Annotated in this window: 44 protein-coding genes (1 of these 44 running past the window's edge); 38 read left to right on the forward strand and 6 right to left on the reverse strand. The window is 41.5% G+C overall.

The features are described 5' to 3' along the window. Positions 1-145: 145 nt before the first annotated feature. The 4 genes from FTW16_RS13605 (at position 146) to FTW16_RS13620 (ending at position 3,695) form a co-directional block, all read left to right on the forward strand. Positions 146-331 carry an AlpA family transcriptional regulator gene (locus FTW16_RS13605; protein ID WP_261383452.1) on the forward strand — a complete coding sequence of 62 codons (186 nt, stop codon included), beginning with the start codon at positions 146-148 and terminating at the stop codon, positions 329-331. A 75-nt stretch (positions 332-406) separates the two neighbouring features. Then, positions 407-847 (forward strand): RNase H family protein, encoded by a 441-nt coding sequence (locus FTW16_RS13610; protein ID WP_146491438.1) that lies wholly within the window; start codon positions 407-409, stop codon positions 845-847. Between the two features lie 212 nt (positions 848-1,059). Then, the gene (locus tag FTW16_RS24525) at positions 1,060-1,200 is read left to right on the forward strand and encodes a hypothetical protein (RefSeq protein ID WP_017083504.1); all 141 of its coding nucleotides are present in this window, start codon (positions 1,060-1,062) and stop codon (positions 1,198-1,200) included. Positions 1,201-1,445: 245 nt separating this feature from the next. After that, positions 1,446-3,695, forward strand: a complete 2,250-nt coding sequence (locus FTW16_RS13620; protein ID WP_146491440.1) for an ankyrin repeat domain-containing protein — start codon at positions 1,446-1,448, stop codon at positions 3,693-3,695. A 261-nt stretch (positions 3,696-3,956) separates the two neighbouring features. On the opposite strand, the gene FTW16_RS13625 is transcribed toward FTW16_RS13620, so the two are convergent. The 3 genes from FTW16_RS13625 to FTW16_RS13635 all read right to left on the reverse strand — a co-directional run bounded on the left by FTW16_RS13625 (position 3,957) and on the right by FTW16_RS13635 (position 8,144). Beyond that, on the reverse strand, positions 3,957-5,984 hold the full coding sequence (locus FTW16_RS13625; RefSeq protein WP_146491441.1) for a hypothetical protein: 2,028 nt from the start codon (positions 5,982-5,984) through the stop codon (positions 3,957-3,959). Positions 5,985-6,140: 156 nt separating this feature from the next. Beyond that, positions 6,141-6,968 (reverse strand): HNH endonuclease, encoded by an 828-nt coding sequence (locus FTW16_RS13630; protein WP_065100345.1) that lies wholly within the window; start codon positions 6,966-6,968, stop codon positions 6,141-6,143. Between the two features lie 321 nt (positions 6,969-7,289). Continuing rightward, positions 7,290-8,144: a WYL domain-containing protein gene (locus tag FTW16_RS13635; protein ID WP_146491442.1), complete on the reverse strand. Its 855-nt coding sequence runs from the start codon at positions 8,142-8,144 to the stop codon at positions 7,290-7,292. Positions 8,145-8,362: 218 nt separating this feature from the next. Between FTW16_RS13635 and FTW16_RS13640 the strand changes: the two genes are divergently transcribed. The 18 genes from FTW16_RS13640 to FTW16_RS13725 all read left to right on the forward strand — a co-directional run bounded on the left by FTW16_RS13640 (position 8,363) and on the right by FTW16_RS13725 (position 41,741). After that, the gene (locus FTW16_RS13640) at positions 8,363-12,025 is read left to right on the forward strand and encodes an ATP-binding protein (RefSeq protein ID WP_146491443.1); all 3,663 of its coding nucleotides are present in this window, start codon (positions 8,363-8,365) and stop codon (positions 12,023-12,025) included. Next, positions 12,022-12,660, forward strand: a complete 639-nt coding sequence (locus tag FTW16_RS13645; RefSeq protein WP_146491444.1) for a hypothetical protein — start codon at positions 12,022-12,024, stop codon at positions 12,658-12,660. Before FTW16_RS13640 ends, FTW16_RS13645 begins: the two co-directional genes overlap by 4 nt. Further along, on the forward strand, positions 12,660-13,958 hold the full coding sequence (locus FTW16_RS13650; RefSeq protein ID WP_146491445.1) for a hypothetical protein: 1,299 nt from the start codon (positions 12,660-12,662) through the stop codon (positions 13,956-13,958). Before FTW16_RS13645 ends, FTW16_RS13650 begins: the two co-directional genes overlap by 1 nt. Then, positions 13,955-14,800, forward strand: coding sequence for a hypothetical protein (locus FTW16_RS13655; protein WP_146491446.1), 846 nt, complete (start codon positions 13,955-13,957; stop codon positions 14,798-14,800). Before FTW16_RS13650 ends, FTW16_RS13655 begins: the two co-directional genes overlap by 4 nt. Positions 14,801-15,125: 325 nt before the next feature. Continuing rightward, positions 15,126-16,772 carry a type I restriction-modification system subunit M gene (locus FTW16_RS13660; protein ID WP_222433360.1) on the forward strand — a complete coding sequence of 549 codons (1,647 nt, stop codon included), beginning with the start codon at positions 15,126-15,128 and terminating at the stop codon, positions 16,770-16,772. Next, positions 16,762-18,153, forward strand: a complete 1,392-nt coding sequence (locus tag FTW16_RS24775; protein ID WP_146491447.1) for a restriction endonuclease subunit S — start codon at positions 16,762-16,764, stop codon at positions 18,151-18,153. Before FTW16_RS13660 ends, FTW16_RS24775 begins: the two co-directional genes overlap by 11 nt. Before the next feature lie 249 nt (positions 18,154-18,402). After that, complete coding sequence (locus FTW16_RS13670; protein WP_146491448.1) at positions 18,403-21,702, forward strand: type I restriction endonuclease subunit R; 3,300 nt, start codon at positions 18,403-18,405, stop codon at positions 21,700-21,702. After that, positions 21,702-22,424 (forward strand): hypothetical protein, encoded by a 723-nt coding sequence (locus FTW16_RS13675; protein ID WP_146491449.1) that lies wholly within the window; start codon positions 21,702-21,704, stop codon positions 22,422-22,424. The genes FTW16_RS13670 and FTW16_RS13675 overlap by 1 nt, the downstream gene beginning before the upstream one ends. Before the next feature lie 9 nt (positions 22,425-22,433). Beyond that, entirely contained in the window at positions 22,434-24,920 is a 2,487-nt protein-coding gene (locus FTW16_RS13680) for a hypothetical protein (RefSeq protein WP_146491450.1), read from the forward strand. Continuing rightward, positions 24,917-27,418, forward strand: coding sequence for an antiviral RADAR system adenosine deaminase RdrB (gene rdrB, locus FTW16_RS13685; RefSeq protein ID WP_146491451.1), 2,502 nt, complete (start codon positions 24,917-24,919; stop codon positions 27,416-27,418). Before FTW16_RS13680 ends, rdrB begins: the two co-directional genes overlap by 4 nt. Before the next feature lie 88 nt (positions 27,419-27,506). Beyond that, positions 27,507-27,902: a (deoxy)nucleoside triphosphate pyrophosphohydrolase gene (locus tag FTW16_RS13690; RefSeq protein ID WP_146491452.1), complete on the forward strand. Its 396-nt coding sequence runs from the start codon at positions 27,507-27,509 to the stop codon at positions 27,900-27,902. Between the two features lie 12 nt (positions 27,903-27,914). Further along, positions 27,915-29,708 carry a DNA/RNA helicase domain-containing protein gene (locus tag FTW16_RS13695; protein WP_146491453.1) on the forward strand — a complete coding sequence of 598 codons (1,794 nt, stop codon included), beginning with the start codon at positions 27,915-27,917 and terminating at the stop codon, positions 29,706-29,708. An 82-nt stretch (positions 29,709-29,790) separates the two neighbouring features. After that, positions 29,791-32,301 (forward strand): McrB family protein, encoded by a 2,511-nt coding sequence (locus tag FTW16_RS24780; protein ID WP_261383453.1) that lies wholly within the window; start codon positions 29,791-29,793, stop codon positions 32,299-32,301. Between the two features lie 5 nt (positions 32,302-32,306). Next, positions 32,307-33,671 carry an McrC family protein gene (locus FTW16_RS13705; RefSeq protein ID WP_146491454.1) on the forward strand — a complete coding sequence of 455 codons (1,365 nt, stop codon included), beginning with the start codon at positions 32,307-32,309 and terminating at the stop codon, positions 33,669-33,671. Positions 33,672-34,007: 336 nt separating this feature from the next. After that, positions 34,008-36,122, forward strand: coding sequence for an anti-phage ZorAB system protein ZorA (gene zorA, locus FTW16_RS13710; RefSeq protein WP_146491455.1), 2,115 nt, complete (start codon positions 34,008-34,010; stop codon positions 36,120-36,122). Continuing rightward, positions 36,122-36,853 carry a flagellar motor protein MotB gene (locus FTW16_RS13715; RefSeq protein WP_146491456.1) on the forward strand — a complete coding sequence of 244 codons (732 nt, stop codon included), beginning with the start codon at positions 36,122-36,124 and terminating at the stop codon, positions 36,851-36,853. The genes zorA and FTW16_RS13715 overlap by 1 nt, the downstream gene beginning before the upstream one ends. Beyond that, positions 36,853-38,304: an EH signature domain-containing protein gene (locus FTW16_RS13720; protein ID WP_146491457.1), complete on the forward strand. Its 1,452-nt coding sequence runs from the start codon at positions 36,853-36,855 to the stop codon at positions 38,302-38,304. Before FTW16_RS13715 ends, FTW16_RS13720 begins: the two co-directional genes overlap by 1 nt. After that, positions 38,295-41,741, forward strand: coding sequence for an SNF2-related protein (locus tag FTW16_RS13725; RefSeq protein WP_146491458.1), 3,447 nt, complete (start codon positions 38,295-38,297; stop codon positions 41,739-41,741). Before FTW16_RS13720 ends, FTW16_RS13725 begins: the two co-directional genes overlap by 10 nt. A 321-nt stretch (positions 41,742-42,062) precedes the next feature. Here FTW16_RS13725 and FTW16_RS13730 read toward each other — a convergent pair whose 3' ends face one another. Then, on the reverse strand, positions 42,063-42,476 hold the full coding sequence (locus FTW16_RS13730) for a YybH family protein (RefSeq protein WP_146491459.1): 414 nt from the start codon (positions 42,474-42,476) through the stop codon (positions 42,063-42,065). A 150-nt stretch (positions 42,477-42,626) separates the two neighbouring features. Here FTW16_RS13730 and FTW16_RS13735 point away from each other — a divergent pair, with 150 nt between their 5' ends. Further along, complete coding sequence (locus tag FTW16_RS13735) at positions 42,627-42,950, forward strand: winged helix-turn-helix transcriptional regulator (RefSeq protein WP_146491460.1); 324 nt, start codon at positions 42,627-42,629, stop codon at positions 42,948-42,950. 356 nt (positions 42,951-43,306) lie between these two features. Here the strand turns inward: FTW16_RS13735 and FTW16_RS13740 are convergent, their stop codons facing one another. Next, a complete protein-coding gene (locus FTW16_RS13740) occupies positions 43,307-44,200 on the reverse strand; it encodes a LysR family transcriptional regulator (RefSeq protein ID WP_146491461.1) in 894 nt (297 codons plus the stop codon). 419 nt (positions 44,201-44,619) lie between these two features. On the opposite strand from FTW16_RS13740, the gene FTW16_RS13745 reads away from it, so the two are divergent. The 15 genes from FTW16_RS13745 to FTW16_RS13815 all read left to right on the forward strand — a co-directional run bounded on the left by FTW16_RS13745 (position 44,620) and on the right by FTW16_RS13815 (position 57,423). After that, the gene (locus FTW16_RS13745; RefSeq protein WP_017080668.1) at positions 44,620-44,826 is read left to right on the forward strand and encodes a Flp family type IVb pilin; all 207 of its coding nucleotides are present in this window, start codon (positions 44,620-44,622) and stop codon (positions 44,824-44,826) included. A 145-nt stretch (positions 44,827-44,971) separates the two neighbouring features. Next, entirely contained in the window at positions 44,972-45,424 is a 453-nt protein-coding gene (locus tag FTW16_RS13750) for a prepilin peptidase (protein WP_146491462.1), read from the forward strand. A gap of 21 nt (positions 45,425-45,445) precedes the next feature. Continuing rightward, positions 45,446-46,270, forward strand: a complete 825-nt coding sequence (gene cpaB / locus FTW16_RS13755) for a Flp pilus assembly protein CpaB (RefSeq protein ID WP_146491463.1) — start codon at positions 45,446-45,448, stop codon at positions 46,268-46,270. Next, entirely contained in the window at positions 46,270-47,640 is a 1,371-nt protein-coding gene (locus FTW16_RS13760; protein WP_146491568.1) for a type II and III secretion system protein family protein, read from the forward strand. The genes cpaB and FTW16_RS13760 overlap by 1 nt, the downstream gene beginning before the upstream one ends. Next, positions 47,637-48,116, forward strand: coding sequence for a hypothetical protein (locus tag FTW16_RS13765; protein WP_146491464.1), 480 nt, complete (start codon positions 47,637-47,639; stop codon positions 48,114-48,116). The genes FTW16_RS13760 and FTW16_RS13765 overlap by 4 nt, the downstream gene beginning before the upstream one ends. After that, positions 48,116-49,357, forward strand: coding sequence for a CpaE family protein (locus tag FTW16_RS13770; protein WP_146491465.1), 1,242 nt, complete (start codon positions 48,116-48,118; stop codon positions 49,355-49,357). Before FTW16_RS13765 ends, FTW16_RS13770 begins: the two co-directional genes overlap by 1 nt. Continuing rightward, on the forward strand, positions 49,354-50,625 hold the full coding sequence (locus tag FTW16_RS13775) for a CpaF family protein (protein WP_146491466.1): 1,272 nt from the start codon (positions 49,354-49,356) through the stop codon (positions 50,623-50,625). Before FTW16_RS13770 ends, FTW16_RS13775 begins: the two co-directional genes overlap by 4 nt. 1 nt (position 50,626) lies before the next feature. Then, positions 50,627-51,529 carry a type II secretion system F family protein gene (locus FTW16_RS13780; protein WP_146491467.1) on the forward strand — a complete coding sequence of 301 codons (903 nt, stop codon included), beginning with the start codon at positions 50,627-50,629 and terminating at the stop codon, positions 51,527-51,529. Continuing rightward, entirely contained in the window at positions 51,526-52,368 is an 843-nt protein-coding gene (locus FTW16_RS13785) for a type II secretion system F family protein (protein WP_146491468.1), read from the forward strand. Before FTW16_RS13780 ends, FTW16_RS13785 begins: the two co-directional genes overlap by 4 nt. A 12-nt stretch (positions 52,369-52,380) precedes the next feature. Then, the gene (locus FTW16_RS13790) at positions 52,381-53,118 is read left to right on the forward strand and encodes a tetratricopeptide repeat protein (protein WP_146491469.1); all 738 of its coding nucleotides are present in this window, start codon (positions 52,381-52,383) and stop codon (positions 53,116-53,118) included. Continuing rightward, complete coding sequence (locus FTW16_RS13795) at positions 53,105-53,587, forward strand: TadE family protein (protein ID WP_146491470.1); 483 nt, start codon at positions 53,105-53,107, stop codon at positions 53,585-53,587. Before FTW16_RS13790 ends, FTW16_RS13795 begins: the two co-directional genes overlap by 14 nt. Continuing rightward, positions 53,574-54,134, forward strand: a complete 561-nt coding sequence (gene tadF / locus FTW16_RS13800; RefSeq protein ID WP_409994449.1) for a tight adherence pilus pseudopilin TadF — start codon at positions 53,574-53,576, stop codon at positions 54,132-54,134. Before FTW16_RS13795 ends, tadF begins: the two co-directional genes overlap by 14 nt. A gap of 10 nt (positions 54,135-54,144) precedes the next feature. Continuing rightward, on the forward strand, positions 54,145-55,701 hold the full coding sequence (locus FTW16_RS13805) for a TadE/TadG family type IV pilus assembly protein (protein ID WP_146491570.1): 1,557 nt from the start codon (positions 54,145-54,147) through the stop codon (positions 55,699-55,701). Positions 55,702-55,709: 8 nt separating this feature from the next. Further along, positions 55,710-56,348: an OmpA family protein gene (locus FTW16_RS13810; protein ID WP_146491471.1), complete on the forward strand. Its 639-nt coding sequence runs from the start codon at positions 55,710-55,712 to the stop codon at positions 56,346-56,348. 133 nt (positions 56,349-56,481) lie between these two features. Continuing rightward, a complete protein-coding gene (locus tag FTW16_RS13815; RefSeq protein ID WP_146491472.1) occupies positions 56,482-57,423 on the forward strand; it encodes a sensor domain-containing diguanylate cyclase in 942 nt (313 codons plus the stop codon). A 70-nt stretch (positions 57,424-57,493) separates the two neighbouring features. Here FTW16_RS13815 and FTW16_RS13820 read toward each other — a convergent pair whose 3' ends face one another. Further along, positions 57,494-57,671, reverse strand: the 3' end of a protein-coding gene (locus FTW16_RS13820; RefSeq protein WP_146491473.1) for an adenylosuccinate synthase. The gene runs 1,082 nt beyond the window's last position; the window shows 178 of its 1,260 coding nt (coding positions 1,083-1,260); its start codon lies beyond the right edge, outside the window; it ends in the stop codon at positions 57,494-57,496.

The raw sequence follows: 57,671 nt of genomic DNA on the forward strand, positions 1-57,671 counted from the left end.
GGTTCTCCTTTAATCAGGCTTTAGGTCATTCACTTTAATGACATATACCTCAAAAAGGTTTGAATCAGAGTAAGCCGAGCCAGCCTCATTTTTTTTAACACTATCTCCTTATCCCATGAGGACCACAGGCATAGGAGAACGTCCCATGAGATTTTTAAAGCTAAAAGAAGTGATTGAGAAAACCGCATTAAGCCGCTCGGCGATATACAGAAAAATGGACGAAGGTAATTTTCCTGTATCGGTAAGCTTGGGAGATAGGGCGGTTGCTTGGGTAGAAGAAGAGGTGAACAACTGGATGGAAATGCGCTTGGCTCAAAGAGCAAGTCATTAAACTGAATTAACGCTAAGACACAAATTAGGGCCTTACCAAAATGGTAGGCCAAAACTTGAACAGAGGAACAAGACTATGAACGAAGAAAACTGTGCAATCTATATCGGTATCGCAACATCAAAAGGAAATGCATCAAACCTACAGGGTGGGGTTGGTATCAGTGTTTATAACTATGATGAGCAGCTAGTTGACGAAAGTAATTGGTCGATAGGTGGGACTACGGATAGTTCAGAGTTAGAACTTATCGCTTTAATAGAAGCGATGGCTTATGCCAAGGATGGAGACTGTTTATATTCTAACAGTGAGTATTGTGTGAAAGGGTTCAATGAATGGTTAGATAGCTGGAAAGCAAAAGGGTGGCGCAAATCAGATAAGAAACCAGTAGCTAACCGTCATTTATGGCAACAAGTTGATGCGTTGAGAGCCAGTAAATTTGTTGAAGTAAGGCGTGCGCATAAGGTCTGGGGCTTTGAACAGATGGGGAGAGCGGGGGAGATGGCTAGGGAGGTGCTCTAAGTACATATTGTTGATTAGATAAAGGTAATGTCTAGGTCCGTAGTGTAGGTATGGCGATGTCTGACTGTCTTTCAGACCATTAGTCTGCTTTTTGACCTTAAACGATCTAGACACGTCATATGCTTTTAAATATTTTCTCTCCAATCACCTCGCCGATTTTTATAGTCCTGATTATTAAGATGTAACTGTCTTAATCAACCAGGAGCTATACCATGACGAAATCTAAGAAACCTTTAACGCAAACTGATGTTCGCCGCATACAGTCAACCACGGCGAAAGCCAATGGAGGCAAAATTCCTAAAGGTAGCTTTGCAGCCAAAGCTCAGAGTGTCGTAGATAAGCGTTCTAAATAACTAATTTTGGCATAGGGTCGGTTTACGGCCCTATGAAGGAGTTTATATGCGAAAAATGAGCAAAGATAAGGATATCAATAAGTTTGTACTTTCATTACTTAAATTGAGCTGTTGGACAGCTGTCCCTGGTACCAAACATATTGCATTGTTATCACCTTTAGGTAAACGTATAACCATACCTTCCACTCCCAGTGACCGACGGGCTTACATTAACTTCAAGAAAGACATTCTAAGGATAATCAGCAATGAAGCTGCTTCACAAAAAACGAGCTAAGCCGTATCCCACTATTCAGTGCGTACTGCGAGAAGTCGCTATTGCATTTGATGTAAAAACAGCTAGTGACGAAGATGACAGCAGGCGTGCTGCGAAGCAACTTGATGATAGCTGCAAAGTAGAAGAATTGAGCATCGACAAGTATCACGCGGTATTGTCGTTGAACATTCTGAACCCAATAAGACAAAACTTTGATGACGAGATTTCAGCGAGAGTTGAAAACTTTTTGTCTAACTTACTCAAACGTTATGCTCATTGGATGAAAAACTATCCATTGGATTCTCTTTCTGTTGAGCAGGCGAATGAACTGTTTGAGCGCACCCAGTTTTTTGAAAACCTTGTGCTGAGCTGCTTTTTGAATGAAGAGGAAGGAGGGAAAGCTCTCTGTTTGCCAGATGACATGGAGCTAACCTTATTTAATCCGGATATGCTTCCATTACTTCAAAGCTGTTTCGATGATAAGGATATGAAGGACCGCTTACGAATGTGGTGGAATGGAACTGAACTACCTTCTTTTCGTTTTGTGATGGGGATGGATAGCGCAGCTGATCACGCTTTATCGGACGAATCATGGAGAATGATAAAGTGGGGTATCATTAGCTCGCGTTTTGTTCGCTATATACAATCATGTTCGACGTTTACTAACGTATCACTTTCACATGCAAAAACCTTTCTGCATGCTAACAAGAATGACAGTACAAACCATCATGAGTTCTGTGAACAGGTCAGTTCATTGAAACAGTGGTACGAGGCAGTCAGTTATACATCAAAGTCTGTGTCTCACAAGAACGAGTTTGAAAAGCGGTTAGCAAATTTGGAGCGGGCGATAGAAGGGCTTCCTAGCGAGATAGAGGCTGATCACTATCTACTTTGGTACAAAGCTAGGCATTCGATTTGGTCTGGGGAGCTAACCGAAGCGAACGAGTACTATCAGCAAGCGTTTACAGCGGCTTTGTATCGGGAGCATTCAAAAGCAGTGCTAGGAGAGATCATCAAAGAGTCGTTGTTGGTCGCCGCTCACCAAGCTAGGCCAGATTTAGTTTTTCTCAAGAGATTAAAAACGGCACAAATTTACTTTTTCAATGAGCTGATGCCAGCAAGGTACCTGGAAGAAGGTTCAGGAAAATACCAGGTTCTAGCGAACAACGAAGTGGAGGCTTATCGCACTGAATTTAAGCGTTACTTCCCTGATGAACATTGTTACCCAGGAATTAAATGGACAATATACAAGCAAAAAGTTGGTTATGTTCTAGAAGAGATCGACTCTTCCGATCACACTAACTCTAAACGTCAGAAAATTGAAATTGGTCTAGAAGGGGGAGCTAAGCGAAAGACAACACCACTTATCTATGCTTGTCTAGATAACGACGTTGAGAAAGTTGAAAATCTGCTTGAGTCGGGTGCAAGTGTTAATGCTCTTTCGGAAGTGGGTGAGTCCCCACTATTGATTGCTCTAGCGAATCTTGATTTTAGTGAGCCGACGTCGCCACTAGACGACTCAATTTTTAATCTTGTCTCAGAACATGCGTACAGTGAGAAAACTCTAAATACAGTCTCTACGCGAAAAATGAACTTCCCTTTGTTTGCAGCGGTCGAGAGTGGTCGTCCAGATATCGTGAAAAAGGTGCTATCGATGAGCAAGGATATCACTATCGATCTGAAGGGAAGTATTGAATATCAAACGTCGCTGTATGCTTGTTTGGGTAAGCTGGCAATGATTAAGAATCCGAGCAAGTTCAAGGAAAGCCTTATGTCGATGCCACGTGAAGAGGCAGTGAACCAACTTAGGCCTCTATTCGCAGGGACGAGCTCACCATTCAATGCAGAGTTAAGTTCTCATTTGAGTGCTCAACAACAGGACCAAAGGTTCCTCGCGATGATGGATGCTATATTTGAACGTGTACAGGCACGTTTCCCCAAACCTTCTTCTATGCGCCAGATTGCTCGAATCCTATTAAATGCTGGTGCCAATCCAAATATTGAAGTGGTAAAAGATGGTATGCGTTATACGCCGTTGATGCTGGCTGCGGAGCTTAACGAGTCACAATTGTTCAAGAAAATGATCGAACAGAGTGGAGACTGGAAGAAAACGTATACGGTACCGGTTGGTAGCCCTTTCCCAAAAAGAGCCATTGATTGCTTCGATATCGCGGAATACTTCGAGGCAGGTGATGTGAAACGGTATATAGAAAACAACCTAACTGGAAATCAGGTGGGTTAAGAAGGCGTAGACTATTTGTAGAAGACATTATAGATAAAATTAGAGCAGTTTGTTTTGTAATTAATGTGATTAGATCGTTTAGCTGATTGATTTAAATGCGAATATCTGGTGTAACTGTTCACGAAAGTCGTGTTGCTCTGACGTTATGGCGGCTTCCAAGGTCTGAGTAATGCCCAGTCGCTCTGGAAGCAGCCGTTAATTTATTGTGTTCGAGAACGATTAACTTAATTTTTAAACCCGAGAGTAGTTACTCGAGAACATTTATACGGTGACTATCAATGATTCATAACTTTGGATGGGGAGTGATACAGCATTTTCATTTTCTAAGCATTTAACGACACCGTCGACATCCACGTCATTGAATATTGTTTTATCGGTGCTAGATATATCAATAACAAGGTGCCCGTTGTCATTTTCTGTTTTGCCTTTAAACAGCAGTATTCGTTCCAGAGATATGTCGTTCAATCTTTCTTGATTACCAACTAACTCCAGTATATCGCAGTAGCCGTTAAACTTAGGAAATAAGACGATAGATCCGAACACGTATTCGTTAAAGTGGTTACTATGACTGGCTTTTTCAACTCTTCTATTGCTACGAAGACGGTGCCTTAATCCACTGGGAGGGCTGCTTGGACTGTCTTGGCTCTTTTCTTCTGACATCAAATCAATACGGGATTTAAACCCAGCAATTATCATTTCGTCTTCAGTAGACTTAGGCTGACGAACTTCCCAGTTTTTGACATAACTCTTTTTCATTAATTGATTACGATATTGATGAGTTTTATGCGATATATTTTTACAACTATATGATGAAAATGAATCGGTTAGGAAGCGACCGTATTCAGCAGAAGCTATAAATTGTGAAAATAGCCCCTCAGCTGAGGTGTTGAGTTCAATTTGATGTTCCTCATTTCCTAAATCTATATCGTCTAGAAGCTCATCTTGTAGAACGGGTACGAAAACCTGATTGGTAAGAAAAATGTTTTTTATATCAAAAGATAAGTCCTGCTTAATCCAAGCCTGAGTGCGGGGTGATAGCGTAAATTGTTGTTTTGACCAATTTAATACATCATCTTCGTTTGGCATCATTCGTACTATATCTTTGAAAAACAAAAGCCCCGTAGAGTGCCAATGTTCAACTCGAACTATAGTGTTTGTTTCTAACTCGTCCCAAAATAGACTAGGTGTTGAAGATGTACAGATATCTTCAGAAACAGGCAACCCGCAAAAGTGAGATGATGGACGATTTTTCTTCTTGATGGGGATAAAATCTAGTAGAGATAAGTAATTATTATGGTAGTTGGCTTCAGGGTGAATGTTTGAAGTTAAGAGAAAAAGCTTCATTGAGTAAGAAGGCGTTTGTAGGTTTCGTTTGTATTCTCTAACCTTTTCGAGTGCTTTTAATGGGGTTTGATAAACTTCGCTATTAAACTTTAGACGATCAGAAGCATTCGATAACTGGCAATTAAAGGCGTCATAATGTTTGAGGGCATTGTCGAGCATAAAACTATTGTTAGCCAAGTGCTGACGGTATTTTTCTTTCCATAGCTCTGTAGTAAAACCACATTTATTAATAGCTATGAGTGCGAGTTCTACCTTATGCAGCGATGCTATCACTTGCTCTCCGACTTCCTCATAGAAGGACTTGTTGTGCTCAAATGCAAGCTCTTTGTTTTTATCTTCGTCGAACACGAGCTCGTTGTTGGATATTGAGAGAGAAGGGCAGTCAAAGCAATTAAAGCCAACTGTTATCTTTGTTTGTAATTTCTCTGCCGAAGTTTCGTCGGTCTGATAATTATCGAATGCTAATTGAATATTTTCTGTTGTAGAAGAAGACAGCTCGGCTCCATATATGGATAAGTGATTCTTAGGTTTCTGGTGCCAATATCTTAGCTTACTCAAGCTATCGGTTAACGCTTGAATCCCTTCGTTCAATTCTACGTAATGGTGTACGGACTCTTCCCATTTCAAGGTCAGGCTTTGTTTGAATTCGTATTCTGCTAGCTTCGAGTTGAGTTGAAGACTTTGTTCTTCTAAGTGCTCTTGTGTTTTACTGATGTCGATAGACTTTTGTGCCAGCATAATGGCAATGATTGCTCCTGCCGCTGTAATTGGAAGCCCAAGTAGGAGGTTCCACAGTCCAGTTATACTGGATAATTTCTCCTCTATTGTTGCAGTCGAATAGGAACTACTAATATAAAGAGTAAATAAAACAGCTATCACTGAAACCAAAAAGAACAGTGAAAAACCTCGGATCAGATTGTTGGTTATCTTTCTATTACTAGCCATAGTTCTACTTTTCCAATATCTAAGATATCTATTTATTGTTTGACCTATCTTAGAAAGAAAGTGTAATGATATAAATTGCGGCACATTTCACTAAATGCTAGTTATGGCTTGAGCATTCGCCGTTAGGAGAGTGACTCAAAAAGTACTAACCACTAATTAGGAGTCTTTCCTAAAGATGTGTTTTCGATGATACTGCAAAAAATGATCATGCTGGGGGAAGCACCAACGAAGCTTCATAGTGGGTGAAATATTCAGTTTTTCGACGTCATTTGATGTTAATTGTGGTGATAACATAATCAGCCCATCACGATCAAAAGATATGTAGCCTTTATCAAAAGCAGTATCTAAGTTTGGGGTAAGCAATAATCCATTTGTCATATCTATCGCTTCGGATGCGGAGCAGTCACGCCAAGGTTTGATGTGGGATGCAACAAGAAAATCCGTGTTATCGAATCCTGTCACCGAACAACTTGTCCAATGGTGAATGAGCCGAGATCGAAATAGTCCTTGCCCGATACGCGCTTGAATGGTTATCTCTCTATCTTTTTCTGACAAAGTATCGAGCTGAGCCTGCATCATTTCTAAATCTGTTATTACGTTGTTTGGAGCGATAGGAGTGACCCATTTTAGCTCTTCTAGAGCTTCTGCCACCTGATCTTTTAATACCCACGTGAAGTGACCATTGATATTTGTTTCATCAGCCGCTGTACAAATGGTATATGTCCAAATAGGTACTCCATTTTTTTGCTGTTCAGGTGTGTGCTGGAGGATAAGGCTTAGCTCATGAGCAAAGCTGCCGTACTGCTCATTACCCGTCATGTAATTTTCGTACCCTGCAGCTTTAGCTAATTGAATAGCTGTTATTTTCCTGTCTTCGGCTCGATAGTTTGCCTTCAGCATTTTAATACCGTTCTGTATTTTTTTTGAGGAGCTTGTAGAAAGCTCCTTAAGCGCTTGTGCAATTTTTGTTGAGTTGTGTGTCATGGTAGACCTCTTTGTTTTATTCGCTATCGATATCATGGTCAATGCCCCCCCCCTAAATTGGATGACTTATCAACATGGCCTGTAGAGTCATTTGAGATACTCTTTGGGGTCTATGTAGAGGTTAGTATGCTTGTCCTCATTAGCTTAGAAAATGACAGGTTTTATGACATCAGCGAGGGCGACCGGGAGAAGGGTGAGTGAGTTAGTGTGTTCTTATTGAAAGTGATACCAAAAAGTCGGGTTCTAATTGCTAGCACAGACAGGTGATGTTCCATCTAGAACATCACCAATCTTGTCGGGTTGTCTCGAACGAACCTTGATTTATCTAGGTAGACTCTCGTCAAAGAAGGCTGTCAATTGATAGGCTTCTGGTTGTTCTTTTAGCAGTTTTTGGTCTTGCATTACGCCCATACGTCGCAAGTAATAATCGACTAAAGCTCCACGAGTTACTATTTCCATCTTCTTGTTTTTCATAGCGTAGTCGTCAGCAACAACAACTTGTTGTTCCTCAGACAAGTAAGGATTAGGTGTAATCGTTAACTTAACTTGATGGTTCCAGTTGTCATCATGTTCTCGCATTTTTGGTGACTTATCCATTAAGTCAGGTTCGTTCCTAAAGCGACTTAACACGAAATCTCGAAATTCATTTTTCTCTTCACAATATGCTCTTACATGCCACCTGATCCCATCATAGACTAAGCTGTGAGGCGCAATAATTCGACCTCGAACCTCAGGTGTAGAGAGCGATACATAGTCAATATCGACGCGAAGGTTAGCCCTTGCTGCCGCAATTAATCCTCGAACAATGCTTGGTGATATAGCCCTTTCAGGAACGTTCAATACGGTCGATTGAGCTTCCCCCCAATTAAAGAACTCGAAGGTCTCTTCTTGGTTATATTGCTGATGAAGCATAAGTAGATACTCATGAGCAGTGCCTTGAGTAAATAAAGGCTTAAAGTTGTCTGCTGGCCTATAGCCTTTAATTGTTCTATCCAGTATCAATTGACCTTGGTCAGTTAAGCTAATGTACTTGTTGATATCCCTAGAAGCTTGTTGTCTCCCTATGTGAAAAGCATCACATAGGTGATTTGTCGTCAGTCGACCCTCCCAAAGAGCAATTATCTCAATTAGTCGAAATCGTACTTGTTGGTCCCATTTGATATCTGCTTGACTCATGTTCGTGCTCATAAATGTTACATGTTGATGTATACAGTATATACATGTAGTGAAAAAGTACATATATTTATTGAGGATATTGAGAAGGGCAAGAAAAGTCAGGAATCTTTACTGTGAGCGAGTCGATGGTATTGAAAGGTGTAACCTGATTTAGTGACCACAAATTCAAACTGGTTGATTTTCATTCAAGAAAAACAACATAACTCGAGATAGATACGATGATGTATGCCGGATTGACCAAAGTTATCGCAATAAATTCTTATCAGAAAAACAAGATGTTTTCTGAGTATTCTTTTGACGCTCCCACTCAGATCACTGGCGGTAACGGAGAAGGCAAAACATCACTGTTAAGGCTCATTCCGTTCTTTTATGGAGCGACTGGTACGCAGATCGTCAGAAAATCGAATGTCAATAAGCCCTTTGCAGAATGGTATTTACCACACAACAATAGTTACATTGTTTTCGAGTACATTACTGCTCGTGGTCAAGTTGCTCATATCATTTGTTATCGAAACCTTAGTACTAAAGGTGGCATTGTGTACCTCTTCGTTAAAGGTCAGTTTGAGCAGTCAGTGATCATTAAACAAGATAGCGAAGACAAGCCTTACGCTATCGGCTGTACAAAGCTGGCCGGGGAGCTGAACGCCAACGGTTTGGATTACGAGTCGCGTATTACTAGCGTCAAAGAGTACCGCGAAATTATCCAAAACATTAATACAGGGAATTTGAGTAATCAGTTCTTAAGCTACTCTTTGTGCTCTGGTCGTCATGATGTCCGTCACATTGAAAAAATCACAGCGGCGTTGATTCAAGGTGAATTCAATATGGCCGACACAAAGGCGCTTTTCCTGGATATCCTCGAGCAAGGAAATAGCACATTAGAGTTTGGTGTGGATGCAAACAGAATTGAACAATGGTGTGACGACTACAACGGCCTAACAGCGTTCCTAGCCAAAAAAGAAGCGTTCATTGAAGCTATTGCGAACAATAAGCAGATTGCCTATCTAACCACTCAGCTCGCAAGTGCCTTAATAACCATTCGTGATGCGTCTGAAAGCCTTGATGAATCTCTTAAGAAAACCGAACTCGAGCGCTCAGATTTTCTTGAAAACAGTGACAAGCAGATTGGCGAAATTAATCAAGATAAGCTTGATAAAGAGGTTCAAAAGAGCGCTCTTCAACGCTCTATCACAAGTATTAACTCTGAGATCGAAGTACATCACAGCAAGCTTATAACATACGAAAATAGTGGTTATCCAGAACTGTCCGTTAAGCTAAAGCAATTGCCAGAAATGGAAGTCAGGGTGGCACAACAAAGACAAAGTTACGCCGATCTTGAAACTAAGGTAAATGATGCGAAAGCAAAGTATGAGAAAGACAAACAAAACCTTGTTAGTAAGTTCAATAAAGAAAAGACTGACCTAACAGAGCAAAAACTTGATGCCGAGAAAGAGTGCAAGGTTAAAAAAGACAAGATAGACGATGTATATCAGCCACAGTTAAAGGAACTGACCCAAACCCATACGAGTTTTACAGCGGATAAATCCCAGGCTCTTATGGAACATAAAGCTGAACTCGCCACTCAAAAACAGCGACTAAAGAACCCAGATATTGATGAGCTTCTCATTGAACAGAGAGAGCTGTTGGAGTCTGAGAAGGACAGATTACAAGAACAAGTAGACACGTTAAAACACACGACAACTTTGAGTGAGAAGGAAGGAGTCAACTTACAAACTAAACGTGAAAAGCTACTCGAAAGATTAGAGGCCACTCGTCGAAATATGCGCGATGCCGAAACCAGGTTAAAAGTAGTCAGTAACCGATTAGACCCAGATTCAGGAACCTTGTTCTCGTTCCTGGAGGCTAATCGACAGGGGTGGCAAAGCTCTCCACTTGGTCGTGTTCTTACCGATGAGCTTTTGATGGACACGACACTCACACCATCAATGACTGAAGATTCAGGTTCAATGTACGATTTATATATCGATACGAGCAACCTAGCAGATTGTAGTGTCACCAACAAAGCTGATGTGGAAGAGCAGGCTCACTTGATGGACCGTATCGTTGAGCTTGAAGACGCAGAGGCTGATTTCAATAAGCAAATTTTGAAAAATGATTTTGCTGTTAAGCAGTCAACGCTTGAGTTATCACGATTACGCAATGAACTGCGAAACGCTGAGGGTGACCTATCACAAACTAAGGTTAACCTTAAAAACAAGAAAATAGAGATTGCCCGTGCAAAAGAGGGCTTAGTCGAAAAAATTAATATAAACATCAAATCGATTGAGAAAGCTATAGCCCTGATTGATAGGGAAATCTCAGTGACGCTTGAACGTTTTGAAGAAGCAAAATTAGAGCTAAACAACGACAGGCTTACTCAAATTAGCAATGTTGAATCATCACTTGATCTCACGATCGGAGCTATAGATGAACTACTGGAAAAAAGTACTCTGACGTTGGGCGAGAACAAACAGCGCATCAAAACGGAGTATGAACAGCGGTTGAGTGATCAAGGTATTAGCGGTGAAATCTATCAAAGCTACAAAGAAGAAATTGAATTGCTTGATAATGAGATCAAAAACTTAAAAGTGAAGTCTCATAAAATCAAAGAATATGAGATATGGCTTGCTGTTTATGAAGTGGATGATCCTAAGAGACGTGACGATCGCAATACTAAGGTCAAAGAACTTGAAACGGTGCATCAAGAGTTTGAATCTTATGAAACTAAACTGAAAGAGTTGAGAGCCAAAGCTCATCGAACCAAAAAAGAGTTTGATGAGAAGCTTTCTATCTTGAGAAACCACAAACAGCGAGCTGACAGTGCAATCTCTCGCCTAACTAACTATGTGATGTTTGAGGGCGAAGAAGGCAGCCAAGAAGCACTCGATTATAATGGCGATTTAAATTCACTCTTGAGTGATGTAGAGAGCAAACTCCCGGAGTTAGAGAGCCTTACTAAGCTACGTAAAAAAGATATACAACAGATGGAAACTATCACTCTCAACCTTGGTGACGGGGAGCTGTATCGTTTCTGGAATGAAAGCAGCCGAAACGCCATTACAGAGGATATTGTTGCTAGTGACTCTAAGCGAATAGATATTCTAGAAATCATCATGAATGACATTATTCCTCAGGTGACCAGCATAACAATTGAAAGCGCGGTAAACATGGGGCGTATGCTCGTTGACTTCAAGCATCGGCTACTTGGCTTCGATCGTGATATTAAGAAACTTGGTCGTAATATCTCTGAACAAGTAAAGCTCAATAACACGTTCTCGGTGGTTGGTTCTATTGACATTAACGTTGAGAGTTCACTTTCCAAACTGCAAGGTTGGCAAGATATTATCAACTTCTCTGAGATTTACGAAGAGTGGGATAAAACGGGATCTGCTGAGCTACCAACCAAAGAGTTTTTCAACGCTTTAAGTACACTGTCGTACCATATTAGTGCCGAGAAAGTTAAGAAGCCTACTGAGTTGTTTGATATCAAATTTGAAGTCATCGAGAACAACCAGCGTAAAACGGCCAAAACAGATAAAGATATGCGTGATTTGGCCAGTAATGGTACGAACTTGCTCATTCAATCCATGTTGTATTTAGCACTACTGACACAACAACGTGGAGCAAGTCGACTATCAATAACTTACCCAACCGATGAGATTGGTAAGCTGACGGCAGAAAACCAAGCCAAACTGCTCAAAATGATGGGGGCACATAACTTCAATGTTATCGCGGCTCAACCAGATGGCAATAACCGTACAGCCAATTTATTCAAGTACCTGTACCACTTAACGCCTTACAAGAACATTTTCAACAAACCTAAAGTAAGCAAACTTGCGTTAGCTAAAGCCGCTGAAACTAGCACAGGAGTAGAAGCATGAAGCCAGTATCACAAGTCCTAGAGTGTTTACTTAGTGGTAGCTTTATCTGCCCAGCAACGGATCGTGAAGCTTACAAGACGCTTAAAGAGGATCGTACACGCCGAGAAATCAATGAAGCGTTGACTCTTATGGGCCGCGAGCTCCAATGTACGAGCAGAACCAGCGCTTATTATGTCACCTATAAAAATATCGACGACCACAATCGTCGTCAGGTCACCGCGTTGATGAGTAATGTACACAGTATCATTCGACCTGTGGTTAAGTTCGTGGCGACAGTCAGTGAGGCTGCTCAAGTTGAAGCAGTGATGGTTGGTGGTGATGAGTTAAATGTGCCTGTGCTGAGTGCGCAAATCCAATCGTCTCCTAGCTTGATGGAGAAACTCGATAGTATTTATCGACTTCCAAAAGTGAGTCGAAAAAAAGTGCGTGACAGTGCAGCTGATAAACTAAATGTGGTTGTTGAATTTCTGGTTAAAGAAGGGGTGGCTCATTTAGTAAACAAAGAGCGCCAACTCTATGTGATGACGGGAAAATTAGACTTTGTTTACGAGGTGCTCGATTTCATCGATACGCATGAAAAGATCGTTGAGACAGTTAACAAAGCAAACGAGAACCAAGGGGAGTTCAACTTTTGATGAGTCCTCAAAACAATGGGAAACATGGTGGTGTTAACCACATGCTTCGCTTAATCAGCCAAGCAAAGGACACATTAACGCATGTTTTTGAAAATGGCACGATACGTGAAACTCATGAAAACGCCAATGACCTACGTAAATTAAAAGAAGCCCGTGTTGTTATCGTGACAAGCCGCGGCTACCGCGTGCACCCTAAGATGGAAGCATTGATGAACTACTTCCTTGAAACGGAAGCAAGTTCATTTCTCGGGACTCAACATGCTGAGCGCATTCCAGAAATTCAGGGCTTAGCGCAAGAATACCTGGAAGCTAAATTAAATGGCAAAAGAGAACAAGAGGCGGATAGGTTTAATAGCCTTGAAGGTGTCGTTTATGAAATCACAATGGACTTGCAAGAGTCTTGTCGTCGCTTAAGAAACCGTATCAGTTATGATTTTGGCTATGGCCATACGCTCGCTCAAAAACAAAAAGAGAACCAAGTTGCTATAGAGCAAGCTGAAAAGCTTGTTACTGGCATGAAAGCTTTCTCTTTTAAGTTGTTGAGTGAAATGGCTGGAGATAACTCAGAGCTCAACACCTTGTTTTGTGCTGAAATGCACAGTGCGATTCGTAGTTGCCAACAAGAGCTAGGATCTATCCTAATTCAACTCCGAGCTTTGATGCTGAAGTATCGTAACCGCGAACGCGATAAGGACCTGATCAATGCCTTTGATCGGTTTATTGATCAAGAGCCACACTGGACACCAAGTGACGATTTGATCTTGCCTGATGAGGTAGCAAAGCACGATGGTATACCGATGTTTTGGCTTTCAGAGCCGATACAATTTGCACATCACCCAAATCCTGATGATATGGACCAAGAGCCTGAGTTGGCCGATATTGTTGAAAAAATCACGGCACAGCCCGCCGAACAAGAAGAGCTTCCGGTTGTTGAAAAAGCTGAGCGACGAGAATTGACTCTTGATGTTGAAATACAAGAGCTGATTGAAGCGGACATTGATTCACATTGCGATACCTTTTTTGCTGAAGCCTTTATTGGTAAGGGAAAAACCAGCATTTCCGCTTTGGAGTATTACGAGCAAATCAATAGTGACTTACCGGAAGATCTTGACCAGCTCACTTGCGCTAAAGACGTGTGGTTATTTAGCGTGCTTAATTTCCATAGTTCAATGCTTCCCGAAGATAGCAAAGGCTTTACCGTTGAGCCTATCGGATCTTATACCTATTTAGCAAAAGGTAGCAATATAGGTTACGGCAACCTTCACTTAGAAGATGTGTCTATAGCGAGGAAATTGTGAGTAGAATTATTGATGATATAACGGGTAGTGATTTAAATCGGTTAAAGCAATTGTTCTCTCCTGCGAAGGTTAATGAAGGCGCCAGTGTAGCGCTGAGTGGCGTGTTTGATACTTTTCATCGTGACTTTAGTGTTGGGAGCGCTAGAGGAGAAAATTTGCAGCTGACGCCTAGAGATATACGTCAAATCAGGAAGGTGATCAAAGAGCAATCAGGCTTTGATCTTCTAACTGACTCTATCCCGGATTCTCGAACGGATATGGCTCAGTTCTTTCCAAACGAGAAGCTAAGCTCAAGGCCTGTCAAAGACAAAGTCATTAAAATTTATGGGATTTTGTCCACGAACATAAATGGCAAATCATATGACTTACAAGAGGGCATGAACATTGAGGTAGCTCTAAGTCATTTGACGAGCATTGAGCACAGCCAAGTTGTGATTGTTGAAAACTATGAAGCATTCTCTAAGTTTAGATTAGTACAAACCGACATAGGTTCTAATCCTCTTATTGTTTACCGAGGAGACAAGGACACGGGAGTAATATCAAAAGAAATTGCGTTGGCTTTTCCAGAGGTCGAGCTTATAGCTTGGTTTGACAGCGATCCTAAAGGTATTTCTTTAGCTTTATCATCGGGAGCAACTTATATGCTGCTACCAAATTTATCTATGGGTTCTCTCAAAGAACATGGTCGCTCAGACTTGTTTGCAGACCAATACCAAAACTGGGATCGTGTCTCAAAACTTATCCCCCCTAAGTTAGAGTCCATAATGTCTGAACTGGAAAAAGGGATAACCCAAGAGTCAATCATGGCAAATCAAATAGCCGTAAGGTTACATCAAATTTAGTCACGTAAATGTCGAGCTCCCCTATAAGTGCAGAGATAGGCATGTTTACCTTGGGGTAATCAATCAAATGTTGTGAAGCTCATGCAGAGTGCCAACAAGACTGTTAAATGCTGCTAATCTGGCCACTGAATTATTTATAAAGATTAAACGAATTTTTTGGCTTTTTTAAAATGCTCGATCATTTGGATATTTCCTTACCTTAAGGCACGTAAAAAGCGCCTAAAATCGGAGCTTTATCAATTCAACTCATTCAATTTCATATATAATCGCCCTCAATAGTCTGCGGTTGAAAGCAGAGTCCTACATTATTCGAGTAATTAAGAACATGGCAAAAGAACCTGCTAACAAGAAACCCGCCTCAAAAGCTAAGCCTGCGTCAAAAGCTAAAAAAGTGGCCAAAGGCTTTGAAGAGACCCTTTGGGATACTGCTAATCAGCTGCGTGGCAGTGTTGAGTCATCTGAATACAAACACGTGGTATTAAGCCTTGTGTTCTTAAAGTTCATCAGCGACAAGTTTGAAGCACGCCGTCAGAAGATGATAGGCGACGGGCAAGAAGCTTTTGTTGAGATGAAAGAGTTCTACCAACAAGACAACATCTTCTTTTTACCAGAAGATGCGCGTTGGTCATTTGTTAAAGCGCGCGCTAAGCAAGATGATATCGCTATCATCATTGATACCGCTTTATCGACTATCGAAAAAAACAACCCAAGCTTGAAAGACGCTTTGCCAGACAACTACTTCTCGCGCCAAGGCCTGGAAGTGAAAAAGCTGGCGTCACTTATCGACAGCATTGAAAACATCGATACGCTGGCGAACGAATGCGATATGAGTGAAGAAGACTTAGTGGGTCGTGTTTACGAATACTTCCTAGGTAAGTTTGCAGCAACCGAAGGCAAAGGTGGTGGCGAGTTCTATACGCCTAAGTCAGTGGTAACACTATTAGCTGAAATGCTCGAACCCTACCAAGGTAAGATTTACGATCCGGCTTGTGGCTCGGGCGGTATGTTTGTTCAGTCTTTAAAGTTCATTAAAGAGCATGAAGGACGCACCAAAGACATCGCTATTTATGGTCAAGAGCTGACCTCCACTACTTATAAACTGGCGAAGATGAACTTAGCCATTCGAGGTTTATCGGGTAACTTGGGTGAGCGTGCTGCCGATACCTTCTTTGCTGACCAGCATAAAGACTTAAAAGCCGATTACATCATGGCTAACCCACCGTTTAACCTTAAAGGTTGGCGTAATGAAGCAGAGCTAACCGATGATGCGCGCTTTGCTGGCTATCGCACACCGCCAACAGGCAACGCCAACTACGGTTGGATTTTGCACATGCTCTCTAAGCTAAGTGAAACAGGCACTGCTGGTTTTGTTCTGGCGAACGGCTCTATGAGCTCAAATACGTCTGGTGAAGGTGAGATCCGCCAGCAGCTAATCGAGAACGATCGCGTTGAGTGTATGATCGCGTTGCCGGGGCAGCTGTTCTTTACTACGCAGATCCCTGTATGCATTTGGTTTATCACTAAAGACAAAACCGAGAACACCACTAAAGGTTTCCGTAACCGCCAAAAAGAGACGCTATTTATTGATGCCCGTGAAATGGGCACCATGATTAGCCGCACCAACAAAGAGCTGACCAAAGACGATATTGCTCTAATTGCTGACACTTACCACGCTTGGCGTTGTGATGAAGCAGAACTCAAAGCGCGTATTGAGCGTGGCGACGGCAAAGTCGAGAGGTATGAAGACAAAGCAGGCTTCAGCAAATCAGCGACCATTGCTGATATTAAGGCTAATGATTTTGTACTGACTCCGGGACGCTATGTTGGCACAGCTGAAGAAAAGGGCGATGGTATTTCTTTTGATGAGAAAATGGCGACAATAACCGCTAAGTTGAGAGAGCAATTTGCTGAATCCGCAACTCTAGAAGCTGAGATTAAGAAGAATCTAGCGGGGTTAGGTTATGAGTTGTAGTATTCGAGCTTCATGGGTACATGCGGGCGGAAAAGCACCTGAACACTGGAGCTTTACTACTATCGAAAAACTACTAGAAACTCCAAAATCCGTTTCGGTAGGTGTTATGTATCCTGGTAAAGATACACTTGGCGGTGTACCGCTAATAAAAGTATCTGATGTGAAAAATGGATCATTGTTAGGAAAACCAGACTTTTGTATCAGTCCTGAAGTTGATGAAGAGTATAAACGTACCCGGTTGAATGGAACAGAACTACTGATTACTTTAGTTGGTAATCCAGGTGATTGTGTCTTGGTTACAGGAGAGATGAAAGGCTGGAATGCTGCACGAGCATTAGCCGTTGTAAGATTAAGAGAGCCTGAATTGTGCGAGTGGCTGCGGTATGTTTTGCTAAGTAAGCCTTCGAAGCATTTAATAGATTCACGTTTGAATACGACTGTGCAAAAGACTCTTAATTTAAAAGATGTTAAAGAACTTCCAATTCCAATTCCACCAACTGTAGAAAGGGAGCAGATCACTAAAACCATTCGTGATGTTGAAAAGCGGGTTAATCTAAACAACCAAATAAACCAAACCCTAGAGCAAATGGCGCAAACGTTATTCAAATCTTGGTTTGTCGACTTTGACCCTGTAAAAGCCAAAATGAATGGCGAACAACCAAAAGGGATGGATGCAGCTACTGCCTCGCTTTTCCCAGAAAAGCTCGTTGAGTCTGAGTTGGGCTTGATTCCTGAAGGTTGGGATGTTTCACCTCTATCTAACTACATCAATATTAAACATGGTTACGCTTTTAAAGGGACTTATTTTTCTGATAAAGAGACCGACGATATCTGTGTAACACCCGGAAATTTTCGTATTGGTGGCGGTATAAAGCTAGATAAGCTTAAGTATTACGATGGCCCAATTCCTGATGGCTACACCTTTACTAAGGGAGACTTGATGGTCACCATGACGGACTTGAGTAAACAGGCTGATACTCTTGGATATCCTGCTTTTGTTCCTGAAAGTGCAAGTAAAACTTATCTGCATAATCAGCGAGTTGGTAAAGTCGAACTTAAGACTGAACAAGATATCAAAAACTATTTATATTCATTTTTCTGTTCAAGCGGTTACAGAAATGAAGTTTTAGGGGGGGTGACAGGTTCCACCGTAAAGCATACAGCTCCTAAGAAAATAATGGCAATTGAGGTCGCTCTTGATTTAGTAGTTGCTGATAAATTTAGTCAGTTAGTTGCACCTTTATTCGAAAAGAAAGCTCAAAACTTAGCTGAGAATAGTTACCTTGAAAAGCTTCGAGATACACTTCTACCTAAATTGCTTTCCGGCGAAATCGACTTAGAAAACCTGCAAGTAGAACAAGCTATAGCCATCGCAGAGTAGCCTTTCGTCATTCCAGAAAGTGAGGGACGAACTTATCAGGAATCTCGTTTTTGGTGTGGATGAAAAGCGAGATCTCTGATACCTCGTTCCTCGGTTCTGAGATGACGAAGGCGAGGTTCTAACCTGACGAAGGTGAAGGTCTAAGGTGACGAATCAAAGACACTTCCGATAACGGAACAGAATAGATTCTGTAAAAATTCAAATAACTAAGAAACATCAAACAACGTCAAACAGCAGTAGGAAAAGGCGATGAGCTTAAAATTTACTGAAGCCAAACTCGAACAGGCCATTATTGAGCTATTGGGTGAGCAAGGCTACCCACACGTAGTGGGTGAACAAATAGCGCGTGAAGACAAAGAACAAGTACTTATTGTCGATGACTTACGCCGCTACCTTGCTAAGCAGTACCGAGGCGATGGTATAACCGAGAGCGAAATCGACAGCATTATTCGTATGATCTCAACGTTGCCTGCCAGTGATTTGTACCATAGCAATAAAACCTTCTGCCAATGGCTAATCAATGGCTTCTTGTTTAAGCGTGAAGATCGCTCAAAGAAAGACCTCTATATTGAGTTAATCGATACAAGACATTTGGCACAAGCCTTGCGCTTGATGTTTGTCCCGCTGCTAGAGAATAAATCTAAGTCAGATAACGCTGATAGAGAAGTTGCTGAAGGTAACGTTACTTACCTAGAAACAAATCGGTTAGAAGCGACTGACACCAATATCTATAAAATCGTCAACCAGTTAGAGATTGAGGGTGTCGATGAACAAGTTCGAATCCCTGATGGTATCCTTTATGTGAACGGCTTGCCGTTGGTGGTGTTTGAATTTAAAAGTGCCGTGCGAGAGAAAGACGCGACTATTTTTGATGCTTGGAAGCAAATCTGCGTTCGGTATCGCCGTGATATTCCCAAGCTGTTCGTCTACAACGCGATGTGCATCATCAGTGATGGTGTGAACAATAAAATGGGTAACCTGTTTGCGCCGTATGAGTTCTTCTACGCATGGCGAAAAGTAACGGGCAACGAGTCTACCGAAAAAGAGGGTATTAACTCCCTCTATACGATGATTGCTGGGTTGTTTAACCAAACCAGATTACTTGATGTAGTGAAGAACTTTGTCTTCTTCCCTGATACTTCTAAGAAAGAGATAAAAATCTGTTGTCGTTACCCACAGTACTACGCAGCGCGAAAGCTTTACTACAACATCGACAAAGAACGTAAGCCATACGGTAGTGGTAAAGGCGGTACTTACTTTGGTGCAACAGGGTGTGGTAAGAGCTTTACCATGCAGTTTCTATCTCGCCTACTGATGAAAAGCATCGATTTTGAAAGCCCGACCATTGTACTTATTACCGACCGCAACGATCTCGATGACCAGCTTTCTAAACAGTTCTGTAATGCCTCTGATTACATTGGTGATGAGATGGTGGTGCCAGTTAAAAGCCGTCAAGATTTAAGAGACAAGCTGCAAGGCATCAAGAGTGGTGGTGTGTTCCTGACTACCATTCATAAGTTCACCGAAGACATCGAATTGCTTTCAGAGCGTACAAACATCATCTGTATTTCTGATGAAGCGCACCGTTCACAGGTCAACCTCGATAAGAAAGTGGTGATCAAATATCAAGATGGTGTAGCCGTCGATGTGAAAGAGACATACGGCTTTGCTAAGTATCTACACGACTCTCTGCCAAGCGCGACTTACGTTGGCTTCACCGGAACGCCGATCGATGCCACCCTTGATGTATTCGGTGATGCAGTAGACAGCTACACCATGACAGAATCTGTTAATGATGAAATTACGGTTCGTATTGTTTATGAAGGCCGAGCCGCTAAAGTCATTCTTGATAACAGCAAGCTTGAAGAGGTCGAGAAATACTACCAAGCGTGCGCAGAAGCGGGCACCAATGAACATCAGATAGAAGAGAGCAAGAAAGCTTCTGCCAATATGAACGCGATCCTTGGTGACCCTGATCGTATTGAAGCTTTGGCGAAAGACTTTGTTGAACATTATGAAGGGCGAGTTAAAGAAGGTTCTACGATAAAGGGCAAGGCGATGTTTGTCTGTGCGAGTCGTGAAATCGCGTTTGATTTTTATAAGCAAGTCAAAATCTTAAAGCCAGAATGGTTTGAGGAAAAGCTATCAATTGATGGTGTCGAGCTGACGGATAAAGAGAAAGAAGAGTTAAAGCCACTTGCAATGGTGCAAATGGTGATGACGCGCGGTAAAGACGATGACCCTGATCAGTACAGCCTACTAGGGACAAAGGAATATCGAAAATCGCTCGACCAGCAGTTTAAGAGTCCTAAGTCGAATTTCAAAATAGCCATTGTAGTCGACATGTGGCTAACAGGTTTTGACGTTCCTGAACTGGATACTATCTACATCGATAAGCCGTTGCAGAAACACAACCTGATTCAAACTATCTCACGTGTTAACCGTAAGTTTGAAGGCAAGGCGAAAGGGCTCGTTGTCGATTACATTGGTATCAAGTCACGTATGAATCAAGCCTTAGCGATGTATTCAAAGGCTGATGAGACTAACTTTGAAGATATTCGCTTTTCCGTTATTGAGGTGAAGAACCATCTCGATCTGTTAAGGCAGATGTTCCACAAGTTCGATACGTCAGGTTATTACACAGGAGAGCCGTGTAAGCAGCTAGAGTGCCTTAATCAGTCGGCAGAATACATTCTTCAAACCAAGAAAAGCGAAACCCGATTCATGGCTTTAGTCGGCCGTATGAAGGCGGCTTATGATGTTTGCTGTGGTAGTGAATTGTTATCTCAGCAAGAGCGCGACCAAATTCACTTCTATATCGCAGTGCGCTCGATCATCTTCAAGCTAACCAAAGGTGATGCACCAGACACGGCACAAATGAATAAGCGTGTTCGAGAGTTAGTGGCAGAAGCACTCCGTGCCGATGGAGTAGAAGAGATCTTTACCATTGGTGATGAGCACGCCGAAGCTATCGATATTTTTGACGAAGATTACCTAGCTCGTATCAACAAGATTAAGTTGCCTAACACCAAGATTCAGTTGCTTCAAAAGCTACTAGAGAAGGCGATAAGTGACTTTAAAAAGGTCAACCAGCTACAAGGCATGAACTTCTCTAAGCGCTTCCAATCGCTGGTGGAGCAGTATAACGAACGTCGTGAAAATGATGTGTTGAATGGTGAGGAGTTCGATACCTTCTCTCAAGAAATGACCGACATTATCTTTGATATCGTGAAAGAAATGGGCTCGTTTGAAGACCTAGGCATCGACCTAGAAGAGAAAGCGTTCCTCGATATCTTGAATCACATGCGCAAGAAATACGATTTCACCTACGATGATGACAAAATGCTCGAACTGGCGAAGGAGATGAAAACCACCGTAGACAATGTCGCTCAATATCCAGACTGGGCAGGGCGCGATGATATCAAAGCCAAGTTGAAAGTGGATCTAATCTTACTGCTACACAAATACGGCTTCCCACCAGTAGCGAACGATGATGTATACAAAGGCGTGCTAGAGCAGGCTGAGAATTATAAGAAAGGTAAGAGTTAATGAGCGGTGATAGTTCACTACTAATCGGACAGATCAATAAATATAAGGGTGCTATCAAAGGTGTCGAGAGTAAAAACTATAAGAAGCACGTGGCGACTAGGAAAATGTCATTAGTCGCCTTAGTTGGTTTCTTTATTAGCTTTTCTGCTCTGACTCTTAATAAGTTTTATAGTGATGGCTTTTTATCTGACGACTGTTTGTTGATCAAGCTACTAGAAAATAACGCTATTATTTCGGACTTTGTGTCTACGTTGATTGTTATCACGATACCAGCTGCATTGTACCTCATCGTATTTTCTTTGTATGAAAGTACACAGAATAAGCCTGGGAATGAGTGTAACCTAAAGTTTTACATGAGTTTACTCATCGTTTTTCTTTTGGTTTCAGTCGTTTTTTCTTCCCCGTTATTTTTCATGGCCATGTGTACTGTTGGTGTGACCTTGTTCGTTTTGTCTTATGGCTCTAATCGATACTTTGGTTATACCAGGGCTTGGGTTAGAAACCGTGCTGTTCGTTTTCACATTGAGAGACTGTTGTCAGAACACGAGTTAAACGTCGCAGGTAAAGCTCCGTTCATGGTGGAAATTGAAGAACAGGCGCTGCAAAAGAAGTTCTATACGTTAGTAGATAAGAATATCGAACAACAGCAAAAAGATATTGTTGGCGACCATTTATCAGTTGGTGATGCAACATTAAGTTGGATTAAAGGTTTAAAGAAGTAGGTTTAGAAAATGTCAGACTTTTTATTAGATTTAGACAAGCCCGAATATGATGATTTGTTTATTACATCTGCTGGTGAGCGGGAGCTGTGGCAGCGTGATGCAATGCATTCTTTGGTTAAAAAGTTAACGATTAATCTAGAGGCAGCTAAGCAGTACTGCAAACAAAGACAAAAAGATCGAAAGAAGACTAATCTATCGCATAACTCAATTTTCCTAACTGGTGAACGTGGCTCAGGTAAAACGGTATTCCTACGTAATGTGGAGAAGATCTGGCAACATAAAACAGAGACGAGCATAGAGAGTGACATCGGTTTTTTAGATGTTATCGATCCAACTATGTTGATGAATAATGATAGCTTTGCCAATGTTGTGGTGGCTGAAATTTATCGTAAAGTGGAGGAGCACAACTCAGATAACAATGTTAGTTCAACAGATAGAGCTGCTTTTTATAATGCACTGAAATCCTTATCAGAATCTCTTGGTAAACAAGATGAATTCAATGGTCATTCTGGTATTGATAAAATTCTGCGTTATAACTCAGGCATTCAAGTCGAGAAGAACTTTCATCGCTATGTTGAAGAAGCAATTAAGATCCTTTCGTGCTCAGCCTTGGTATTACCGATTGATGATGTTGATATGTCACTGCAAAAAGCGCATGAAGTGATTGATGATGTAAGACGTTTGCTTGGCTGCCCATATATAATCCCAATAGTTAGTGGTGACGTCGCTCTTTATCAGCAGATGATCAATGTTGACTTCGATCATCGCGCTTACAAAAAGCACTCTAATCAAGACTTACAACAGTCAGGGATAGAGCTTTCAAAGGGTTTATCTGACGAGTATCTAAAAAAAGTTTTTCCGGCTCAGATGCGCTTACCATTAAATAGTATCGTAAGAATCATTAATGGCTTAAATATTAAAGAAAGCGGTGAAGAGAAAAGTTTATATGTTTATATGAATAAATTTTATCATGAGTTCTATTTTTTACTTCATCGTCAACAATACTCTAATGAGTTACCTATACCCGAGACCGCGAGGGAATTAACTCAATTAGTTCGTTCTTTTTCATTGTCAAACTTAAATGAAAAAGATGGCTTTATGTTGTGGTCTACATTTCGCTCTTATAGTGAAGCTAAGAAAGATGCTGAAGGATATATAAATTCTTTGTCTTACTTGATTGCTGATTCTCGTAGGAATTCAGGAAATTTTTCGTTGCGAGAATTACCAATGTTTAATCCTCTTTTACAATTGAATCGTACCTATTCATGGGCTGAAAGAGACATTTATTCAACTCAAGTAGAAGCGGTTAATAGGATCAGTGAGGCTGAAAATAGTAAGTTTATTGAGCGAAAAATTTTAGAGTCTGATAAAACTCTAACATCGATGCCTCCTTACGATTATCATAGTAATCGTTTTCATATTCCTAAAAGTTCTATTGAAAATGAACGCAATCAGAATGAACACTTGCTCGCTATTTATACCAGTAATAATTATTACTCTGCATTGGCAAATACTACGCCAATCATTTTTGTAGGTAGAGCCTTTGAATTGATAATACTATCGTTTATTTCTGTTGGTCCGAATTTACAATCTCAGTTAGCTAGAGCTTTGTACGATACACCTTTGCATAGTGTGTTTTCTTTAAATATAACAAAACAGATCAGTGAGTTAGAACTCGATGACGATGACAGTATCGTAGATAATTATGATGTCGGTTTAGGAAGTAATGATGAAGTCTTAGAGTGGTTAGTAGGAAGTATTGAACGCTGGAAAACTGAGAATGAGGCATTTTTCAGCCATATCGATGGTCTTAATTTATTGCCTATTTTCGCAAAAATGTTTAATCAAGTATTCACGCAAATCAGTTTTCTTAAAACTAAGCTAACTAGTGGGAAATATAAAGAAGAACACCTCAGTGATTTTGCATGTCGATTCGAGTATATAGTTAATAACGCTGCTTTGATTCAGATGAATGATGTTAAAGTTGTTCTAGCAAATACAGCGCAAACTAATAATTATGATACTTTAAGGAACAATAAAAAATTCTTTAAATCAAATAATACGATTTCAAGGAATATATCAGCAGTTAAGAGTAGTGAACACGAAAATGCCGAACTTGCTAACCTTTTTTACAACGCATTATCAACTCATCCAATTTTTCAGATGAATGTATCAATAAGCAGCGATAATCAAGCGATTAGAAAGCCAAGTTATAGGCTGCTGTGGCAAGAAAAGAAACAAAATCCTAAGCAAGCTTCTGACGAGTTTGAATTGTTGATGAACAAAGCGATTGCGTCATCAAAAAGTTTTTCTGGGCAGAACAAGTTTGATAAAGATGATTTTATAAACTGGTTTAATTATGACTTTAATACAGCATTAAAGATGGCAAATAAGGTAGTACGAATAATTGATAATACGCCAGAAATAGAACCTAAAGGCACTACAGTTAAAGGTAAGGCTTTAGATGTCATGCGTCACTATGTGTATACATCATGATTGAATTATCCTTAAAACTTGCAGCTTATGCTTCATTTCTAAGCTCAGACAAGGCTATTGAACAAGCACAGAACTCTTTGTTGTCAAAACGTTTTAATAGTCATTCTATAAAAGACTATCAGTCTCTCTTTGCAGAGCCGTTGCGTGATGATGATATTGAAGCAGTTTATAACTGGCTGAATTTGGAAACCTTAACTGTTCAGCAAGTCCTATCTCAGCTTGCTGGACACTTCCTAGAATGGCAAGGCGATCGATTTGAAGTTAAGACTGAGCATTTAGATGAATGGCTTACCTTTGTGTCATTAGTCGACTGTAGCTGGGTGATCGCCCAGGCTTATGTCGATTTGATGGTGAAAAATGATATCTCATCGCAACAGATTTCAGATGCGATAGCTCTGAGCCAGTGTCCTGTTGCGTTGCATAAGAAACCAGTCATTAAAAAATTTGCGGATAACCATATCCATTTAGGTGGACACGGTCACACAGGTAATTCACTACTCAGTTTTGCACTATTTTTTGAAAAGTCAGACGGAAAAGTTAACTGGCCGACAAGATCGGAATACTCAGTTTTTGAAAGTGGCAAACTGAGTAAAGATAACTTGCCTTATTGGGTCAACAGTCTGGGTAATAAGCTTTGTCATTCACTTTTTGATCGTTCAGTTGGTACAAGTTCAATCCCACTAAACTCAACACTGATTGCAAATAATCACCAAGGTATCGCTTTACTACAAACAAGCAATACCGACACTCAAGCACAAAAAATAGCTAAGAATGCAGTCTCCCGTATAAATGGTAATGCAACGGTTTGGATTGAATTCTGTGTGGCGTTGTTACACGGTATTGGTGGTGAAGAGCACCCACGGTTAGAACAGTTTATTCGGGTTTCTAATATTTTCCGTAATTACATGATTGTGTCGGGAGTTGGTTTGACACAATTTGTAGACTTTTTTAGGTTTAAACATCGTAAGGGTGCTACACCCAAGCAGGCGATGCAGTTTTCACAGCAATCACTACGCGCTGACATGAGTAATACAGTGCGTGAGTTTAGAGTGGGCCCTAATATTCTACTCAATTCTCGCAATCTCGTGAAAACAGTCCCAGATGTACGAGAATATTTAGAACAGTTTTATCAGGAAAATGCAGCTGACAATGCACACTTTGTTGTTCATTTTACTCGATCTGGAAAGCGTGAAGACAAACGACAAGAAAGGGTACGCTTACGACATCTTAAAATGGCGCGTTCATTAGTGCAGTTCATGTCTTCAGTAGCCCATGAAGATAGTCTTATCCCAATAGAATTGACGGCAGAGCAGCTTAGTTTTGATTTGCGTAAGGCCATTAGAGGTTTCGATGTAGCTGGAAATGAAAACCATCTACCTATCGAAGTGTTTGCTCCTGTATTACGTGTGTTGAGATCGGCGAAGTTTTCAAGCCAAGGTATGTTTGGTACTCGTATAGAGCGACCGTTTCTTACGGTTCATGCAGGAGAAGATTTTAGTCACCTATTAACCGGTTTACGTAATATTGATGAAGCGGTTGTTTTTTGTGATTTCCAACAAGGTGATCGCATTGGCCATGCTTTGGCCTTAGGGGTTAATCCTCGCCAATGGTTAAAGCGTCAGCAAACAGCGTACCTGCCAGTAGGGGAGCATTTAGATAATCTGGTATGGGCTCACCAAAAAGCAATTGAAGTGCTACAACTTAGCGCCCAATTTACGGGTGTTTTACCACTGCTTGAACAGAAAATTCAATTTTGGAGCAAGGTTGTTTATGGCGAAGACGTTTCACCTTATGACCTTTATCGCGCTTGGTTGCTTAGAAGAAATTGCCCTTTAAATGTTAATTTGGATACTGATGAAAGTGGGAGTGACGTTTCCCAAGTACACTCGCTTCAGGAAGACTGGGTAATAGATAAAGCTGACTTAGAATCAAAGCATACCGCTAATCAGAAAAAGCTGTGGAGTCAGTACCTGTTCTCGAATGAGAAAAAAGAGGTGAACTATGACCAAACTGTCGCAATTTGTTCAGAGCTGAAAGGCAGCGATACTTTTGGATATAAAAATCATTGTCAGCTTTTCGACTCTATCTCTGAAGTTGAAATTAAGCTTTATGAAGCAATCCAAGATATTTTAATGGAGCGTTACGCTGTTAAGGGGATTGTTTTAGAAGCTTGCCCGACTTCCAATATCTATATTGGTCGCTTCAAACACTATCATGAACACCCGATTTACCGCTGGCACCCACCAGAAGAATCTTGGTTAGAGGATGGTGGAAAGTTCAACAAGTTTGGTTTGCGTAACGGTTCTGTTCCTGTATGCATAAACACTGATGACAGTGCATTAATGCCGACGACGATTCGCAATGAACATCGAGTGGTAAAAGAGGCGGCAGTTAATTATTTCGGTGTTGGTGTAAATAAAGCAGAGGACTGGATCGATCGTATTCGTCAAAAGGGTGTTGAGGTGTTTGAAGAAAACCACTTGGATTGGGTGAACTAAGTTTTAACGGTTGTTATTGGAGCCTTTGAAAGTACGTATGTGTTCGTCCCTAGGCTACAAAACGCATGATTATTGATTTGAGGTTAGTTTGGTAAAAAACATAGAAGTAGTGGCCGCCATTATTCAACATGAAGGCAAAACTTTATGTGTTCAGCGCGGTCCTTCAAAGTTAGCTTATATCCATGAGAAGTTTGAATTTCCCGGCGGGAAAGTGGAAGTAGGTGAGCAGAGAGAAGAAGCCATTAAAAGAGAGTTGAAGGAAGAGCTTCATCTGAATATCAAACATGTAGATTATGTCATGACGGTTGAACATACTTACCCTGATTTTCATATCACGATGCACGCTTACTTATGTCCTGTCGAAAACCGAAAGATAGTACTTACTGAGCATATTGAAGCATTGTGGTTAAATCTCGATGAACTAACTTCTTTAGATTGGGCTGAAGCTGATGTTCCCATTGTTACAAAGTTGCAAGCAAACTGAAGAGGACCGTGAATGACTTATTGCTATGCAAATAGGGTTGATGTTTTTCTTCAAGAACAAGAAGAAAACTGGTTGGCCAATATGTGTTCTGAGTTTGGTGAGAACTTCCCTGGCTTGGAGCTCGGTGAACTTCAGAAACGAGCTTGGGTTGATTGTTTTCATCATCTTCAGCAAGAACTCTCCAATCGTGCCCAATCTGATGGCTATATTATTTTTGAGTATGCTCTACCAATGGAAGGAGGGCGAAGACCCGATGTTCTGCTTCTAGTCGAAAATAAGCTATTCATTTTAGAATTCAAAATGAAGGATCGCTATCAGCGAGCGGATTATGATCAGCTGTGCGGCTATTATCGAGATCTCTGTAATTACCATCATGAAAGCGCCGAGCTAGAGGTGATTGCCGGTTTGGTTTTGACTCAATCCACCGGTAAATTAATGGATATCGAAAGTAATATCTCAATCCTATCTAGCGATAAACTCAAAGCCTTTCTTGATAAGTATTTAACGGGCGCTCCTACTAACACGGATTTAAAACAGTGGCTTGAATCGCCCTATGCGCCATTACCTAATTTAGTAGATGCAGCGGTAGAGATATTTCAAAACAATCCAATAGAAGAGCTAAAGAGTGCTAAGAGTGCAGGGATTTATGAAGCGCTTGATGAGTTGGATAAAGTAACTGCTTGGGTTGAGAGTGAAGGAAATAGAAACCGGGCGAGTGTATTGACCCTGGTTACTGGTGTTCCTGGAGCAGGGAAGACGTTGCTGGGTTTGGAGTTTGTACACAGGAACAAAAGAGGCCAGTTTCTATCTGGGAATGGCCCGCTGGTAGATGTCTTGCAATATGCTCTTGATGACAAAACGTTTGTTCGCGCGTTGAAGGACTTTAAACGCGAATATATGAAGTCACGTACAACCCCTCATACTAATTTGGTTGTTTTTGATGAAGCCCAGAGGATGTGGGACGAAAATAAAAACAAGAATTACCAAATGTCGGAGCCTTCTTGCATCATCAGGATCGCAGATAAAGATAAAGATAAAGATAAAGATAAAGATAAAACGCCTTGTCACTATGTCGCTCTAGTTGGAGAGGGGCAAGAGATTTATGTAGGTGAAGAAGTGGGTATTTCTCTTTGGTGCGATGCTTTGAAAAGTAGTAAAGAGCCTTGGATTGTTTTTTGCCCACCAGCGTTAGAGCATCATTTTCAATTCATGAGCAGTAATCGTGTTCGAGTAAACCCATTGCTAAATTTAGATCACTCTTTACGAGCTCATAGCGCAAGTTTATATCCTAAGTGGGTGGAAGGTGTTTTGAATGATAAGCCGGATGTTGCGCTGGCTAAGCAGACGATTAAAGACGGTTTTAATATCTATCTAACCAGAAATTTGGAAAAAGCCAAAAGATACTGTCTCAATAGATATCAAAACACCAACAAGAAGTATGGCTTGTTAAGTTCGTCAGACAACATCAAGTATAACAAACAACCATTGGGCCCATGGTTCCATGATGACGTTAGTTCTTCGACATCGTGTTGTAGTTTCCAGCGCACAATTAGTGAGTTTGATTGCCAGGGGTTAGAGCTTGATATGCCAGTGCTAATCTGGGCGAAAGACTTTCTCTACAATGGCAGTGGCTGGGTTCTTCATAAAGGCAATAGAAATGTTCAAAACCCTTTTCAAATTAAGCTTAATAGTTACCGGGTACTGATGACAAGAGGTAGAGATGGCGTAGTGTTTTATTTCCCTCAAGAGGCACTGTTCGACGAAACTTACGAATATTTCTTAAGTGCAGGAGCACAATGTCTATAAAGGCAGCAGCACTCAATCTTCGCGTCATTGAAATCAATTAAGGCCTTTTAGAGCAGGCTTAACACAATAAGAAAAATTAGAAATGAATGTAATTAAGCAGTATTTGATCGAGTGTGGTTACACTGAAGAGTTTTTAGAAACCACTGATGTAAGGTTTGATGAACCGAAGCTGATTATTTTGATTGAAAAGTGGCAGCATCAACCGAGCCTACGTAAGTTTGTTGAGTTCGCAGCACGTTTTCATTTAACACCGTATTCCGGTAATCGAGATTGTTTACTCTTTAAGCTAGAAGTAGCAGGTAGTTCAGTTCGAAATACTGTTCTTGGTGGTTTTAATGGGAGCAAGCAAGAGTTTGAGTTTGCGGGAACCCGCTTTAATCCAGAAAAAATCAGTTCAGCACTAAATTCTAATTCTGGATGGTTGAGAACTACGAGTGAACTAAAAGTACTAGCGCAACAGTTAAATGTTTTTTTTGATGAGAACGAAAAGCCCACACCTAAATACTTTTGGGTAAAAATGAGTCGCTCTGACATTGATAGTGTTTTAGAGCAGTTAATTGATAAGTGGTTAGTGGGTGTCCAAGGGTCGACTCAATTAACCTCAATCTCTATCGAGGAATACTTTACGCAAGTGTTTGAAAGTCGCGATGGAAATAACGGGGAATGGATTCGTGAGTATCGTGCCTATAATCAGCTTACTGTCGAAGAAAAAACCGCTAGTGAATTTGCTATTAAAGAGCTTTGGACAAAAGCCTCTACTTGGGTTGCGTCAATAAAAAATGGGATCATGAGCGGTGAAGATTATCGCAAATCTGAATCTGATTTAGTCGAGTTTACACGACTACTTGCCCGAGGTACCTCGCCTGAGCTGTATAACCAATCTATAGCGTTACTGAATCGATTAGCAGAAGAAGGAAAAATATCCCGTCGATATTGGGCTACGACTAATCGCGTTTTTGCTTCTTTACATCCAACAAAACTTTCAACGGCTGTTGCTGAAGAGGCACTAAGAAAAGTTTACCAATATTTGGATATAAGGTTTCAGCTCAAACTTAAGAACCTAAGTACTCTTAACTGGTATGAATTGAACCAGGAGTTACTGAGTAAAATACAGCCAATCTTGAAAGGTGTAATGGATACAGATGCGGTTAATGTGACGCTTTGGTATATCTACGAGTCCATAACTGAAACGCCTGCTAAAGAAACTTCTGAAGTGCGTGAGCCAGCTTCTAACTACGGTGAAAAACTAATGAATATACCTCTCAATCAAATTCTCTATGGTCCACCGGGAACAGGTAAAACATACCACACTATCGAAGCCGCAGTTCAAGCCGCTGATCCTGACTTTTACGCCAGCATAAACATTGATCCTGAAACCGGTGTATCAGAAGAGCAAAGAGACTCGCTAACGAAAAAATACAAAGCACTGATTGACGCTGGTCGAATTCGATTTGTCACATTCCATCAAAGCTATGGGTATGAAGAGTTTGTGGAAGGACTATCTGCAAAAACAGAAAGTGGTCGGGTATCGTACTATGAAAAACCTGGCATTTTTAAAGAAATTTGCCAGGATGCTTCTTCCTCAAGTTGTGCTCTGCTAAAAGTTGGAGATCAATTCAAGAGTTTTGAGCTCATAAGCGTGTCTCCGGAACTGATTACTTTTAAAAAGCAAAATGGGAACAAGCTACCTCTTTCTCGAAAATTGATAGAACAGGTTTATGAGTATTTTAAGCAAGGGCGCTTTTCCGTGGAAGATGAAAAGAAATCCTGGTTGTCTGGTTTTGAGAACGATATCGAAACTTACTTTGTGACGGGCTATGCGAGCATGTTTGCGTCAATGTTGCCTAAGATGAGAGAAAGGGAAAGCGAACAGTGTAAGTCAGGAAACTATATTTTAATTATCGATGAAATCAACCGAGGAAATATCTCTAAAATCTTTGGTGAATTAATTACCTTGATAGAGCCCTCGAAACGTAAAGGTGCGAAAGAGTCGCTAGAAGTCACACTTCCTTATTCAGGCGACAAATTTTCAGTCCCAGATAACCTCCATATAATAGGAACAATGAACACCGCAGACCGTTCATTGGCAATGATGGACACTGCCTTACGTCGTCGTTTTGACTTTAAAGAGATGATGCCAAATCCCAAGCTTTTTGCTAATAAAGAAGTTAAGGGCATCAATTTATCCAAATTACTCGAAACACTAAATAAGCGAATTGAAGTTCTCTATGATCGTGAACATACGCTTGGTCATGCTTTCTTGTTCCCTGTTTTCAATGAAGTTGATGAAGGCAAGGCGTTTATCGAGCTACAGTCAGCATTTAAGAACAAGATAATCCCGCTGTTGGAAGAGTATTTTTATGAAGATTGGAGCAAGATTCGTTTAGTCCTTGGTGACAGTTTGAAACAAGATGACAGACTACAATTTTTAAAAAGAACTGAAGACTCCTACAGTGAGTTGTTTGGCCCTGAACATGGATTAGAGTTGTATGAGGATTGCAAAGTGACATACTCATTCAAGCCTTTTGGTGAAGGGACTGTTTGGCAAAATCCGACAGCGTTCAAAACTATCTACGCAAAAGATAGCGAGTAAGCTTAGTGAAAGCCAAGCAAGAAATCACTCTCTTCGAGTATGACTGTTTAGTGAGTGAAGATGTGCTGAAAGATCAGACTACATCTTCACACATTCAATCTATCTCTATATCAGCCTATCAATATCTCAAGCAGCTTTGCTTAAGTAATGAGAATGAAAGAAACCTTCTCCAGTTACGTCGTCGAAATGGTATGGAAGTTCTGCAAGTTCAAAACTATGCCGGAGTTATGTTCACGCCAGATAAAACGCAAATTGAAATCTTGCCTAAAATCGGAAAAGGCTTCACAGATGAAGGTAGTGACAACAACTATGATGACGCTTATGTGAAAGCTCGGCACACACTACTAGTAATGTTACGTGCGTTGAAAGGTTTCTCACATATTCAAACCTCGAATGCTAATATTACTCGCCAAAGAATGCCGTTGTTAGAGGTATTTATAGGCCAGTTCTTACAGTCGGTGAACACGCTCGTAAAACGTGGCTTAAGAAGTGACTATGTACGTAGGGAAGACAATTTAGGTTTCTTAAAGGGGAAGCTGAATGTAGGAAAACAAGTTAGGCATAACTCCATTAGTAAGCATAAATTTTACTGTGAGTACGATGAGTTCTTACTCGATCGTCCAGTAAACCGGTTAATGCATAGTGCTCTAAAACGAGTGAAAGGCTATACGCGGAGTGCAGAAAATCAGAAGTTGTTACAAGAGCTAGACTTTGTATTTAATGAAATACCAGAGAGTAAGGACTACAGCGTTGATTTTTCGAAAGTCAGGCTTGATAGAGGGATGAGTTACTACCAAATACCTTTAGACTGGTGTCGACTAATCTTAGAAGGCTTTTCTCCACAAACGATGAAAGGTGGTGCTAACGCAGCTTCTCTTTTATTTCCTATGGAGAAGGTATTTGAAGACTACGTTGCTAAAGTTTTAAAAGAACAACTAGCGGTCAGTCATCCTAGGCTCAGTGTTAGTACACAAGTTACTGGTGAGTACCTTGCCCGTTATGACGGTAGAAACAAATTCAGTTTACGCCCGGACTTGATCATTAAGGAAGGGAACACCAATCAAGTCGTGCTCGATACGAAGTGGAAGCTTCTCGATACCAAGTTAAGTAATTCAAATATCTCCCAATCGGATATTTACCAACTGTTTGCTTATGCAAAAAAATATCTTGCAGATGATGAAAGTGGACAGGATGTAGTGCTTATTTACCCTAGCCAAGATAACTTTGATGAAGCACTGCATTTCCCCTTTGAATTGGGAGGTGGACATCAGCTTTGGGTCGTACCATTCGATATATCAGAGAAGAAACATACGGGTATCAGATGGCCATCAGCTTTCCACTTGCCCTCTAGTATTGAAGTTCTTCAATAGCAATCAAACTAATGCGAGTGCGGGAAAGACTCTAAGAGTTGATTGTAATGAACTAGATCAATATGCATGTGATGGATCAATCTATTATTGCGCCATGAATTATGTACTAAGGCTTGGTGGATATTTAGAAAGAGCTACGAGTTAGATTATCAAAATACCTGAAAAGAGATAACGAGCCACAGGCATAAAAAATATATAAAGCTTTGAAAACTTTTATCAATAGATGAAGTCTTCGCAGCTTCGTTAACACAAAGCACTCAGCGCATGGTTGAGTTGTAGGTTCATAGAATATCAACAATCAAGTTTGTTGACGCATTAATTTTGGAAGTGATTTAAATGAAAGATAGCCTTAACCTCTCCAGTTTATGGCCCGACTTGAACAGTCTAAACGTAATTCCACCACAAACAGCAGATCAGTTGAGTGCCTTGTTTGTAGTGGTTTTGTGGTTTGTAGCGGCATTTTTCTTACTGTGGTCTATATCTGCTTTCATTCGAGCTACCCGTCGTGTGAAGTGGTTAAATCATTTGCTTAATGATGCTGAGAAGGCAAACCCTGCAGATAGTAGACATGACTTAATTGCCAAAGCAGAACTAAAGAAAAATTCAGTAGGGCATTTGTGGCTAGAATTTGATGAAACGCTGTTGGAAGTCAGAGGATCTGACGAGGTGTTACGGTTACATAATACATTTGATGCTGACTATTTCTTCAATAGTTCCACTCTGGCTGGTGGTAGCACTGAGAATAGAATGATAGCTGCAGTACCTGGTTTCTTAACGGCCTTAGGGGTAATCGGTACTTTTGTGGGTTTGCAACTCGGTCTTTCTGACTTAAACATTGCAGGTAATGTTGATGTAAATGAAATGAAAGATGGGGTGGCGGGAGTTATCAATGGAGCAAAAATTGCTTTTATGACATCAGTCTGGGGTGTCCTATTGAGCGTAGCTTTCAATTTCATTGAAAAAATACTTGAACAGATTATTAGGAAAAAGATTAAGGTTCTGCAAAATAGAATTGACAGATTATTCCCTCGATTGAGCGCTGAAAACCAATTGCAATCTATTGCGAACAATAGCCAGCAGTCACGTGAAAGTCTACAAGGGCTAGCTGAGAAAATTGGCGAGAAAATGCAAGAGTCTTTAGTACAGGCAACTCAGGGCATTCAACAAGGCCTGGAGAGCAGCTTAGAAAAAATTATGGCCCCAGCTATTAATAAGCTCGTTGATGAAACCTCTGACGGTAATCAGAAAGCACTAGAGAGTGTTCTTCAATCATTCATGGATGGTTTCGGGCAGCAGGGTGAACAGCAGCGTGTTGCTATGGATAGTGCCTCTAAAGGAGTGAATGAAACTTTAGAATCTATGAGCACATCTTTGGCAGCATTTGTTAATAAGCTTGAAGCTCAACAGAGCGCATCAACGGAGAGAGAGAAAGAGCTGATTTCTTCGATTTCTGTACAGGTATCTGAGTTGGTAACACAAGGCAATGAGCAAAAGAGAATGATGACCGAGTTTGTGGAGAAACAGGTCTCGGAAATGGGTGAGCAACTTAGCCAGAGAGAGAGTGCAGCTTCGGAAAGAGAACAAAAGCTGGCTTCTTCTATGGAAACGACAATTAAAGAACTTGTCGATAATGTGTCGGGGCAAAGCCGAGTTTTAACAGAATTTGTTAATAACCAAGTAGGTGAACTTACACAAACGTTCTCTAAGCGTGATGAGCAGTCAAGCCTGATGGAAAAAGAGCGCAATGACATGTTTGTTTCTCAAACAAATGCAATGAAATCGGGAACTGATGAGCTACTAGCACAAGTTAAATCAAGTGTTGATATGCAGCAATCTGCGTCTCATCAGGTTTTAGAACAAGGTAAGCATCTTCAAAATAGTATTGAAACTTCTGTATCTGCATCTGCGAGAGCGACAGAGAGTATGCAGCTATCAGCGGTAGAGTTGAGAAATGCAGCTGACAGTATGAGCGTCTTTGGCTCGAATATTAAAGATGCGGGTAATAAGCTTTCAGGAGCAGTAACTGAAGCTGTAAGCAGTACTAAAGATTTGGCTGAACTGAATCAGTTAAGCGTAGAGAAAATCCACTCCTTGAGAGAGCAACTTGTTGAGGATACGAGTAAATTTGGTGAACTTGCTGATAAGATTAATGGCATGTTAGATAGCGCAGAATCGTCGTTCAATCAATTACGTTCTACTCAAAATGAGTTTTTGACAGAGCAAAAGAGTAACCTGACCGAACTAACTTCAGAAATGAAAAATAACGTGAAGGAACTGAGTGAGCAAATGTCGACCCTACTGGAAGAGTATGCTGATGAGGCAAATAGCCAAACCAATGAACACCTAAAAATTTGGTCAACGACTAGTACTCAATACGCAACGCAGATGGTTAATGCCGTCAATGCAATTTCAAGTGTCGTAGATGAAATCCAAGACAAAGTGAGTCACTAATGCGTAGAGGTTCGCGATACCAATCAAACGGTTCAGTTGACGAAGAAAACCCGTATTGGGTTTCCTTTTCTGACCTTATGTCAGCGCTTCTTGTTATCTTCATACTGGCCGCTGTAGCGTTAATTATTGAACTTACTCAAAAGACAAATGATGTTGAAGCAGGAATAGAAGAACTAAAAAAAGCTGAACAGGCGAGAAAAGATATAATCTATGACGTTAGAGATGAATTAGCTAAACGAAATGTTATCGTTGAGATCGCCGATAATGACACTGTAATACGTATACCTGAGAGCACTTTAACGTTTGCTTCAGGTAAGGATTCCATCCCAAAGAGTCCCGAAGTCCAACAGGCGGTAAAAGATATTGGTGCTGTGCTTCATATGGCTGTTCGAAAGAACGAAAGATTCAAGTACCTAGATACAGTGTTTGTAGAAGGACACACTGATAGTGATAGGATCTATTATCGAGGTAAGGGGAACTGGGGGTTATCTGTAGATAGAGCTATATCAGTATGGAATGTTTGGCAAGCTGAAGTAGAACTTACACCTAAGTTGGGTGAATTAGAAAATGCGTTTGGACAGCGACTTTTTTCTGTAAGTGGTTATGCAGAAACACGGAGAGCGAATCTACAAGAAGCTAACCAACAAGATAAAAGCCAGAACCGAAGAATCGATATTCGCTTTACGGTTAAGAAACCATCTATTGCTGACTTAGAAAGGATTGTTAATTAGTGCGCCTTCGTATTAAAAAGCTACCGGTAACTTTACGTCACGATCCTTTGGGTAAGTCAATAGAGGAGCTGTCTCAGCTCACCCAGAAACTTGGAGTACTGTCCAAGAGCGCTGGCATTGAAAATACTAAATTTAAGTCAGCATACGGTGATGTCTACAAAGCACTGATAACTAACAAGGCTGTAGAAGATGTAGTAGATACTTCTGTTCATGTGCGAGCGTTGGCAATCTCTTTGCAAACTGACGTAAAAAATAAAGTCAGCTTTACTCGTCGTCTTCTCAATAAGATCACAGAAATCGTGGGGAAGCCTAGTGCACTTGTTATTGAATCATTTTATCAGCATTTCCTATCAGAGTATGACCAGCTAACGGATTGTGATGCGACCGCTGAATGGTTATTAGAAGCGAAGCGAAAGAGAGGCTACGAGGGAGAGTTTGATGAGAAACTCCTGTCAAGCAACGGACCTCAGTGGCTTGCTAAGCAAGCAATCGAAAGAAATATTGATTTTGACCATTGGATTAATGAGCTTGATTTACAACATTACGCTAATGGTCGCTATTTGACGACAGCTAAAGGGATCTATTACGTAGAACAGCTTGAAACGATTCCGAACGGTATGAATCATCCATTGTTATCTGAGGTTCAGAAAAAGGCAGTTTTTGAAGCTCAATATGATTCAGAGGACTTGTTAGGACACAAGATTCTGCGAATTTTAATTGGTCGTTCTATTGGTTCTCATATGAGTGAATCATGGATGAATGTAGTGCTTGCTGTGGCAGGAGATCCTCGAGTGCCAAGCTCCAATCCACGGTACATAAAGTGGTGGAGAAATATTGATGCTCAGTTGACTCAAGCGGTTCGGGGGTGGTTGTCTAAATTAGACCTTAAGCTGTTCTTAGAGGCTTTGGAGGATTATTCGTATTCCTCATCCAACTATGAACTACAAAGAATGTACCCATCTAGGAAGCATTTTTTAGAAGGAATGTTTGATGCAGGTGTTATTACTAATACACGACTGTATCTGAGTCGAGATGCCGCTCAATATTTGAAACGAAACTATGACGCTAAACACTTGCCAAACTTTTCGACAGTGAAAGATGGGGATAAGTCTATCATCTATGTTCAGATGGAAGGCGCACACATGATTGAGGGAAGCCATAGTTGTTACTTATGGCTTTACAGACACTTAGAACCTTCAGCTTGTGTGTTCAATTATAATATTACTAGTCCAACTTATTCGCAGTTGACCAGTGGATTAAATTACCAAATGACTAATTTATCCGGTGGGGCGACAGCAAAGATTACGCATTCTCCTTCAAGTTATTCTTGGCAGCGACGCGCATTGACTGAACTCAGAGACTTAGGGGTTCAATTGACAGCTAAAGATATACTTTCTAGTGATGATTATGTCGACTTTAAACAACGTTTCGGAGTAAGAGAATGGAGCTAACTTCTTTAATCAGTAGATTTTTTTCTGGTTTAGATAAAACATCCAAATTTGATTTGGTATGTGATGGTAGCCTTGATTTCACTGCTTCGAAATCTAACTTAGAAAAAATACGAAGCGGTCAAGCAAATGAGTGGTTCACTGCTCAATTTGTTGCTCTTAAAATGCTTGAAGAACAAGGAGAAGTAACATCGTTTCCCGATGGGTTTATGATGCCTGCATCGACTGCTGTTCGCTTAGATTCAGAGTTGACGACTCTTTTAGGCCTTCCTGAACTTTGGGGAGGAATAATTGATGCTGACATAAAGGGAAAGGCAAGTAATCCCGACTTTAAAATTGACTTGGCAGTGACTACGCAACAAGGTCGTTCAACGCTTAATTATTCAATTAGTGGTCCTTTTATTAGGTTTGGAAAAGAGGCAGAGTATTTGTTAACACCATCACAGTTGATGGTGTTTGAGGCACAAAATCTTCATCAAAACTCCGAAAAGTCTGAGTACGATAATTTGCTTTTTCTTCATGCTCTTCAAGAGGCGCAATACCAAGGCTGTCGGTTAAAGTTAAAACATTTTGATAAATTAAGAATTTTAACGCCTAGCTCAGTGACTGTAGATGTGGAACTTAACGCTGTTGGGGACCTTATATTAACGCCTAATATGGGGCAACATGCTAGTCATGAAGCTATCCAGAGGGTGCTAGGTCAATTACAAAGTGATAGTTCGGTTTCTCTTAAAGTAGGTGATGAGATAGTACTTTTTTCTGAGGAAAAACTGAAAGCTGTCAAAGAAGTTATCAGCAATAGGGTTGTACCAAAAAGCCAGGTTAAAGCATTTTTGGAAAATCCGACCGCATTTATTGACGCGAGCTTAGTTGACCTTGATTTAGGGTTTTCTTTAAGGGTTCGTGGTGCAACGACATTTAAGCATGCCTATTTTGGGGAGACGGATGAATCCGGCATTGATTGGTTTGGTACCTCATTAACAACAGAGACCATTTATCCAATATCAAAGCTCATTGATGCAATTGATGACAGGCCCGCTTTATTAGAAGTAAGCAAAAAACTCGATGACGCTCAACATACCGGAGCTACAGTTTTTGATTACGAAGGGAAGTCGTATGACATTGGTGATCGTGAGGCTGTGAGTAAAACACTTGTAGCAATCGAAGACAAAATTTCTAAACCAGCTGGTGATACTTCTGAAGATGAACCTGGAGAGTCGGAGAAGGACTCTAGTGAAAAAGAGATCCATGTTGTTGATATCGTTCTAAATGATGAGGAGTTGTCAGAAAACTCCCCGCAGGTTGATAAATTGATCGCAGATATGGCGTGGGAAGGTGAGTTAAATTGGGACAATCACAAACGAAAACCATTCCCGCATCAAGAGGTAGGCGTTAGGTGGATTCTGGGGGTAGAACAGAAGATTCTTACTGAACCAAGTATCAGCGGAGCATTACTAGCTGACGATATGGGTTTAGGTAAAACCTACATGGCTCTCTCGGCTATAGAGCATATGTACCAACGTATGACGATTGACGCTAAGACTAAGAAACCGACATTAATCGTTGCTCCGTTAAGTCTGCTTGAAAACTGGAAAGATGAAGTAGATAAAACATTTGAAGCGTCTCCTTTTAAAGACATAGTCATTTTGCAATCGGCTGCCGATCTAAACAGATACAAGATGGGTGGCGTTGAAATCCGAAACCAAAAAAAATCAGATGAAGAGCTTGAACCTAAATATTCTTTAAAAGTAGGAAAGAACTTTGGTTCCGAACGTCTAGACCAACCACAACGACTTGTTATTACTACTTATCAAACGTTGCGGGATTATCAGTTTTCATTGTGCTTAATTGATTGGGGTGTTGTTGTTTTCGATGAAGCTCAGAACACTAAAAATCCTAATGCGCTGCAAACCAGGGCAGCTAAAGGACTGAAAGCGGATTTTAAATTGGTCGCTACCGGTACGCCGGTGGAGAATAGCTTGGCAGATTTTTGGTGCTTAATGGACACTGCCTCTCCCGGGTATTTAGGGACTTATCAGGAGTTCCGTTCTCACTACATTTCACCTATTCTCAAATCTGCCGGAGATGAAGTTGAAGAGGTCAGAGCTAGACTAGGGAGAGAGTTGCGTATCGCGGTGGGTGCTTTGATGCTTAGACGAGTTAAAGAAGATAACCTGAAGGGCCTACCTGCTAAGAATATGTATGCTGGTGGACACTTTGATGGATGGGAGTACCTGAAAGAATTAGAATCTACGATGGTCGGGTATCAGCGCGATGTCTATGAAGGAACGATAAGTAATCAAATTGAAAATGAAGATAGCCATGCCTTAACTACATTAATGAGATTACGAGACAGTTCATTACATCCGAGATTAAGTGACGGTGGACGACTAGAACTTCCTAGAACCAGTAAAGTGGCTCGTGAATTATATCTAGAGTCGGGGAAATTAAGTTCATTGCTTGAGACTCTTGATAGAGTGAAGAGCCAACAAGAAAAATGCATCATTTTTGCGGTCAATAAGCGTCTACAGAGCTTTTTATGCATCACCCTCGGTCAAATCTATGGTTTAGGACCACTGTCGGTGATTAATGGTGATGCCAAAGCTGTAGCTAAAAGAAAGTCAGTTCCAACTCGTAAATCCATGATAACGGACTTCGAAGCTAAAGAAGGCTTTAATTTGATTGTTATGTCACCAGTGGCGGCAGGTGTTGGTTTAACTGTCGTTGGCGCTAATCATGTCGTCCATCTGGAGAGGCACTGGAACCCAGCTAAAGAAGCTCAAGCAACCGACCGAGTGTATCGAATTGGGCAAACAAAAGATGTTCATATTTACATCCCTTTGTTACATCATCCTGAGTTTGAGTCGTTTGATGTCAACCTTCATAGGCTACTAACGCAGAAAACTTTATTGAAAGACGCTGTAGTCACTCCAGAGGATGTTGTACCGCAGCCACCTGGTGTCGGAGGGAGCATTACTGGGGATCTCATTAACAAACGTATAACACCTGACGAGTTGGACAAATTGAGTTGGCAGCAATTTGAGGCTCTGTGTTTGACGCTCCTGTCCAAGCATTATGATAGTGAAAGCGCATGGTTAACGAATGCTGGTGCTGACCATGGTGCAGATGGTGTAATCCTGACTCAGTCGGGCAATATTCTAATGCAAGCTAAATATACGCAACGAAGATACGATGGATATAAAGGTATACAAGAGATTCACTCTGCTAAGCCGATTTATGAATCTGAGATGCAGAAAACTTTCGGCCGTTTAGTATTTATAACTAACTCACCATCGTTAGCTAAGCGAACTGATGATATAGCTAAAACATGCGGGGTTGAGGTTATCGATAGAGCTAAGCTGCTAACATATCTAGATGAGAATGAAGTGACTTACAAAGATGTTCTAACTCGTCTTGAGAAGCGTAGGCTTAAGGTGTGAAAATTTTATAATGCGTGCTGGTACCGTTTATGGCCGACCAGCATGTTTGTTTTGTGAAAGTAATCTGCTCTTCAGATAAATTTAGTGCTGATCTTGTCTCAGAAGTTGAGTTCTTTCCGAAGTAACACCTGAGGTAACATCTTAAAACTCTACTTTTATATTGTTCATTTTAATCAATTGGATAGGTTTGATAGTCGAGTCCAGTAGCGGCACCACATTATACGAAAGAGCCCACCTAGTGTGGGCTTTTTTGTGTCTGAAATTTATTGCCAGCAAAGCTTTCAGACTTCGTCCTTCAATGATCTAAAGTGCGATGGTCATTTAAAACCCGTTCGGGTTATCAATTACGTATAACCAGCCTCCATCTACATATCTCATCACTTCCAGAGCGGTTCCTTTAGGGCCTCCAACTATCTCCCATTCAGACCTTATAAGAGCCGTATCGCCGTTAATATGGATGGATACATCATGGGTTAGCATTTCAACGTCACCTTGAAGGTAACCTTTCAATATCGGCTTGATAGCCTTTGGCCCTCTAGCAAGGTTCCCTTGAGCATCCAGGACGAATATGGCGTCTTCATGGAACAGAGTACTTAGTCCTTCTATGTCTTGTTTTGAAAAGTATTCCGCGAAAAATTGGTGCAGTTCAGTTGGCGACTGCGGTTTTTTGTAATCTGTTGATGCGTAAGAATAGAAAGTTATAAAGTTTAAAGCTAGGAATAGAAATATCTTCATGGAACCACCTGCTTGTTTGTGTTTTGGGTTGAGGCCATAATAGATAGGATGCTTACTAAAAGAAATTAGCTACCTAAAAGTAACTAATTACCTTAAGGTAACTAACTATCTTTGAGTAACTTTACAATCTTGATAATCTGAGAGGTAAATATGAGTGAACAGGGTAAGCAACCTGAAGGTTACTGTAACGCTGATAAATATTTGACCTTGATCTCTACGAAGTGGACTGCTCACATCGTTTGGTTATTAGGTCAGAGTAGCGAGATACGCTTTGGACAAATTCAAAAGCAACTGGCTTTAGTGTCTAGTAAAGTACTTAGTGAGAGGCTGAAGTTACTTAGCAAAGAAGGTTTTATCTGGCGCAGGCAAGAAGAAACCGTTCCTGTGACTGTATATTATGGTCTGACAGAAAAAGGAAAAGAACTTGCGAATATTGTTGATATTATAGTAAAAAAATCTGAAAGCTGGGATTAGTTTGATGTATCTAAAGAAAGGCTCTTAACCAATGCCATTATCTTTTGTGGGTTTTCTGAGTTCATAGCTTGAGAGATGTTGTTCGAGATTTGGTGACGCACTAAGTATTAGTTAAGTGCTGAATAATCTTAAAGGCTGGTTTCTATCTAGGTTTTATTACAGATTTATGAACGGGTAGGTAATGAAAGACTCGAAGTAAATGATAATGCATATATTAGCCGATGCATCTGATAATAAATATATATATTTTATATGCTTTGCTTGGCGTTTATATTCGGATAAATATCGGGATTGAAATATCACACTCAAAGCTGGAGAGTGCAATAGAGTGTGATCGTCATGATTTTAATAGAACGTTATTGAGCTAGATCAGCAACAAATGTTTGTTTGTAATTAGTTGTGGTTTGTAGCTCTTTTTTTATCCATTGGTTAAACAAGCTAAAGTCAGAATGTATTTGCCAGAAAAGTGATGCGATAACTCGTTTACCAAAAAAGTCAGGGTGATCGGTAATAACCTTAAGCTTATGTTCTTTGATGTTACCTTCGATGAGAAACCCTGGCAGAAAGGCGATGCCTTTTTGAGCTTTACATAAATCGATGATGGTTCCTAAATCATCGAGTCGCCATAGGTTATATGTTGCGATGTTTGACAAGTTAAGTAGCTCTTCACAACCATCCATTAATAGAACTCGCTGTGATGGTGCTTGGGACTTTAAGGTTACTAAGTCTTCATGGGCCACCCACCAACAGTTAACGTGGAATAGTTCCTCGATGTTGAAGTCGTAATTTGTCTTGTGATAGGGGTTACCTAACGCTAAGTCTATCTTTCCTTCATTAACGTAATTACCTAAAACGAAACTTGGTTTAGTCACAACAAGTAGGTCGACATTAGGAAAAGCCTCTGAAAATGCCAACAATGCTTTTTTTACGTTTTTGTTGAAAACTAATGGATCGATGCCCACGCGGTAAACTATCTGGTCGGATAGATTCATTTGTTCTGCAATAGTGATTAACTCACGATATTTTGATACCACAGGTAAAGATAATTGGAATAGGCGTTTTCCTTTCTCAGTTAACCAGACTTTAGAGTGTTCTCTATTAAATAAATTGAAACCCAAGTCTGACTCTAGGTTTTGCACAGCGGTACTAACCGTTGACTGAGACTTGCCAAGCTTACGTGCAGCAGAGCTAAATGAACCTTCTTCAACTACTGCTATGAACGAAACAATATTTTCGAAATGTAGTTTCATGATTCGACTAACCTTTTGACACAAAGAAATTATATTTTTTATGGTTTGTTGATTCGAAGAACAATAGCGTGATGATAATTGTATTTCAACATGTTTTATAAGGGGTAATAAAGATCGATGAATTATCTATTAAGCTAGTTCCAAAGCTTATATAAATTTGGATTAAGTTAAACATTGACGTATGTCTTATTTTTTCAAGTTTATAAATTTAAATATTCATTTTGTTTTTTAGCTGATTATTAATGTAAGTGTTTGTCATATATGGACTTTGTGTTTCTGTTGGTATTTTTTAAGGTGTTTGTTTTGATCATTTTTTACACGACCTATAGATTGAATCGATAGGGGGTATTTTCCATAGATTGGTGGTGCTAATTATAATAGCGACGAATTTTAAACAGCCCTTATAGGAAGACATAATAATGATTACTAAGCTATACGTTAAAACAAGCATGTTTCTATCACAATTCAAGAACGATGAGCGCGGAGTAACTGCAATTGAATATGGTCTTATTGCAGTAGCAATGGCTGTATTAGTAACTACTGCAGTAGGCGCTGATGGTTTCATTGGCAAACTTGAAGGTGCTTTTGAAGATGTAGCTACTGCTATCGATACTGCAAGCAGCTAACATCAAGCCTTATTGGCTAATGTAGAATATATCGAAAGATATTTGTGCCAGACCTATGTTTTCATTGGTCTGGCTCAGTTAATTGAAAATACCAATTAATACATGTTTACGTCAATCCATATAAATTTAGGCAATATTTCCAATTTTGAGTTTTGAAGTATATTTACTGCTTTTAGCAATCGTGTGTGTCTATGTATCGGTTACCGATTTTCTCTTTCGCAAGATACAAAATCACGCATTGCTGATATTACTCTTTTTGCAATGTTTTCTGTCACCGTTAGACATTCAAATTATGAGTTTTTTACTGGTGTTTGGGGGAGGGCTGATTCTTTACGCCCTGATTTGGATTGGAGCCGGTGATATTAAATATGCCGCAGTTCTATCACTTACTATACCTCTCAACGATTTACTTTGGGCGTTTGTTATGACGGCTTTTGCTGGCGGTTTTGTAGCCGTTATTTATCTTGTAAAGAACAAGCTGATAACTAAAAAGCTAACAAGAAAAACGTCGAACGACCAACAAGGTATTCCATATGGGATAGCAATTAGCGTTGGATTCTACTTGGTAATTTTAACTCAAAACACGCCACATATTTAAACCTCCAAGAATGAGAACATTATGAGATCTCGACTGGTATTACTTGTTGCCATTGCTGCCTTAATTGTGGGCGCACTAGGCGTTGTCGATTTGTTGAAGAGTGAACCTCAGCCGACAACGACCACTGAAGTGGTGGAAGAAAAAAATGAAGAGCATGTTGCCGTTTGGATGACCACGGAACCTTATGAAAAAGGACGTGCGATTGATGCGCAAGGTGTCGTAAAACAACAACTCCCTCTTAGTGAAGCATTAACGATGGGTGTTAGAGAAGATGCACAAATCAGCTTTTCGCCCTCCATTTTGCTCAATCGCAGCCTTAACGCAGGTGAGGTTGTACTGCCTGAATATCAAGTGACGCCAGGCCAGCCCGGATACATCGACCTTTTGGTCACGGAAGGCATGACGTTATACCCACTTAAAGTCAGTGACAAAAACCTAATCAACGATTACATCCGCCCTGGAACGTCCATCGATATCCTCACTGTGAGTTCTCCTAATGCCAACTTGGCAGGAATTATCGATAAGCCGAAGCGCTTTAGAGGTGTGAAGGCGTCAATGTTCCTTAAAAACGTCAAAGTACTCAACATTGGCAATGACGCCACTGGCGACAGTTCTATTACCGCTCGCGCTCCGAGTAAAGAGGATGGACTGACTACGGTGGTCATCGAAGTTAGCCCCGACGAGTTACCAAAACTTGCGCTAGCACAACGAACAATGCACATCGAAATTTACCGAAGCCAAACCTACACGCAACCCGAGTTCGCGGAGGTGCGCAATATTATCGATAACTATACAGGGATTGCTGAGTTACGTGGTAACGAGAACAATCCGAGAGAGGCTTTGTGATGATGATTCACCATCGAATCAAACAAGTACTGTTTGCTTCCATTCTAGCGCCACTGATTGGCTTACTTTCTATAACAAACGCTTTTGCCGCCGATCGCTCCATCACGCTCAACGATGGTCAGCACATCCAGTTAAAAAATCCGATTGGCCAAGTGTTTATTAATAACCCTGACATCGTCGACTACAAAATAATCAACGACAACACGATCGTTGTGTTCGCCAATGCTATTGGGCAAGCACGACTGATCGTCTACGGCATTGATGGTGATGTTCTGCTTTCCGACCGCATTATTGTTGATTTGGATTTAACGGATATTAGAAGACAACTCAAATTTCATTTCCCTGATGCCAAAGTCAAGGTTCAGTCTGTGGGGGAGCAAGTCGCCGTGAGTGGTCTCGTTGATTCCGAAGCGACTCGTGACGACATCTATCGTTTGGTTGCCACTCTGCTAGGACGAGAAAAGACCGAGAAATGGGACAAAACGGTGAAGCTGGAGTTTAAGTCCGATAGCTCAAATTATGAAGAGCCCGAAAGCATGGTGTTTGCCCGCAATATGACGTGGGAAGGGATCATCGAACGCATTGAAGTTGCAACGACTCAGCAAGTGAACGTCAAAATATCAGTAGCGCAAGTCACCGAATCATTTGGACAAACTGTTGGTGTAGATTGGAGTTCCGTCGGTTCAAGTGTTGGTGAATTTGTTTTCGACCAGTTCGACGCTGCAAACCTAAGCACGTTAATCACTGCATTAGGCAATGACCAGATTGCAGAGGTTCTGGCTGAGCCTAACTTAACCGTGTTATCCGGTGAGTCGGCAAGCTTTCTCGTTGGTGGCGAAGTGCCGGTTATCGTCTCTACCAGTAGCAACGTAAACATTTCATTCAAAGAGTTCGGCATCAAACTCGACCTTACAGCAAAAGTGCTTAGCCAAGACAAGATTCGAATGCAGCTAGCGCCTGAAGTGAGTGAAGTAGAAGGTTATGTTGAAGCAGCAGGCATCAAAGTTCCGCAACTGGCTTCACGACGCGCCATGACAACTGTTGAGTTAGCCGATGGCGATAGTTTCGTCCTTGGTGGTTTGATGAGCAGTGCCGATCTGGAAAAAATGCAAAAAATCCCTTTTGTTGGCGACATACCAGTACTCGGTGCCGCATTCCGAAAAGCGACCACAGAAAGAAAACGAACTGAATTGATCATCGTTGCGACCGTGAATCTTGTGGAACCGATGAAACCGAAAGACATTCAACTGCCTTACATCAAAAAGACTTCCACATTAGCGCGTTGGCTCAATGTCAAATGGGATGGCAAGGCGGTGACATCTTCTGATGCAACGATTCGTCTGTTGTCGCAAGGAGGGTTTATCCAATGAAGAAATTATTACTGATGGCGTTATTTACCACGTCACTTTTTGGCTGCGCCTCTGAGCAATATTTTGTCGGACATGGCTCTGAAGCTTTGGTGTACAAAGAGCACCACAGTTTTGAGTTTGCGATGAAAAACCGTTCTGAAACGACTAAACAGATTACAGCCTTGATTCAAGATATTGAGTCGATGGACAAAGAAGCGACCTATGTTGTGGATTACAAATCATCTCGCAGCAAACAGATGTTGCAGGCGATCTTCGAACAATATCCTTCACACCTTATTGCACTACAAAGAGTGACGTATCGAAACGCTCAATTGTTGCCTAGCGATCTAAATATTCAGGTGACGTTAACGCGTTTGAAGACTCAAGAGTGCAAGCCAGCACAGATTCACGCTCGGTTGAGACAGCAAGATTGTTTTGTTGAATCGATGCGTTTGAAGCAAGTGGCTTACAAGTCTCGATTGGTAGGAGAACAATAATGTTTGACCTTACGAAAGCATTAACAACAAAGGCCAAGCCAACTCCGACCGCAACAACAGGTGTTGCGGGGTGTACATTGTTCTATCAATCTCAAGAGTGTTTAGACCTTGTTCAAGAAGTCTTTCGATTTGAAGGATGGAATGATCCAGCTTGCGTCAAAGCCAAAGCGGGATTGACCAAACTGACAGAGCAACAGAGTAGCCATATCGTTATTCTGGAACTTAATGAATCGACCAATGTTGTTGAAGACGCTAAATCTTTTGCCAGCAAACTGCCCACCCACAAAGGTGTGGTCGTGATTGGTAAAGAAGACGCCATTTCTACGCTTCGTTCGCTTAAAGACATGGGCTTTTATTACGTTTTCTGGCCAGTGAACAAACAAGAATTTGCAGACTTCTTGAACCACGTTAGCAAGAACCTTAAAACTTTCTCTGGTGTGAGCCAAAAACGTAAAGCGAAGCGCGTAGCAATTGTTGGTGCCAAAGGCGGCGTTGGCGCGTCGTTTATCACCACTGAGTTGGGCTCACTGCTATCAACGCAAGGCTCGGACACGATTCTTGTCGACCATCAATATGCCGATACCAATATTGATGTCTTGCTCGGCCTCAAAGACTTTAAACCGCGAACCATTGATGAGTTTACTGCGCCATTGCATGAAATGGATGAAGAAGGGGCGTTGAGTTACTTAATTAACGCACGAAAAAACTTACGTCTGTTGGCTATCGATGGCGACATGAGCCAAACCGATGTTCTTAATTACAACCAAACGTTGTGTGAGTTGTTAGCGCGCAACACCAACTTCATTATTGAAGATTTTTCAGGTGGTGTGGACTTCAAAGTTGAACCTCAACTCTTGGTAGAAAACTTTGATGTGGTGGTTCTGATTTTAGATGCTTCGGTATCTTCAGTAAGAAGTGCGAAGCGACTGTTTGAAAAGATCTCTAGCTTGCAGCTTACGTTATCCTCTCGTACGCGCGTGATCACTGTGGTGAATTATCACCGTCCGGAAAATGCTTACGTTTTACAAAAGCCCGACCTGACTAAGTATTTAGGTGCCAATGTTGATCTAGAAGTGGATTACTGTAAAGCGCTAGCGCACATCATTATTGATGGTAAACGCGGGCACAAGCATGATCGCCACATCAGCCGTTCTATGGAACAGCTGGTGAAGCTGATTAATGGTCAACCTATGGATCACAAGGGCATGAATTCTTGGTTGAAAAAGGTACGTGCTAAATGAGTTCTAACAAAGACTTATACCTCGCGTTTCGTGGCCAAATATTTGAAGCCCTAGATGCAGAAGCGGTTCAGAAAATGAGCCGCCGAGACCTTGAATCTCAGATACAAGCAGCGGTTGATCTACTCGCTAATAGCTACCAAAGACCGATCACTTCGATGATGAAATCAGGGTTGGTGAAGAGCTTAATCGATGAACTGTTTGGTTTAGGGCCTTTGCAACCTTTGGTCGAAGATCAGTCTATCTCAGACATCATGGTGAACGGGCCCAACAACATCTTTTTCGAACGACATGGTAAGGTTAAAAAGTCCGAAGTCTCGTTTGTGAACGAAGAGCAGTTGCTCGCTATTGCCAAGCGTATCGCATCACGTGTCGGAAGGCGTGTTGATGAACTGTCTCCGACGGTCGATGCCAGGTTGGAAGACGGCAGCCGTGTGAACATCGTGATTCCTCCGATTGCTTTAGATGGCACAGCGATTTCTATTCGTAAGTTCAGAGAGCAGAACATCGGCTTTGAAGATTTGATTGGCTTTGGGTCGATGTCTCCAGACATGGCGCGAGTGCTGATGATCGCTTCGCGCTGCCGCATCAATGTATTGATCTCTGGCGGTACTGGCTCAGGTAAAACCACTTTGCTCAACGCTTTGTCTCAATACATCGCTGAAGATGAACGTATCGTCACGATTGAAGATGCAGCTGAACTGCGCCTGCAACAACCCAACTTAGTTCGACTGGAAACACGTACTTCAAGTGTTGAACAGACCGGAGCAGTTACCCAGCGAGAGTTGGTGATCAACGCGCTTCGTATGCGTCCAGACCGCATTATTCTGGGTGAGTGTCGTGGCTCTGAAGCGTTTGAAATGCTGCAAGCCATGAATACGGGGCATGATGGCTCAATGTCTACATTGCACGCCAACACACCGCGCGATGCGATTGCTCGTGTTGAATCCATGGTGATGATGGCGAACTTGAATCAGCCTCTAGATGCGATTCGAAGAACGATCGTCAGTGCCGTTCAGATGATTGTTCAGGTTAACAGACTGCGCGATGGGTCTCGTAAGATCACGAGCATTTCTGAAATTGTCGGCCTTGAAGGTGAGAGTGTAGTGATGGAAGAGATCTATCGCTTTCGTTATGACGATGCGCATTACGGAGAAAACGTTAAAGGCGAATTTGTTACTGACGGCATCATGCAACGTTCTGAGCTAGTCAAAAAAGCGCAATTTTTCGGGCTCTATGACGAGCTCATCGCCGCGTTTAAGGGGGCATAACATGCTTTGGGTTTCATTAATCCTGTTCGCGTTTGTGCTGCTTTTGATCCGAGATTCAAAGGTCAAAAAGGTCTACCAGTTTTTCAATATCGAAGAAGCGGAGGCTGAAAACTTTAATGCGATTAACGTTAAGTCATTAGTGCGTAAGCAGGGCTGGCAAAAGTTCAAAGATTCCATCTCACCAACATTAATGGTGTTAGGCCCGAGATCGTCGTTGTACATAGCCTTATATATAACGGGTAGCCTTATCGCGTCTTGGTACATCGTTACGGATCTACTCTCCATCACCAACTCTTGGTTGGTGCTTGGCTCCTCTTTGATGTTTACCTTCTTCGGTTATCGTTTTCTGGTAACAAGAAGGCGTCGAGATTTTGAGAATACGTTCCCTGACGCGTTGAATATTCTAATGAGTGCCGTCACCGCGGGTGACAGCTTAATGCAAGCCATCAGCTATGTGGGCGATGTCATGCACAACCCGATTGGCCGCGAGTTTAAGCTAATGGGAGAGCGACTGAAGTTAGGCGAATCTCCAGAAGTAGTGCTTCAACGATCGTGCAAAAACTACCCTTATCCAGAGTTTCTGTTTTTTACCGTGACTATCAGGGCGAATATTGCTCGAGGTGGCCAACTTAAGGGCGTGTTAGCACGATTGATTAGGGTTTTGGTTGACTCTCGTACACTAGAGAAAAAGAAGATGGCGATGACTTCGGAAGCTCGGATCTCCGCCAAAATTGTTGCCGCGATCCCTTTGATTTTTATGATTATTCTTAACTACGTTAACCCTGCGAATGTGGATTTCGTTCTCTATGACCCAGAGGGAAGGATCGTATTGTTTTATGTACTGGGTAGTGAGCTGTTTGGCTTGTTCATTGTTTGGTTATTAGTAAGAGGAGTACGCGCATGATGTTACTGGCTTCCCTTATTGTGTTGTTTTTTTCGTTACTGTTTTTGATTGTTGATTCGATTCGCAAAGAGCAAAGACATAAGAAGGTTGCGCTCTATATCGGGGATCATTCGGCTCGTGCGCCTTCGCGCGTAAATCGCTTCTTTGTTCGTTTTGGTAAAGAACATCGACAAGAACTCGAGCAAAAAATGATTGAGGCAGGTTACTACAACACGGATTGGGCAAAATTTTATTTTCCTGCCAAGTTGTTGGTATTAGCGTTGGTTTCAGGCTTGGTATTGTTAGGGGATATGACATCCACCAACAAACTGATCGTGGTTATTTTCTCGCTGATTGGCGTAATTGTCGTCCCAGATACAATGCTGCAAATGCGCCGCAAGATGTTGATCAGTCGAACCTCGGCTCAACTGCCGTATTTGCTCGACATGATGTCGGTATGTGTGCAAACCGGTATGACGATTGAAGCCGCGCTGGTTTATTTGGGCAAAGAGTTAGCGGAATTTGACTCAGACCTTTGTTACCAAATTAAGCGCACATCGGATTCTGCGAAAATACACGGACTTGAAAAAGCGCTCAATGATCTGAGTGAACGTATCCCGACGCCACCAGTACGAAGCTTCGTACTGACTATAATCCAAAACCTGCAATACGGGACGTCCGTGGCTCATGTGTTAAGTGATCTCGCAGAAGATATGCGAAAGGTCCAGATTCTTACGGTCGAAGAAAAGGTGGGCAAGCTTTCTGCGAAGATGAGTGTGCCTTTGATCCTCTTCATCATGTTCCCGATCGTTATCCTGATTCTCGCGCCGAGCATCATGCAAATGACATTGAGCATCTAGGGATAACTACGAATGGTTGGAAAACGCATCGGTTTCATTTTGCTCACGTTGAGTGTGTTGGCGGGCTGTCAATCGGCCCCTTCACCACAAGACCAGCAGCTTGGCGACGTGACTAGCATGGAAAAAGTGAACAACTATGATGGCTTGATTAGCTATTACAAAGCTGAATTAGAGCAAGGCTCCGAAGACCCAGACGTTAAAGAGAAATTGGCATGGGCTTATTTCCGCAAAGGGGATATTGAATCGGCTGACTTTTATGTCCAACACTTGCAAAAACAGGGGTTCGAAAATCCCAACTTGTACCAATTAGAAGGCCAAGTGTTTGATGCAAAAAATGACATCGGAAGTGCCATTTCTGCTTACTTAGCCTCTATCGAGGCAGGAAATAGAACAGGGCAAATTCACGTCTTGCTTGGTGTGTCTTACACCAAAGTTGGGAAATACGATGAAGCACAACAAGAGCTCAACCAAGCTCGTTTACGCGGTTATGACGACGTCGTTGTTAAGAACAACATTGCAATGATTCAAATGGCGAATGGTGAGTATCAACAAGCGATTCAAACATTAGCACCGGTTTTAAAAGCAGACCCAGTGAATAAAACCGTTAAAGCAAATCTGGCGATTGCCCTTATGAAAAACCAGCAAATCGATTCGGCAAAAAAGTTGCTCAAAGGTGACTTTTCCGCAGAAGAAATCCAGAGCATCGCTGCTGAATTAACTCAATTAGGAGTTAATGATGAAGCATTTTAACAAGCAGAAGGGCGTGACGGCGATTGAGTTTGTACTAGGTGCGCTTGTTCTGTTTTTTGCCACCTTTGCGATCTTCGAATCGAGTTATCAAATCTACGTTGTGAACATGACCGAGTATTCGCTGAGAGAAACCATCAGGAATACCAAAATCTATGAAGGTAAAGGGATCAATGAGCAATACGAGAATAAGTTTAGGTCGTTAATTGAAGACGATGACAATCTTTGGAGTTTCTTAATTGATAGCTCACGTTTTTCTATCGCAGGACAGTACTTCAAAACCTATGACGATTTCGTCGCGAACAGAGGACATTCAGATCAAGGCTTGAACTTCAATTACGACTTAGCCGAAATCACCGTGACCTACCGTTATACCCCAGTTATTAAATTGGCCGGTGCCGCTGATAGAGATATTTCACGCACCATGGTTTTGAACCTAGAACACGAGGGGTGGGCAGATGATGTTCCGTAATCAAGGTATGTTTTCGAAACGTCGCCAACAAGGTTCTTACACCATTGAATTAGTTTTCATCCTTGTGGCTCTGTGGGGCGTTTACCTGTTCGCTGCAGATCTGAGTTATCAGTTGCTCGTGCGCGCCAAGCTTGATCGCTCCAGCTTTGCTTTGGTGAATGTCATTAAAGAGCGCACTCGCTATTTTGAAGCCGACGTGTTGGCAGGACAAAACCTACCCGTAACCAATGCAGAGTTAGAAGAGATGGCGAAAGTGGCAAGTCGAATGCTCAATACACCACTAGACAATGTGGCGATCAAGATAGAGTCACTGACCAATAAAACGAATGTCGCTGAATTCTCAACCAGCAAGTATCGAAGCTTAAATTGCCAAACCGATTCGATTCTAGATCATGCAGATTTGACGCCCGTAGAGAAGGGAGTCGTGTATCCATTGTACCGCATCAGTCTTTGTGAAGAGGAGAGCTCTTGGTTCAAACCCTTCTTCAACGGTGGTACGAGTACCACGGTCAAGGTTGGCTCATCTTCAATAATGCCAGGGAGATAGTGAAATGAAAATGCAGCATGGGCGTCATATCAATCGCCAGCATATCAGTCTCCAAAGACAACAAGGCGTTGCCGCGGTATGGATGGGCTTATTGCTTGTTCCAATTATGGGCATGACCTTTTGGGCGGTAGAAGGCACACGTTATGTTCAGGAGACCAGTCGATTACGAGATTCCGCAGAGGCTGCAGCCATCGCAGTGACTATTGAAGATCAACCGGATCAGGCTCGAGCGCTTGCGACCAAGTATGTCGAAAACTATGTGCGTGATATCAAATCAACCAACCTTTCTGCAGGCCGTTTCCACCAAGCGGAAGACGAGGGTGCTGGGGTTCTTGAATACATCCAATACACAGTGAATGCCAAGACGACACACGACTCTTGGTTTGCGAGTAGCTTTATCCCGTCTTTTGATCAGCAGCAAGACCTGGCGGGCCGTTCGTTAGCGAGAAAGTATCCGGTGTATCTTGGTGATAACAACATCGACATTGTTTTTGTGTCGGACTTTTCCGGTTCAATGAACGACAGATGGGGTTCAAATCGAAACAGAAAAATCGACGATTTGAAAACCGCCATCGATGAAATATCCAGTAAAATTCTTTGCACATCGATTAAACAGGACTATGTCGATGGAGAGTGGAAATACGTTTGTGATGAGCCCGGAGAAGATACCACCGGAGACAAGCTGCTTAACCGAGTTGGCTTTGTGCCATTTAACGTTCGAACGAGGGAAATCGTCTCGGGTAATAGAGCCAACGCAACCAGCCAATTAAGCTACAAAGATAACTATAAAACCTACGTATCACCTTATTCCTATAACGATGTTAACTGGAATTACTGGCGTACGTACTCTCAAAATGACGTAATCAGATGTGCTGATCGACAGTCACGTTGCAATAATCCAAAGGCGGACAATCAAAAGTACGCCAAACGTATTAAGGATGTGATTAATCAAGATAATTACCGAGTTGCTGACGTATACAACTATGTAGATTTACCGACATCAGTGTCGACGATGTTTACTGATAAGTCGGGGTTAAAGCCTGATTTCTATGGTGTGAGTGGAACAGAGTTATTTAATGCGCATGGCTCTTCCGATTCATCGCAGTTTTCCAACATTCGCTTATCGAACAAGCTTTCAGATTTGAATCCGATTAATTCGATGTGGGCAGATGGTGGTACGGCTGCTTTTCAAGGCATTTTGAGAGGTTCTCAGGTGCTCCATGACGGTGACCCGAACAGTTCCGATCAAGAAGAGCAGCAAGTCTACAACAAGAAAATCAAGATGCTGCTGATCTTAAGTGATGGGCAGGAAAGCCCAAATAACGGCATTCTCAAAGGGTTAGTCGATAGAGGCATGTGTGACAAAGCAAGAGAAGAGATACCAGGCTTATACATAGGTGTTATCGGAATTGATTTTCGAGCATCTCAGCAAAGTGGTTTTCAAGACTGCGTTGTCGACCCAAATGAAGACATTATCGATGTATCTAACTTAGATGAATTGATTGAAAAGATAGAAGAACTCATCCGTAAAGGCTCAAAAACAAGCGGAATAACTAAGTTGTACTAGAGGAAAATATGAAAAAGTTAATGATCGGTTCAATCGTCATATCGACATTGCAATTTAGCCTTATCGCCAATGCAAAAGAAGGCATCAGTGTTTATTGCGATACTTTGTTCAGTGAGTATCAACACAGTGTCACGGTTGATGATGTCGTTGGTATCGCACAACACAGGCAGGGCTTTCTACAAATAGAGCAGTCGTCTGACAGCAGTGAGCTAAAACAAGCGTTAGCTGGTCAATCCAATCTAGGTATGAACCAGTCAGGATGTAAGACTTGGATCAGTAACCAAGAGCGTCAAGGCTTATTGGCTCGCCTTCATTTTGGTTTTGACCAACACAACTTAACGCCGATGGGCAGTAAAGCATTGAGCCAACTCGCAGGCGAGTTAAAGACTAACAGCAGCGCGATTACGGTGGATGGCCACACTGACAGCACTGGCGAAGCAGGTTACAACCAAGCGTTAGGGCTTCAAAGAGCGCTGACTACGTCGGACGGTTTAATCGCGGATGGTGTCGAGAAAAATCGCCTTGTGATTCGTTCGTTTGGTGAAAGTGAACCGATCGCGTCTAACGCAACGCCAGAGGGTAGAGCGAAGAATCGACGCTCAGAAATTTGGGCCTCTACGAATGATGCTTCTGAATTAGAAAATTAGGATGTAGGGCTTGGTTGTTGCTGAGTGGTAGGCAATAATAACCGCCCTAGATGATAGCTCTCGGGATTTTTGTTACAACGTATACTAATGAATGTTCGATTAAGTTTAACTGTCTGATACTAAAGAAATATAAATGCTTTTTGATAAGTTCTCTTCTGAAGGGATGCAAAGAAATATCGATGTCGATACTTGGGTATCTATATTGGATAACATACGAGACATAATGGACGCATCGAATGCGGGCATCATCATGATCTCTGATTTGAGTTGCTCTGGTTCTGAGAGCGTGTGGAGCTCCTCAAACATATCGTGTAACCAACATAAGAGCAAAATTAGCCTCTTTTGTGAGTATGTACATAACGAAAATCGCACGGTTTATTTGAGTGGTCATGCTGGTGGTGATTCCGTTTCTGCGAATGGGGCGGATGCCTATAAGTCGTTTTGCGGCGTCCCGGTAAGAGATATCGATGGCGAAGTGTTTGCGGTGCTCTTGGTTTTTGATTTAAGCCCAACAGCGTATACAGAGAGCCAAGTTAGCTTGATTGAAAACATATCGACTCTATTGCGTTCTGAAATTTTGTTAAAAGAAGAGAGCAGGATTTTATACAAAAACAGTCACTTTGATATCATGACGACGCTGCTTAATCGAAGGGGCTTTTTCCATGAATTCAACAAAGCAAACATCAGCGATGGAGAGATCGTTTGTTTGTATTTTGATTTGGATAACCTGAAATATATCAATGATACGTATGGCCACTTCAAAGGTGATGATTACATATCTGGCTTTGCGTCATGTATTAAAAACAATTCAAAGTACAACACTATATCGGCCAGAGTCGGTGGTGATGAATTCATCGTCGTCATACACTCAGAAGAGCCTGGGTATGCTCGTGAATTGGTCAAAAAAATTCACGCTGAATTTCATGATTTCATTAAAAGTTTTCATTGTGATGATGAGGTGCCACTCGGTTTTTCATATGGTTGTGGTATCGCTGACTCTCGGAACTTCAATATCATTAATTTAATAAAGTCGTCCGATGAAAACATGTACCTCAATAAAAAAAATAAGATTTAGCCGTTTGTGACAGACGTAAAAAAGCCCACTGAATGTGGGCTTTGATGTAGATGTTGTACCGTCTTCTTAACTAAGCTCGAATGATCATTTGCTCGCGTTCAGGACCTACCGATACCATTACAATTGGCACGCCCATCAACTCTTCGATACGAGTTACATAATCTTGTGCTGCTTGAGGAAGGCTCTCAAACGTGCGGCAACCCGTGATGTCTTCATCCCAACCTGCCATATCTTCATAAACAGGTTTT

The organism is Vibrio sp. T20 (assembly GCF_007858795.1).
In the GTDB taxonomy this organism is placed as follows: domain Bacteria; phylum Pseudomonadota; class Gammaproteobacteria; order Enterobacterales; family Vibrionaceae; genus Vibrio; species Vibrio satsumensis.

Excerpts from the sequence above, each read along its gene's own strand:
- FTW16_RS13735 (WP_146491460.1), top strand. The coding sequence starts at position 42,627 with ATGAGTGAACAGGGTAAGCAACCTGAAGGTTACTGTAACGCTGATAAA.
- FTW16_RS13640 (WP_146491443.1), top strand. The coding sequence starts at position 8,363 with ATGATGTATGCCGGATTGACCAAAGTTATCGCAATAAATTCTTATCAG.
- FTW16_RS13740 (WP_146491461.1), bottom strand. The coding sequence starts at position 44,200 with ATGAAACTACATTTCGAAAATATTGTTTCGTTCATAGCAGTAGTTGAA.
- FTW16_RS13630 (WP_065100345.1), bottom strand. The coding sequence starts at position 6,968 with ATGACACACAACTCAACAAAAATTGCACAAGCGCTTAAGGAGCTTTCT.
- FTW16_RS24775 (WP_146491447.1), top strand. The coding sequence starts at position 16,762 with ATGAGTTGTAGTATTCGAGCTTCATGGGTACATGCGGGCGGAAAAGCA.
- FTW16_RS13795 (WP_146491470.1), top strand. The coding sequence starts at position 53,105 with ATGAAGCATTTTAACAAGCAGAAGGGCGTGACGGCGATTGAGTTTGTA.
- FTW16_RS13670 (WP_146491448.1), top strand. The coding sequence starts at position 18,403 with ATGAGCTTAAAATTTACTGAAGCCAAACTCGAACAGGCCATTATTGAG.
- FTW16_RS13745 (WP_017080668.1), top strand. The coding sequence starts at position 44,620 with ATGATTACTAAGCTATACGTTAAAACAAGCATGTTTCTATCACAATTC.
- FTW16_RS13785 (WP_146491468.1), top strand. The coding sequence starts at position 51,526 with ATGATGTTACTGGCTTCCCTTATTGTGTTGTTTTTTTCGTTACTGTTT.
- FTW16_RS13810 (WP_146491471.1), top strand. The coding sequence starts at position 55,710 with ATGAAAAAGTTAATGATCGGTTCAATCGTCATATCGACATTGCAATTT.
- zorA (WP_146491455.1), top strand. The coding sequence starts at position 34,008 with ATGAAAGATAGCCTTAACCTCTCCAGTTTATGGCCCGACTTGAACAGT.
- FTW16_RS13815 (WP_146491472.1), top strand. The coding sequence starts at position 56,482 with ATGCTTTTTGATAAGTTCTCTTCTGAAGGGATGCAAAGAAATATCGAT.
- FTW16_RS13725 (WP_146491458.1), top strand. The coding sequence starts at position 38,295 with ATGGAGCTAACTTCTTTAATCAGTAGATTTTTTTCTGGTTTAGATAAA.
- FTW16_RS13660 (WP_222433360.1), top strand. The coding sequence starts at position 15,126 with ATGGCAAAAGAACCTGCTAACAAGAAACCCGCCTCAAAAGCTAAGCCT.
- FTW16_RS13715 (WP_146491456.1), top strand. The coding sequence starts at position 36,122 with ATGCGTAGAGGTTCGCGATACCAATCAAACGGTTCAGTTGACGAAGAA.
- FTW16_RS13695 (WP_146491453.1), top strand. The coding sequence starts at position 27,915 with ATGACTTATTGCTATGCAAATAGGGTTGATGTTTTTCTTCAAGAACAA.
- FTW16_RS13635 (WP_146491442.1), bottom strand. The coding sequence starts at position 8,144 with ATGAGTCAAGCAGATATCAAATGGGACCAACAAGTACGATTTCGACTA.
- FTW16_RS13625 (WP_146491441.1), bottom strand. The coding sequence starts at position 5,984 with ATGGCTAGTAATAGAAAGATAACCAACAATCTGATCCGAGGTTTTTCA.
- FTW16_RS24780 (WP_261383453.1), top strand. The coding sequence starts at position 29,791 with ATGAATGTAATTAAGCAGTATTTGATCGAGTGTGGTTACACTGAAGAG.
- FTW16_RS13730 (WP_146491459.1), bottom strand. The coding sequence starts at position 42,476 with ATGAAGATATTTCTATTCCTAGCTTTAAACTTTATAACTTTCTATTCT.
- FTW16_RS13770 (WP_146491465.1), top strand. The coding sequence starts at position 48,116 with ATGTTTGACCTTACGAAAGCATTAACAACAAAGGCCAAGCCAACTCCG.
- FTW16_RS13680 (WP_146491450.1), top strand. The coding sequence starts at position 22,434 with ATGTCAGACTTTTTATTAGATTTAGACAAGCCCGAATATGATGATTTG.
- FTW16_RS13805 (WP_146491570.1), top strand. The coding sequence starts at position 54,145 with ATGCAGCATGGGCGTCATATCAATCGCCAGCATATCAGTCTCCAAAGA.
- rdrB (WP_146491451.1), top strand. The coding sequence starts at position 24,917 with ATGATTGAATTATCCTTAAAACTTGCAGCTTATGCTTCATTTCTAAGC.
- FTW16_RS13605 (WP_261383452.1), top strand. The coding sequence starts at position 146 with ATGAGATTTTTAAAGCTAAAAGAAGTGATTGAGAAAACCGCATTAAGC.
- cpaB (WP_146491463.1), top strand. The coding sequence starts at position 45,446 with ATGAGATCTCGACTGGTATTACTTGTTGCCATTGCTGCCTTAATTGTG.
- FTW16_RS24525 (WP_017083504.1), top strand. The coding sequence starts at position 1,060 with ATGACGAAATCTAAGAAACCTTTAACGCAAACTGATGTTCGCCGCATA.
- FTW16_RS13765 (WP_146491464.1), top strand. The coding sequence starts at position 47,637 with ATGAAGAAATTATTACTGATGGCGTTATTTACCACGTCACTTTTTGGC.
- FTW16_RS13675 (WP_146491449.1), top strand. The coding sequence starts at position 21,702 with ATGAGCGGTGATAGTTCACTACTAATCGGACAGATCAATAAATATAAG.
- FTW16_RS13610 (WP_146491438.1), top strand. The coding sequence starts at position 407 with ATGAACGAAGAAAACTGTGCAATCTATATCGGTATCGCAACATCAAAA.
- FTW16_RS13790 (WP_146491469.1), top strand. The coding sequence starts at position 52,381 with ATGGTTGGAAAACGCATCGGTTTCATTTTGCTCACGTTGAGTGTGTTG.
- FTW16_RS13780 (WP_146491467.1), top strand. The coding sequence starts at position 50,627 with ATGCTTTGGGTTTCATTAATCCTGTTCGCGTTTGTGCTGCTTTTGATC.
- tadF (WP_409994449.1), top strand. The coding sequence starts at position 53,574 with ATGATGTTCCGTAATCAAGGTATGTTTTCGAAACGTCGCCAACAAGGT.
- FTW16_RS13650 (WP_146491445.1), top strand. The coding sequence starts at position 12,660 with ATGAGTCCTCAAAACAATGGGAAACATGGTGGTGTTAACCACATGCTT.
- FTW16_RS13775 (WP_146491466.1), top strand. The coding sequence starts at position 49,354 with ATGAGTTCTAACAAAGACTTATACCTCGCGTTTCGTGGCCAAATATTT.
- FTW16_RS13620 (WP_146491440.1), top strand. The coding sequence starts at position 1,446 with ATGAAGCTGCTTCACAAAAAACGAGCTAAGCCGTATCCCACTATTCAG.
- FTW16_RS13760 (WP_146491568.1), top strand. The coding sequence starts at position 46,270 with ATGATGATTCACCATCGAATCAAACAAGTACTGTTTGCTTCCATTCTA.
- FTW16_RS13645 (WP_146491444.1), top strand. The coding sequence starts at position 12,022 with ATGAAGCCAGTATCACAAGTCCTAGAGTGTTTACTTAGTGGTAGCTTT.